This is a genomic window from Gemmatimonadaceae bacterium, from assembly GCA_037721215.1.
In the GTDB taxonomy this organism is placed as follows: domain Bacteria; phylum Gemmatimonadota; class Gemmatimonadetes; order Gemmatimonadales; family Gemmatimonadaceae; genus UBA4720.
The window spans coordinates 57,672-104,412 of the sequence record JBBJNV010000013.1 but is presented as its reverse complement, the minus strand read 5'-3'; the positions used below and the strand labels follow the sequence as shown (position 1 = coordinate 104,412).

Genomic DNA, 46,741 nt, shown 5'->3' with positions numbered 1-46,741 from the left:
CAGTGCGTGGCAGCAATCGTATCTCCATCGTCAACCGCTATAGCCAATCGATTGTTGGTTCAATCGATCTCCCTGCGCCGGTTTCCGAGCTTCGAATGGATCCCTTGGGGCAGCAGGTTCTGGCGCGACCGGCAGCGGCCGGCGGTTCGGCCTGGGTGATTGCAATCGGCAGCAGCCGGCCGGCCGGGTCCCTCAGAACGGCATGGACGGCGGATCTCCCCGCATTCGCGCCGTCGTCGACAATTGCTACCAGTCGCGGAAAAGACGTAGTGTTCGTCAATGCGAATACTCTCGAGGATGTGAAGACGATTGCCGATGGAGCAATTGACTTCTGGTATTTCTTCTCATGGAATGGATTTCGGCCCCGCTCGGCCAATCTCGACCAGCCTGTGACTTTCGGAAAAAATGACACTGTGATCGTGCAAGATTCGCCTGGAATTGTGCCTGCAGACAGCGGCATTCCGTCACCGCCCATCCGCGACACCGCGCCCTCGATGATTGTACCGCCGGCCGCTTACCCTCAGCCTGCTCGTCCAAGATACATGGTCTCGTTTGCGGCCGTGCTGACGGGATTGCGGGCGAAGGAAGTTGCCGGCGGAATTGAGGTAAACGGCATTCGGCCTCATATCGTTCTCTCGCAGACAGGGACGACGACGCTTTATCGCGTCGTACTCGGTCCGTACGGGTCGCGTGAGGAAGCCGAGCGCATCGGTCGCGATTCGGGACGGCAGCACTGGGTTTACGAGGCTCCGCAGTGACGTCCACCGCCGCCCGTGTACCTGGCGGGGCGTACGAGGGTTCGGGCCGCCGCGCAGCCGCCGCTGTTCGCGGGTATTCGTCAGTTGTCATCACGTCGGACGATCTGGACGCTGCTGGCCACGTAGCAATCGGAATTGCACTCGCTGAAAGTGCGTACCGTCTCGTCATGATCGGCGACCTCGTGGGAGATCTCGCTCCGTTGCAGCGGTTGATGACGGACGATGACCCACACGGCATTTACGACAGCTTCGCGTTCGGAACGTCGTTTAAAAAAGTCGCGCGTACAGTGGAGGGAACGAAGAATTTCTTTTTTATGCCTGGTGGCACGGACTCCCCGGCTACAGAGGAAATCCTGAGCAACGGACGGTGGAGGCGTTTTGCTTCGGAGTTCGCGAGTTCCGATGAGCTGCTGCTGCTTGTCGTCGGTGCATCCGCTCCCGGTCTCGATCGGCTGATTGCACAGCTCGACGGCGTCGTTCTGGTTGGCATACCGTCGCTGAGCGCTGCCCCCAAGGCTGTCGTTCTCGCAAGAATCGCCCACCCTCCCGTGATTACCCCGCCAAAAATCGATCTGGCGCCGCCGCCCAGGAGGTGGACAGGTGGCATGCTCGGCGCCGCTGCGGCCGCATTGATCGCGATCGGGGCCGTGGCGGGCGTCCTGATAGGGTCCCGGGCACCGGAGCGGGCAACTGAGTCTGTACCGGCTTTGGCCGCTGTCGATTCGGGAGTCCCAGACTCTGCAAGTCGGCCACGGCCGCCGGTATTGCAGCCGTCAAATCCCGGAGATTCGCTCATGGCAACTCCGTTTTCGATCGAGATACTCTCATCCAACACGGCGGAAGCAGCAAACTTCGAGCTTCAGCGTCATCGCTCCGTGATGCCGGGTGCCACGGTTTCGCTGGTGCCCGTTGGCGATACTGAGGCCGCGTGGTACAAGGTGTACGCAGGTGCATTTGCCGACAGCGCCGACGCAAATAGATTGCTCGTGTCCCTGCGCCGGCGGCGGATTGTATCCAATTCGGCTGGGTCGGTTGTGCGTGCGCCGTTTGCGTTGCTGGTGGACAGTATTCCATCACAGGGTGGAATGCGCAGCCGGACGAGCGAGATGGTACAAAGTCTGATCGAGCGGAGTGTCCCGGCATATGCGCTGATGCAGCGCGATGGGAGTGCCCGGGTGTACGCGGGTGCTTTTCAGAGTGCGGAACAGTCTGCCTTGGCGGCCACGGATCTGCGCGTCAAGGGTCTCCTGCCGTTGCTCGCGTATCGAACCGGGAGAACACCCTAGTGCGGCTTACCAGGCTGGAGCTGCATGGATTCAAGTCGTTTGCGGATCAAACCGAGCTCCTCTTCGAGCCGGGCGTCACCGCAATCGTAGGCCCCAACGGCTGCGGTAAATCGAATGTGTCGGACGCGGTGCGATGGGTGCTTGGTGAGCAACGTGCGCGTGCGTTGCGCGGGGCCAGGATGGAGGAAGTAATCTTTCAGGGATCCTCGTCGAGACGGCCTGTCAACATCGCCGAAGTGTCACTCCACTTCGAGAACGAGGATGGAGCTCTCGGTGTCCCGTTTCGTGAGGTGGTAATTACCCGGCGCCTGAGCCGGTCCGGCGAAAGCGACTATCTGCTGAACCGCACACCATGCCGTCTGCGGGATATACAGGACATGGTACGCGGAACCGGTCTGGGCGCGGATTCCGGGGTTGTTATCGAGAGCAAGATGATCGACGCTCTGCTCTCGGACCGACCCGACGAGAGACGCGAGCTTTTCGAAGAAGCCGCTGGCGTGGGACTTTATCGTGACCGCAAGCGCAGCACCGAGCGCAGACTCGAAGAGACGGCACTCGACCTTGGCAGGCTCGACGATCTCGTTGCGGAAGTGCAGACGCAGGTGCGGTCGCTTGCGCGACAGCGGCGCCGGGCGGAGAAGCATGTCGAGCTGACGCAGCGTCGCTTCACGGTCGAAGTCGCCCTTGCGGCACGCGAGATGGAGGCCTGGCGCGAAGAGTTTACGCTCCTCGGTACGCGCGTCGCCGAGCTACGTATCGAGGCACCTCGCAGTGATGAGGAAGTGGCCGGGGCCGAAGCTGGCCGGGATGCCGCGCATTCGGCGAGGGCTGAGTCGGAAGCGCACCGCGGTGGACTGGCCAGACTGGTTTCCGAACAGCGCGATCACACGCAGAGCCTGAGGGGCCAGATTGCCGTGGCGGAGGAGCGCCAGCGCAATGCACTCTCCCGCCGCGAACGCGCGGAGCAGGAGCGACGCGATGGCGGATCGCTCGTTGAACGGGTGGGCGATGAACTCGAGCGGGGCGTTGCGCACCGCGCACTGCTTGGGAGTGAAGTGGACACAGCCAGACGCGCGCTCGGTGAGCGCACCGCTGCGGAAGAGTCTGTGCGGGCTGCTTTGTCGGCCGCGCGGGTCAGGGTGGATGCTGGCGAGCGTGCCGCGAGAGAGTTGCGCGAGCTTGCGCACCGGCACATGCTCGACAGGCAGGCCGGGGAGAGGGATTTACAGGAACTGACGGCGAGTCGGCAATCTCTCGTCGAGGAGCAGGCACAGCTCGCAGATTCGGAAGTGAGCGCTGGCCGCGAGCTGCGTGAAGCTGAAGACTCGCTCCGCATCGCACGCGAACGGAACGAATCGCTCAATGCTGTTGTTGCGTCTGCCCTCGATGCAGTGAGTGCGGCACGTGCTTCAGACTCCGCCGCCCGTTCGCTCCTCCTGCGCTCACGGGAATTCCAGACCGAGCTTGAAAGCAGGGTGAATGCGCTCGAGGCACTGGAGCGCGAACGCGTCGGCCTGGCGCCAGCAGCGGCGCGGCTGCTCAAGGAGCGCGAACGATTCGGCAATGGCGGCGTGCTCGGGCCACTCAGCGATTTCATCAGCGCTGATGCAGACTCAGCGTCTCTCGTCGAACGATTTCTCGGAGCAAGTGTGCACGCCGTGCTGGTGAGGGATCGCGAGGTTGCAGACGAAATTCGCGCTTGGCACGGAGCGACGAGCCCGGGACCGCTGCTCCTCCTCCCCGCCGACTCGGACTCAGCCACCGGAGCATCCACGAGCGACGCTGGTAGTGCAGAACTGGCGCACCTCGTAAGGTCGGACACCCCCGCCGCTGGATGGGTTCGCAAGCTGTTGGGCAGCGTGATTGCAATCGCAGACGGTTCGGGCTTCGTCGACGCACGAGGTGCGATCTGGCTACCCGGAAATGCAACCGGGCCCGGTCCGATTCGGAGGCGCGCGGAGATCTCGGAATCACGCCGCGAGCTTGTGGTAGCGGTACAACTGCGCAATGAAGCTGAACAAAAGGCCGAATCCACGCGCAACGAGTTGAATGCGGCTGAGCAATCCATGAACGAGGCTCAGGAAGCTGCCGCTGCGGCGGCACGTGTTCTCGCCGAAAATGATGACCAGTTCTCCGCTGCAGCGCGACGTCATCAGCGTGCGCTCAAGGAAGTTGCAAATGCTTCGGCGTTACTGCAGCGGCTGACGGATCGCGAGACCACTACGCTGGAAAGCATCGCCCGCATTTCCCGGGCAACGGTCGATAGCGACGCCGAGCTGCTGAAACTTGAGTCCGCGTCCAGTGAAGCAAGGCGCGCCCTCGCGGAAACCGAGAAGCGGCAGGATGAGGCGCGGGACGCGCAAACGGCAAGCGAAGTGTCGAGCGCACAGGCTCAAGCCCGTCTTCAGGTGGCAACAGACCGCGAGCGGAACCTGCGCGACCAATTCACCTCTGCGTCGAGCCGTCTTGCGTCGCTTCAATCCGAGCTGAGCACGCTTTCCGCGTCCGATGGAGAGCTGGCAAGCCAGCTTGCTGCGTGGGGGCTCGACCTCAAGCAACGACAGGCCGCACTCCACGATGCAGAACTACGTCTGGCGCATGCGGAGCTTGCTGTAAGGGCAGCGGACGGACGCCTCGAAGCGGCCGAGCATATGCTCACAGAAATCCGGCATCGTGCCGCTGAACTCACGGAGGAGCTGCATGCCGCGGAACTCCGGTTCATCGAGCTCTCCGGTAAAAAGACCGCGATTCGCGAACGACTTGAAGCCGAGTGGAAGCGCTCGCTGGAAGACCTGATGCAAACCATTGCCCCGCTCGAAGCCGACGACGATTCGCTCCGTGCGGAAGCCGGCGGACTTCGCGAGCAGCTCGAGGCGCTCGGTCCCGTCAACCCGCTTGCGATTGAAGAGCACGAGGAAGAGCAGAAACGGGTGGAGATGCTCGTATCGCAGCGTGCCGATCTGTCTTCAGCAAAGCTTTCTCTCGAACAGGCAATCCGCGAAATCGACAACACAGCCCGCGATCTGTTTCTCGCTACTTTCGTGAAGGTACGGGAAAATTTCAGGAACATTTTCATGACGCTGTTTGGCGGTGGGGAATGCGATCTGCGGCTCGAGAATGCCAACTCCCCGCTCGATGGTGACATCGAGATCCATGCCGCGCCACGCGGCAAGCGAACCCAGCGCATTCATCTGTTGTCCAGCGGCGAACGTGCACTTGTGGCGCTTTCGCTGTTGTTTGGAATCTTCCTGACGAAGCCCAGCCCGTTCTGTCTCCTGGACGAGGTCGACGCGCCGCTGGACGATGCAAACATCGGCAGGTTCGTGCACATGCTGAACAAGTTCAAGACGAACACCCAGTTCATCGTCATTACGCACAATCCGCGGACTACTACCGAGGCGGCAGACGCTGTTTATGGAGTAACGATGCAGGAACCGGGAGTCTCATCGCTGGTGAGCGTTCACATGAGGGGTGCTGCTGTTGATGATGCCATATCCGGGGCCTTACCGGCGTCCGCAGAATTTGCGGCGATGGGCGCCTAGCCGATGCTGGTGGTGATGCATCACAGTGCAACGAGCGCTGATATTGCGCGGGTTGTGGAAGCCGTTGAAGGCATGGGTTATGAAGCGCGCCCGATGCCAGGAGCGCAACGCACCGCGATTGGCATTGTCGGGAATGACGGACGCGTGGATTCGTCGCGCATCGCCGCCCTGACAGGTGTTGCGCAGGTGATCCACGTCACGCAGCCATACAAGCAGGTGTCGAGGGAATGGCGGCCGGAAAACACTGTGGTGACCATCGCGCCGGGAGTGTCATTTGGCGGAGTGGACGTGCCGGTAATTGCGGGGCCTTGCTCCGTTGAATCGGAGGTTCAGATTCTGGAAGCAGCACATGCCGTGAAAAATGCCGGAGGGGCAGGGCTGCGTGGCGGTGCGTTCAAACCACGGAGCTCGCCGTACTCGTTTCAGGGCCTGGGGAAAAAAGGTCTCGCGCTGCTGGCGCTGGCGCGCCGCGAGACAGGGTTGCCGATCGTGACGGAGGCGATGGATGACGAGGGCGCGCATCTGGTAGCCGAAGTTGCCGACTGTATTCAGATAGGCGCGCGCAACATGCAGAACTATTCGCTGCTCAAATGTGTTGGCAGAATTGGCAAACCGGTGCTGTTAAAGCGTGGCATGGCAGCTACCATCGGCGATCTGCTGCTCAGCGCGGAGTACATTCTCGCGGAAGGAAACAATCAGGTCATCCTCTGCGAGCGTGGTGTGAGAACCTTCGATCCCTCGGCCCGCAACATGTTCGACCTGACGGCGATTCCCACCGTGCATCAACTCTCGCACCTCCCGATCGTAGGGGACCCGAGCCACGGAACCGGCGTTCGTGAAAAAGTGACGCCGATGGCCCGCGCGGCGCTTGCAGCCGGCGCCGACGGCATACTGGTCGAGATGCATCCGCACCCCGATAGTGCGCTGTCCGACGGAGCGCAGTCATTGTTTCCCGGTCAGCTTAACTCGCTGATCGACGAGTTGCGGGCGGTCGCGACAGCAATTGGAAGGCGTGTCACCCCGGGGGCGATGTCACCTGAACGGGGTGCTGAGCCAAGCGCGGATGCAGGAACGCAGGCCAACCCGGCGGGTACCCATTGATATGAAAATCTCAGCCGTTATTCTGGCGCTCGGTGTGTCAACCAGCCTTCAGGGGCAGTCGCCCAACGCCATCATGGAGCGAGCGGTGGCCTCGTATTCAGCAACGCGAAGCATGCGTGCCGAGTTTCAGCAGAAGCTCACCAATCCACTTACCGGGAGTACTTCAGTGTCGAACGGGATAATGCTCCGTCGCGACCCGAACCTGCTGTCGGTGAACTTCAGCGATCCAAAAGGTGACAGGGTCGTTGCTGATGGCAAGTCGCTCTGGCTGTATCTCCCCAGTAGTGCTCCAGGACAGGTCATCCGGATGCCATCGAACAAGGGTTCGGCAGCAATGATCGACCCGGGCAGTTTATTCCTGTCGTCGCCAGGCACCCGCTACAAAATCACGGGCGAGGGGACGGCTACCGTCGCTGGTCGCAGATCAAACGTCGTCAGTCTTGTCCCGCGCAAAGCAAATCAGACCTTTACCCGCGCCAAGGTATGGATCGACGCTTCCGACAACATGATCCGCCAATTCGAGCTCGTGGATCTCAACGGACTGACGCGCCTCGTCACCATCACGAAAGCCGAGAAGAATCCGGTCATCGCCAAGTCGGAGTTTACCTTTACCCCCCCTCGTAATGTACGGGTGATCGATTCGTCCACCCTGTCGGGAATGTAATGGGTCCCATGTAATTTTCAGACAGCGCGCTTGCCGAATCGGCGCGCTCGCATCAATGCGGGCCATTCATCGTAGTAACAGCAACCTCTGAAGCTCGGCAACCCGTTCTGGATCCAATCCCCGAGCGCTGGCGATCTCGAGAGCTGCCAGGGACAGCCGCCGGTAAAGCGCTTTTGCGTCGGGAAATCCGCGAAGCGCAGTGAGATGCCTTCTCACAGTCTCTCCATCGCCGCGCACAACGGGCCCGGTAAGTACCTTCTCGGCTGGCGCATCGGCGATATTCGACACGGCACTCTGCATGAGGCTGTGCACCGCATGCTGTGCACTTCGTTCCGGCACGCCCAGGTCCACAAGCATGCGGCTCGCCACGGCGGCCAGCACTACTGGAAAGTTAGAGCTCATCACAGCGGCGGCATGATAGACACCCTTGCCGCCGACGGGGATATCCAGCGTGCGGGCGCCGATGCTGCCTGCCAGCCGCCGGGAGGTAGCCCGGGCGGGGTCATCGCCATCTATGCCTATCCACGCGTTTCGTAGCAGCTCGGGGGCCCGATCTGCATTTGCAAACGGCACCAACGGGTGGAAAGTGCCTCCGTTCAGATTGACGTCAGCCAGGCGCGCAATGGTCAGGGGATCCGCGCTGCCAGACGTATGAACGATCACAGTTCCTGCCGCGAGGCGGCCCCTGCCCGTTGCCCGCCTGTCCTGCATAAGCTCCTCGACCGCAACATCTATCTGCTCATCGCGAACGGCTACGATGATGGCATTCGCGTTTGCAATTGACGCAGGCAGTGGTCCGCTCGATGTGGCGGCAGCGGACGGCCTGTGCCCGTGAAGTCCCAGCACTTCCACCCCGGAGGCGCGAAAGGCGCGGAACAATCCGCGCCCAACCTGCCCCGCACCAACAATAAAAACCCTCTCACTCACTCGTTATCCGCGGCGCGCTGAGCTTTTTGTCTTTCCGACGCACGAGCGAGTAGCGCCGCCTGATTATCTATTCCCGCAGCAAGAGACAAGGCGGTCTTGATCCCGCTGTCGTTTGCGACGCGGCGTCGGAATTCAGCTTCCGGCCCGAATACATATCTGGCAATGTCGTAGGCGAGCAGCGCCGATACGACCGGGGCATTCGAGTCATAGATACCCCTGTCGATCTCTACGCCGCGCGCGGTCATCCGCTTCCATACTTCGTCCAGCATCGGCTGCGTGACAACAAAGTTCTGCGAACTTATCTCACGCTTCGCCTTTAGTGCGAGTGCGTAATTGGTCAGCGCATCTCTGAACAGCACCACCTTCCTTCCCAGCTCGCTTTGGAGCTCGCGGGTTGCCCGGACCTGAGCGCTGTCGCTTTCAATCACGTCCGGTGTGATTCCACCGCCATCATATACGATTCGTCCTGCATCGGTTCGATAGCGGTGGCTGTCGGGGTTTGCGCGCGACGCGTCGGGTAAATCGTCATCGCCCCTGTCGATTGGCCGCGTTATCGATCTGCCGGACGGAGTGAACCATCGGGCAGTCGTGATCTTGAGAGCGCCGATGTCCGCCAGCGGAACGATTGACTGCGCGCTGCCTTTTCCGTAGGTCGACTCACCCACAATGACCGCGCGGTCGTGATCCTGGAGCGCTCCGGCAACGATTTCTGCAGCGCTTGCGCTTCTGTCATTCACGAGAACGATGATTGGAAGCCGCGGCCAACGCTGGGCGGTACTGTCGGTGTAATCGCGATTCGCGTCAGCAGTTCGTCCCCGCAGACTTACGATTTTCTGACCCGGGCCAAGGAACAGGTCGGAAACCTTGAGGCCCTGTCCAAGCAGGCCGCCGGGGTTCGATCTCATATCCAGAATGAGCGATTTCATCCCGCGCTTGAGCAAAGCATCGACTCCGCGCGCAACCTCGCGTTCGCTCGAGTCGCTGAATGCTTTCAGGTCGAGATAGCCGACACCGTTTGGAAGAATCGCGACCCGCCTCACCGCACTCTGGTGGAGTGGCGTACGAGTGAGCTTCAACGGAATCGCTGCGCCCATCCCGGGTCGTTCTATCTTCAGGGCAATGCTTGTCCCCGCTTTGCCGCGGAACTCTTTCATCGCCTCGCCAATGGTCCATCCCTGCGTCGACCTGCCGTTTACTTCAATGATGCGATCGCCCGGCTGAATGCCAGCTCTCTCAGCCGCGCTCCCCGGCGTCGGGGCGATAACGACCATCCAGCCATCGCGCACGTCGGCCTGTACACCAATGCCGGCGTAGTTACCGCTCGTCGTCTCATTCAGCCGCCCGAGCTTGTCGGGAGCAAGGACGGTTGTATACGGATCCGCAAGCTCGTACAGCATTCCATCCACCGCCTTCCGGTACAAAGCAGGCGCGTCCAGCGAGTCGACGTAGTACCGACCGATGTGAGACAGCACATCGTCGAAGAGCCGCGCAGCTTCTGCTCTCGAAGGAACTGCACCATAACGCGTTCCTCGCTCGACGAACCAGCCGCCTGTTATCAGCGAGACCGTTAGGAGGAGGGCGGCGGTTGCGGTCCGGGTGCGCAGGGGTGGTCTGGGATTTCCGGTCATGTGGCAGTGTTCTGGTCGAGCATACGGAAAGAGAGAGGCAAGTTCTGCGCGAGAGCGTCGAGCACACGGGCGTGAACGATGTTTTCGTCGCCGAGGCCATCGATTCTGACAATTGGGCCGCATTCGGGGTGAAGCCGTTGCCATTCGGTTTCGGCAAATGCGGAAAAGGCTCGTCCCACCCGCGCGTGAAAGTCATCCCCCGAGCGCTCTATCCGGTCTTGAGCACTGCGCGCTGTAGCCCTTGTCAGACCCTCTCCGGCAGGCAAGTCGATCAGCAGCGTCAGGCTCGGAACCATTCCCGCCGCCGCCAGTGCATTGGCCGATCTGACCTGTTCCGCCGGAAGTCCCCGCCCGGCGATCTGATAGGCGTACGTAGAAAGAAAAAAGCGATCCATCAATACAACTACACCACGGGCAAGCAGTGGGTCGATTTCCCGCTCGACGAGTTCCGCCCGGGAAGCCATGAACAACAGCGCCTCGGTGGCAGGGAGAATGTCGTGGTCAGCTTCAAGGACGAGCCGCCGGATAGCATCCCCCAGGGGCGTACCGCCAGGTTCACGGAGCACTGAGTTCTCAACCCCCGCAGAGGCAAGCCGCTGCGCCAGCCGTCGCAGCTGCGTGCTTTTCCCGGCACCTTCGGAACCCTCGAAAACTATGAGTTGCCCGCGCTGCAAGGACTTAAGTGTCAGGAAAGCGAGATAATGGAGCTGGTCGCGCCCTTCTTCATCCCGTCCATAATCCAGTTATTGACCTGATACATGATCTTGTCAAAATTCTCCTGTGCCGATATCGCCCGCTGGTACACGGAGTTGGTCTGAACCTTCGCGAGCATATCGTCGAGCTGCTGCTCCATTTCCGGTGTCGGCTGCTCGCCTCGCTGGATCATGTCCTGCGCCTGCACGCGGATTTTTTCCATCGCCTGAAGTACGACTACCGCCTCGCGATCGCCGTTCAGCGCTTCGCTCGATCTCTTGACCGCCTGGTATTCAGCGCTTTGGCCTATCATGCGTCCAAGTTCTTTCGCCTTGTCTTCAAGCATCCATTTTTCCCTCAGTGATACTCTGCATCAGAGTCGTGACGCGAACACGAAACGCTCGCGTCCGGTAAGATCGAGTCCGACCGCGACAGCGGTATAGCAATGGCTCGACATGATCAGCTCCGCGACCAGCGATGCCCTTGTCTCATCGACTTCGAGCGCCAGCAGCCCCCCGCTGAGAAGAATGCCAGCACTCTCGCGTACAATGGCGGACGTGGCAAACATGCCGTTCGCCCCGCTGAAGAGCGCAAGCGGCGGCTCCCAGTCCCGCACGCTGGCCGGCAGCAATTCGATTTCATCGAACGACACGTATGGCGGGTTGGAGACCACCAGCGTCGCCCTTACACCCGCAAGCGGGGCCATGAACGATCCATGGCGAAACTCGATTGAGCGCGCAACTCCCTGCGCCAGGTCGAGCGCATTACTTCGTGCGACGTTCAACGCGTCGAGCGAGGTGTCTGTCGCAATGACATGATCGAACCGGCCTTCGCTGGCTAACGCGAGTGCAATCGCACCAGAGCCTGTCCCGACGTCCACCGCCGTCCCCCACCGCTCTGACGGCCCGTATCGGGCGCGCATTCGTTCAAGAATGCCGTCGACAAGTACTTCCGTTTCGGGACGCGGAATCAACACTCTCTCGTCAACCCGGAGCGACAGGTGACGAAACGGTGCCGAGCCGACCGCATACGCGAATGGTGCGCCCCGTCCGAGCATCCGAGCCGACTCTCGCGCAGCTTCAACGATTTCCGGGTCGAGGATCATTTCGCCGTTCATCATCGGCCATGAGCGCGGGACGTCCATCAGCGCCGCGATAATGTCGCTCGCTACGCGGCGCGGATCGGGAATGCCGGCCAGCCGAAGGGAACTCGTGAGCTCCTCCATCACCGGGAGAACGGGTGGGTCGGGCGCGCGGAATGACCGCGACGTGCGAGTCACCCTACTCACTGAGACGGTCTTCGACGTCGGCGTGCTTCAGCGCTTCGACAACGGGGTCGATGTCCCCGTCAAGAACGTGGGTCAGCTCATGCATGGTGAACCCGATCCGATGATCGGTCACTCGATTCTGCGGAAAATTATACGTCCGGATTTTCGCCGATCGGTCTCCTGTTCCCACCTGCGTTCTGCGCATGCGCGACCGCTCTGCTTCCTGCTCGGCGATGCGAAGATCAAGCAGGCGCGCGCGAAGAACTTCCATCCCTTTGAGTTTGTTCTGAAGCTGTGACTTCTGGTCCTGCTGGCTGACGACGATATTCGAGGGAATATGTGTGATGCGAACAGCCGAATCGGTTGTGTTCACACTCTGGCCGCCAGGGCCTGACGCACGGAATACATCGATCCGGAGGTCCTTGTCCTCGATTTTCATATCGATTTCCTCGGCCTCTGGCAGAACGGCGACGGTTGCGGCTGAGGTGTGGATCCGGCCCTGATTTTCCGTTACGGGTACCCGCTGCACGCGGTGGACGCCTGACTCCCAGCGCATCGTTCCAAATACGCCCTCGCCCTTGACCTTGAAGATTGCTTCCTTGATTCCGCCCAAAGTGCCTTCCGAATGGGAAATGGTCTCGATTCTCCACCCCCGGCGTTCCGCAAACCGGATGTACATCCGGTAAAGATCGGCGGCAAAAATGGCCGCCTCGTCGCCCCCGGTGCCGGCACGAATCTCGACGATTGCAGGCCTGTCGTCGAGGGGATCATGCGGAATGAGAGCGGGCTTGATGCGTGCCTCGAGCTGAGCGGTCGCGTCTTCGAGCCGACCCTGCTCGGCACGGGCCTCCGCCGCCATTTCCGGGTCGTCTGCGAGAACGAGCTCGCGCACTTCGGCGAGCTCGTTGTCATACCTCTGAAGCGTTCCCGACATTTCAACGAGCGGAGTCAGATGGCGATGCTCGCGACCCAGCGTTGTCATTCGCTGGGCATCCTTTACCGTCTTCGGGTCGGACAGCTGTTTCTCGACCTCACCGGCGCGCGCGAGCGCGTCGGCAAGGCGATCACGAAGGCTCAGCTTTCCGGCGTCGCCGAAGCGGCGGGCGCAGTCGAAGTTCGGGAAGCATATTTCTGACGAAAGCGCTCGACGCGACCAGCAGTGTCAACGAGCTTCTGCTTGCCAGTGAAGAAAGGGTGACACTGGGCGCAGATATCGGTATGGATTTCCGCTATCGTCGAACGAGTCTGATAGGTGTTGCCGCACGCGCACTTGACATTCGCGGTGGCATACACCGGATGAATTTCTGATTTCATGTTTAAACCCTCCGGGCTCTGGGACAGCATGCAAATATGGCGGAAAGCAGCCCGATTTTCAATCCGCGAGCGACTGACGCAGCAAGCCCCCTGGGCTGGGCAAAGACCAATGGGACCACGAGTTCACGACTGTGTGAACTCGATCAGCGCGCTCGCGCTTCATACACAACCCGCCCGCCGACGATCGTCATCAACACGCTCGCCTCGCGTATCGCCTCCGGCGCAACGCTCGTCAGGTCACGATCGATGAGGACCAGATCAGCAAGCTTCCCGCGTTCGATGGAGCCCTTCGCTTCCTCCTCGTGCGACGCATACGCGCCGTTCCTCGTATACGCGCGCAGTGCGTCTTCGACTCCGATCTTTTGTTCAGGAATCCAGCCATCCGGGTGCATGTCGTCCAGCGTCCGACGGGTTACCGCCGCGTAGATTCCCTCGAGAGGTGTTGGGGGAGCCACGAACCAGTCGCTCCCAAACGCGATCTTCGCACCGGCGTCCGTCAGTGACCGAAATGCATACGTGCCCTTGCTACGTTCGCGTCCGATCACTTTTTCTGCCCATCGCCCGTCATCGATCGCATGGTAGGGCTGCATGCTCGGGATGACGCTGAGACGCGCAAAGCGAGGGATGTCTGCGGGATCAATATGCTGTGCGTGCTCGATTCTGAACCGGCGGTCCCGCGGGCCGTTCTCACGCGCCACGCGCTCGAATACGTCGAGCTGGGTTCTGATTGCACGGTCCCCGATTGCGTGAACGATCATTTGCAGGCCTGCCTTGTCCCCGGCAGACGCCCACTGATAAAGATCTTTCTCTGTTTCTACCAGAAAGCCGGAATCGGCCGGCGTATCGCTGTAGGGCGCCAGCATTGCTGCCGTGTGTGAGCCAAGCGATCCATCCACGAAACCCTTGAGCCCGCCAATGCGAACCCAGTGATCGCCGCCGCCGCGTCGCGCCACCGTGTCGCGCAGCCTCGCCCACTGCGCGATTGGAGTGACAGCGTAGATTCGCGTGATCAGCTTCCCCGCTGCCCGCGAACGATCGAACGTCGCAAGATCGCCGAAGCCACCCATGTTATGAACCGACGTGACGCCGCGCTCGGCGACATACTGCATCGCCGCCTCCAGTGCCCGATCGTTCTGCTGCGCCGTCGCAGGCGGCTCGACCGAATTGACCAGGGTCTGCGCGTTGTCCTTGAGAATTCCAGTCGGTTTGCCGCTCGCGTCCCGGACTATCGAACCACCATCGATGTTGCCGGTAGCGCTTGTCACTCCGCCTTTTGCAAGCGCGTCGCTATTCGCCAGCGCCATGTGACCATCCAGCCGCGAAATCCACACCGGATTATTGGGCGTCACCGAGTCGATCCAGTCGCGGCGCGGAAGCTCGCCTCCCCAGTTCATATGATCCCAGTCACCGCCGGTGATCCACGTACCGGGAGGGACGGTAGCAGCGTAGGCTTTTATGGCAGCAATGAACGCAGCCGGCGTTTTCGCATTGCGCAACTGAACCGACGCAAGCCGAAATCCGCCGTCGATAAAATGCACATGTGAGTCGATAAATCCGGGTGCGACCATGCCTCCCCTGGCATCGATGACTCTTGCTCCTGGGGTCACTCCAGCCAGCTTCGAAATCTCGGCACTCGATCCGACGGCGATTATACGGTCACCGCTCACCGCCACAGCGTCAGCCCACGGCTGCCGCGGATTTGCGGTCCAGATCTTTGCATTCACAATCGCGAGAGTTGGAACACCGGGTGGCGTCATCGACATGGCGCATCCTGTGAGCGCGAAAGCGAGAAGTGGGACAACAATCACGAGACTCCCAAGCAGACGGCTCATCCGTCTTCCCGGGGTTGTCGCAAACCTGACTGGCGGTGTTGGCGCAACAAAGCGGTAAGCACCGCAGCTACGCCGAGGTGCAGTGGCATCGCGAGCGCGATGATCGAACCATTTGTCTGGTCGAAGACTGGCAGAATCTGCATTGCGAAACCCAGAATAGACAACGCTGCAATGATGGCGGACATCACTGCCGCACTTGCAAGTGGCTTCGCCCGGTCGGCGACTGCTCGCGATGCCTTCGTTCGCCAGAGCAGGTGAACGAGCATGATGGCGAGGATCAATGACAATGGTGTAGCCTGGAGCAGATTCTCGTTTCTGTAGCTGTACACATGATTGGTGGCCATCCACAGGCCGGCGAGCACAATGCCCAGCACTCCGGCAACGACACTCCAGATCGCAGCGAGCCCAAGCACCGGCCGCGCGAAGCCTCCACGTCGTATCGAAAAGGCCCACATTGCCCCCGCAACGAGCAGTACGAATGTTACGAGAATGATGACTCCTGCAGGACCTCGTGTGACCTTCGACGCCTCAGGCGCGCGCGTTGCCTGAAACAGCACGCGCTCGTCAGACACCAGTGGTGCGGGCACACCGCTTGAGCTCGTTACTGCCACCGACCGCAGGTGCTCCATCAGCTTCACTGGAAGAAACATTTCCTCCCAATTCGAAATGGGCTCGTCTACAGGATGCCCGAGAGCAGCGAGAGTGCCGGTATGGACCAGCGCGTCATCCTGAGTCAGCCGTTCCGTATGAAACCGATACGACGCGCCTGAGGCACGAAGTTTCGACGCTCTGCCGATGGTTCCGCCCAGCGCGAAGTCAAGCGCGTCTCGTACGCGCGTAGAGCAGTTATCGCGGTAGTAATCGTAGGAGTATTTCCGATTCTCGGGGAGGTTGTTCCGCATCAGGAACTCGTTGAGCCGGTGACGCTCCGCGGGCGACAGATTCAATCGCTGCGCCCATACGGTCCGATTCGCCTGCCGATACGCGTCAATCGTTCCCGCAAGGTCGAAAGCGCCCATGGAGTAGCGCATATCGCCCTTTAGAAAGTTGGACATGAAGTCCGCATCGGCGAAATCGAACAGCCCCCAGTGATAGATGACGTCGACGTTGGCTGACGCATTCTGTATCCAGATCGCGTTATGGCCGAATTTTTCCCAGACGAGGTCGCCGTGGCCCATTGTCAGAAGGTGAACGGTCAGGTTTGCCCCGGGCTCCGCATTTGCAGGGACTGCGGTATCGGCCGATGCGGGGCGCATTTTCTCTCCGGGGGCGCTTGCCGTTGCGGCACCCTGAGGGGGAACCGCGCCCTGACCCCATGCCGGAGCAGTGGTCGCGCCGGTAATCGATGCATGGATAACCAGAGCGACCGTCATCGAATTCAGCCTTCGCGCAAGTGGGACGAGCAGGCTGAGGATCGTCGCCGAGTGTCGGCGGCGGATCAAAACGTTATCTCACGACCCTCGTCGGCCGATTTGTAGATCGCCTCCATGACCCTCATCACCTTGAGCTGGTCGTCCGGCGGCTCATAAGCGATCTCTTCCTTAACCACGGCAACAAAGTGCGCAAGCTCGGCACGATACGACTGGAGGAACACGCTCTCTCGCGCAGCCGCGCCGGTCGGTGAGACGTTGGTGGGACGGCCGTTGAGCTCCTTGACTACCCGCAATGGCGAGAGACGTGCACTGCCCCTGCTCGACAGTACCTCGAACCACCAGCGTTCCTCCTGACCGACATAAGCCCACGACACATCAATGCTGAAGCTCACCTTGTTCGCGCACTCGAGCTGCACGAGCATCGTGTCCTCGACGGCGCCCGGTCGCGACCGATCCATTTGCGCGCTGACCCGAACTGGCTCAGGGAAATCGGACAGCCACAGTGCGAGGTCGAGAATGGGATATCCGTATTCCAGAAACGCCCCGCCTCCAGCTTCCGCCTTGCTGGCTCGCCATCCCTGCTGCGCAGTCCGAAACTGGTATTGTCCGCCGCGCATTCCGATAAGCCGCCCCAGCTCACCGCCCAGCAGGAACCTGCTCAGCTGTTGAACGTCGCTGCGAAAACGATGGTTGTTGCCCACCACGACCATGCGGCCGGCTTTCTCCGCAGTGTCGAGAATGCGCCGCACCCCGCCCGACGTAAGCGACAGTGGCCGCTCACAAAGAACATGCACGCGCGATTTCAGGGCCCGCAGAACATGTGGCTCATGAAGATGATTCGGCGTTGCAACCACGACTGCGTCGAGCTGGTCAAAATCAAGCAGCTCGTCGATGTCGGTGAACACATCGGGCACGCCCATTCGCTGAGCGAGCGCGCCGGCCTTGGGTCCGTCGTTGTCGCAAATGGCGACGAGTTGCGCGCCGCGAATGCGCGACAAGACCGGGAGGTGCGCAAGCTGCGCGATAGCGCCGGCTCCAACCAGGCCGAGTCGGATGTCGTCAGGCATTACAACTCCGGCCTCGTGATCGGTGGAATACCGCCGCTTTCGATCTCCATGCCGCGTGACTCGCTCAATTCACGCTTCCGACGGTCGTGCCGGGATAGTACGTGGTGAGAATGGTGCGATAATCCTGTCCTGCGCGCGCCCTGCCGATGGCACCCCACTGGCACATTCCGATTCCATGGCCGTAGCCGCCGCCGCGAAGCGTCAGCCGGGAGACCTCGCCCGAGCCGTCGATGGTGGTTTCAGCAGTGAAATACGTACTGTTGAGAATTGTTCCTGTCGGTGTGCGCAGAACAAATCTGATATCGTTGCCCCGAAGCGCATAGTTGCCGCCCGACGTCTGAACGCTGAGCGTGGAGACGCGGTCCGACGCCGTCCGGCCCTCCACCCGCGACGACCTCACAGTGCCCACCGAGACCCGCGGGGCGGTGGGGTTCGGCGCAACGCTTGGCTCAGCCCCTCTCGTGTACTGGCCCAGATATTTTTCAAGAGTTTCCTTCAGCTCGCTTTTCTCGAATGTGCTGGTCCAGCGGAACCGGGGTGATGCGTCGCAATAGAACTTGTCGGAGCCGGGAACTCGATCGCTTACCGGCTGGAGATGCGGCTTGGGAGATTCGCGCCACCAGACTTCCTGCACCGCTGCCGTGCTGCCCCCGCACGTGGAGCTGTACGGAGTGTTGACAATCCTTCCGCCGTACCGCAAGACCATATTCGCGGTTGTCGCCACCGCAGCGTCGGCCATCGGTTTTTCAGCGTCTGCACCGCCGTACACCTGATCCTGAACCGACGAGTACATATCAAACGCGCGGCTTCCGGCTTCGGCCATCTTTATGTAAGAGTAACTCCGCGCAGCGACTGCCTGCGCCTCCACCGCTGCCTCTTCGCCAGCGATGCGATTTCCGATTTCGAGCGGAACCACCCCCCTCAAGTAGGATTCCACACCGAGGCGATTCACGACAAGAATTGCATCGGCACTCGGCGTAATGACGAACTCGCCCCGGTAGCGTTTGCCCTCATGGGTGAGAAACGTCCCGGGGGTTGCAGCGCGCACGATCAACGGCCCCGTGAATCGCGACGTTACCGAACCATCTTCTCTAATGGCGACCAGCTGCCCGTTGCGCCTTTCCACCCGCATTGTAGTGCCGGCGGTGCCGCGGGTAACCAGGTTGGCACTGTTGCGATTGTAAATCGCCCAGGAGCCGGTGCCGCCAATTTTCGGCGATCGCGCCGCAATCGCCAGTGCCACCCTGACCGGCTGGTCGCTGCGATCCGCGGCGGAAACGGCATCGGGGTCCGAACCGGGTTGGTCGCCCCCCCGCGGCAACGCTGATGCACATGCAACGGCGCCGGCAAGCGCAATCGCCGCCGCCCTATGCACGGGCACTCAGCATCGCGTCTTCCATCCGCGAAAGCGCGTGCCCCACCACTGCGTCGCCGTGCGCAGCTGACATGAAGCCCGCTTCGAATGCCGACGGAGCCAGATACACGCCCCGGTCGAGTGCGGCGTGAAAAAACCGTCTGAACATTTTCATATCACTCCCTTTCGCAGATTCGAAGTCATGGACTGGTGCATCGCTGAAGAAAAAACCCCACATCGAGCCGGCTGATTCCGCCGTGATTGGAACGCCCAGCCGCGCACCCATCTCCCGCAACCCGGAGACAAGCGTTGCCGTACGCCGTTCAATGATTTCATGGAGGTCGCGCGTGAGAGCCGTCAGGGTCGCGAGCCCGGCGGCCATCGCGAGTGGATTGCCCGAAAGTGTGCCGGCCTGATACACAGGCCCCGCCGGTGCAACCCGCTCCATGATTTCTCTGCGTCCGCCATAGGCTGCGGCCGGTAACCCGCCGCCGATCACTTTTCCCAGAGTCGTGATATCGGCCGTTACACCGAAGCGCTCCTGCGCACCGCCGGGCGCGATCCTGAAACCAGTCATCACCTCGTCAAAGACGAGCAGCGCGCCCCATTCGTCAGCGATTTCCCGTAACCCCGGAAGAAACTCCGCTGTTGGCGCGATAAATCCTGCATTTCCCACCACCGGCTCGACGATGATTGCCGCTACTCCGCCTTTCGCGGTTCGGACCAGATCGCGCGTCGCAGCGAGGTCGTTGAAAGGGGCCGTCAGCGTGAGAGAAGCAAGCGCGGCAGGAACGCCTGGAGAATCAGCGAGCCCGAGTGTCGCAACGCCAGACCCCGCCCGGACAAGAAAGGAATCGGCGTGGCCATGATAGCAGCCCGCGAATTTCACGATCGCATCGCGCGCGGTGAATGCGCGCGCGACACGAATTGCACTCATGGTCGCCTCCGTTCCACTCGAAACGAACCGGAGCATCTCGACGTGCGGCATTCGCAAACGGATCAGCTCGGCGAGCTGCACCTCGAGCTCCGACGGCATTCCAAAACTGGTGCCGTCGTGCATCGCGTTGTGGATGGCGTCCAGCACCATGGGATGCGCGTGGCCAAGTACGAGCGGCCCCCATGATAAGACAAAGTCTATGTACTCGTTGCCGTCGGCGTCGCAGACATAAGCCCCCTTGCCGCTACGCGCTACTACCGGATTGCCACCAACGCCGCCGAAAGCACGCACCGGGGAATTGACCCCGCCTGGGAAAATTTCGCGCGAGCGGCGCATGATTTCATCCGAGTTAGCGCCCATAACTTCCGATTGTCTGGGCAGCCATCGGGAGTGTACGGCTCATTACCGGCATCCGCGCAACTCCCGGGGATGCGACGACGCGGACCACAGATGCGCGGAAGTCGTAGTCATCCACTACTTCTTCCACCGCCACGTCCGCGAACGTTCCGGGCGCCAGTACCTGATCGATGTATGTGATCCCATCTATATCGTCTGCCTGCCAGGGAAGGCGCGCCATGGATATCCCGCCGGCCAGATCGGGGCGGTCGACAATCGCCCTCGCGAGTTGGCCGACCCGCCCGTCGTATCGCTCGGTGGTCACCGCTCGCTGCAATTCCGTCAGCCGCTCCAGCCGCTCCCGTTTGATCGCTTCGGGGACGTCGTCGGCCATCGTTGCCGCCCGCGTCCCGTCCTGCGTCGAATAAGTAAAAGCGCCTACGCGGTCGAACTGTACTTCCTCGAGAAACTCCAGCAACTCATCAAAATCCGCATCTGTCTCTCCCGGGAATCCGACGATACAGGTTGTGCGGATGGCGACATCTGGAAGCGCATTACGGAGGTTGGCCACCTTCTGGCGAATCGTCCGCTTGCGCTCTGGTCGCCGCATGCGGGCCAGCACGTTGTCAGCGGCATGCTGCATCGGCATGTCGATATAGGGCACAATGCGCCGGTGAGACGCGACCACGTCGAGAAGCCGCGGAGTGATGCCCGCCGAATACAGGTAGAGCATCCTGAACCACGGAATGGAAGTTTCCGCCAGGAGTGATTCGAGGAGTTCGGCCAGGTACACTCCATCCCGGCGGTCGCGTCCGTAGTGCGCCAGATCCTGGGCGACGAGATTCAATTCGCGCGCTCCCTGAAGTTCGAGCAGCTGCGCCTCGCGAATCAGCTCATCGCGCGAAAATGACCGGTGCCGGCCTCGCATGAGGGGAATCGCGCAGAACGCGCAGCCGTGGTCGCAACCTTCGCTGATCTTGAGGTAACGCACATGGGCCAGGTCGCCGGTGTAAAGCCGTACACCCGGGTGCAGCGCCATCGGCTCCGCGCCCAGAATTCCCCTTTCGGTCAACTCCTGGGCCAGTCGTCCAACCTCGGACGCCCCCAAAAACAAATCGATCTCGGGAAGGGCGCTTTCAAGCTCGCTCTTGTGCCTCTCAATCATGCACCCAATTCCCACCACCGCTTTGCACAACCCTTCGGTCTTGTATCGCGCGGCTTCGATCATCGCATCGATCGATTCCTTTTTTGCAGCGTCGATGAAGCCACATGTATTGACGATGATGACGTCCGCCGCGGAGAGATTCGACGTGTATTCGCCTCCGTATCCGGCAAGCTCGGCAAGATAACGCTCGCTGTCGACCGTGTTCTTGTCGCAACCGAGGGTGATGAAGCCGACTTTCACTGCCCCGGCCTTAACTGCAATTGCCGAATCGAAGCCAGTGCCGCTGCATTACCTGTAGTTTCCGAACTGCAGCTCGACTCCGAAATCTTTCGTGCGGAGCAGGCTCATCGCTTCCTGAAGATCATCGCGGGAGGGCGAAGTGACGCGCACCTGATCGCCCTGAATCGCCGCCTGCACTTTTTTCAGCTTTGCTTCCTTGATGGAGGCCGCCACTTTCTTCGCAGTGTCGCCATCGAGCGACATTTTCAGCTTGATCTGCCGGTTCACGCGATCGCCCCCACCCGGCTTGTTCTCACCGATCTCCAGATTCTTCACCGGCACACCGCGCTTGAGGAGCTTCGACTGAAGAACGTCGAATAGTGCGTCCATTTTGAAGTCACTGTCGGTTGTCAGATCGATCGTGTTTTCCGCACGCTTGAAATCGATCTCGGCGAGTGCTCCCTTGAAATCGTATCGCTGGGCGATCTCTTTCTGGGCCTGATTGACGGCGTTGTCGACCTCCTGGAGGTCGACGCTCGTCGTCACGTCGAATGAGGACTGTGATGCCATTCTCCAAATCTATCGATGGTGGCCGGCATGTGCTTCGAACTGCGGCCGGCCATCGCCAGGAGAGTGGTTACCCTAACCGAGGAAAGATTCGAGCGCCCTCCGCCTCGAATTATGCCGGAGCTTGAGCAGTGCTTTTTCCTTGATCTGCCTTACCCGCTCGCGGGTGATTCCCAGCAGAGTTCCAATATCCTCGAGAGTCATCGGATCCTCTCCATCGAGCCCGAAGTAGAGCCGCAGGATTTTAGACTCGCGCTCCTTGAGGCCGGACAACGATTCCTCGATCGCCTCTGTCAGAGCCTTCTCGAAGGTTGCTTCGTCGGGAGTGCGATTGGTTGTATCCGGGAGGTAGTCGAGGAGCCGGTTGTCCTCTCCGGGCGTCATCGGCGCATCGAGCGACAGATGCACCTGCGAGATGAGCATCGTCTTCGCTACTTCTTCCTCGGTGATGTCGAGGCCCTGCGCAATTTCGAGATGGGTGGGCTGACGTCCCAGCTCCTGAAGCAGTGAACTCGCGCGCTTCCCGATACGATGCAGCGCGCCGGCTCGATTCAAGGGAACCCTTACAATTCTCGACTGCTCGGCGAGCGCCTGAAGAATCGACTGTCTGATCCACCACACCGCGTACGAAATGAATTTTATGCCTTTCGTTTCGTCGAATTTGTGGGCCGCGCGGATGAGCCCCAGATTCCCTTCGTTGATCAGGTCGGATAGCGACACGCCCTGATTCTGGTACTTCTTGGCGACGGAGACGACAAAACGCAGATTCGACCTGACGAGAGTGTCGAGCGCTTCCTGGTCATTGGTGCGAATCCGCTGAGCGAGACTCACTTCCTGCTCTCTGGTAATCAGCGGATAAACGCTGATATCCCGGAGATACTGGTCCAGCGACCCTTCATCGTATTGCGTCTTTCGAGTGACCGAGACCGCCATGGCGAACGCTGCTCCTTCCTACGACCGCGGTGTGATGCCTGAGTTCGTCGTGAATTGCGAGCTCGCAGATGTCACTGAATCATTTCGCCGAACCTTTTCCATCGAACCCGCGTGAGCCAGTCGAGTTTCACGGCGCCATCGGGAACGTAGCTATAATAGACCACTAACGGCTGGCCACGCACAAGAGAGTCCGCCACAAATCCCCAATAGCGGCTGTCGAGGGAATTGTCGCGATTGTCGCCGAGCACGAAGTAGTTTCCCTCAGGGACGATCAGCGGTCCCCAGTTGTTACGGGAGGGATGGTAGCCCGGACTGGCCTCGAGAGAAGGAACCTGCACCGGCGAAAGCGACACGATGTCATGTTTCGCGCGTGCGCGGAGCAGATAACTCAGCTGCCAGTTGAACTCTTCCCCGGAAACGTCGGAACCGGGGGCCGTATGCGACACGTATGACTCGCGCTGCCGCCTGCCGTTACGCACGAGGTCGCCCTCACGCATCTGCAGGGTATCGCCAGGCAATCCAACAATCCGTTTGACGAAGTTCTTGCTCTTGTCCACGGGCCACTGAAACACCACGACATCGCCACGCGCCGGCATTCGCAACGCCGGCAACCTTACTCCGGTGAACGGAACCTCGGCCCCGTAAACCAGTTTGTTGACCAGCAGAAAATCACCGACCAGCAATGTGCCCTCCATGCTGCCGGTCGGAATCTTGAATGCCTCAACAAAGAACGAGCGAATCACGAAGAAGAGGGCGAGCGCAACGATAACCGATCGCAGCCACTCCCACAGAAACCTGAGGCCGGCGCTCGCAGGCTTGTTTGCCCGGACGAGAGGACTACTCAGTCGTCGTTCGTTGAAGATCATCGGCCCTCTACTCCTTTTCGCTCAATCCGGGGCACCCAGATAATTGTCGATCTGTGCACGCTGCAGTGTACCCGAAAAATCCGCATACCCGACCTTGGTCTCCGAATAGAATTCATAGACCTGCCAGCCGCCTTCACGGTGTCCGTTACCAGTCTGTTTTACACCGCCGAAGGGCAGGTGTGCCTCGGCACCGATCGTTGGAGCGTTGACGTACGTGATACCATTATCCAGATCGTTCAGGGCGCGGAAAGCAACGTTCACGTCCCGCGTGTAGATGGATGACGACAATCCGTACCTGACGTCATTGTTGACAGTAAACGCTTCATCCGCGCTCGCCACCCGGACTACCGATAGAACAGGCCCGAATATCTCCTCCTGTTCAAGCCGGGAGCCTGCCTCGACCCGCGCAAAAATCGTTGGCTCGAAAAAATTGCCCTTCCCGAGCTTGCCATCATCCGGGCGGCGACCACCGCAAAGCAGGTCAGCGCCATCAGCCTGTCCAATGTCTATGTAGCGTTCAACCTTGTCGACCGCGGCCTCGCTGATCATCGGACCTACGTCCGTTCCCTCCTTGCGGCCGTCACCCAGTTTGAGCGTGCGCGCCCTGTCGACGAGCATACTCAAAAAGCGGTCGTGTATTCCTGTGTGCAGGATGAGGCGGCTTGTCGCGGTGCAGCGCTGGCCAGTGGTACCAAATGCCCCCCAGAGCGCCCCCTCCAGAGCAAGATCCAGATCGGCATCGGCCATTACTATCTGTGCATTCTTGCCTCCCATCTCGAGCGACAACCGCTTGTGCATGCGGCCGCAAATGGCGCCGACAATGCTGCCGGTCTCAGTGGAACCTGTGAACGAGATCAGCGGCACGCCCGGATGTTCGACAATTGCGGCTCCCACCTCCTCGCCCGTTCCATGGATCAGCTGAATCACTTCGGGCGGTAACCCCGCCTCCAGCAGTATCTCCACCAGGATCGTAGCGGTGTGCGGAACATCCTCGGCCGGCTTGAATACGCACGCGTTTCCGCAGACGAGCGCGGGAAACATCTTCCACGTTGGGATCGCCATCGGGAAATTGAACGGACAGATGATTCCGGCAACGCCGATCGGACGACGGTAGCTCATTGCCCACTTGTTGCGCAGCTCGCTCGGCACGGTGTGCCCGAAGAGTCGGCGGCCTTCGCTTGCCGCATAGTAGGCAGTGTCTATGCCCTCCTGAACGTCTCCGCGTGTCTCTGTGAGCGGCTTGCCCATCTCGCGTGTCATTGCGTCGGCGATTTCTTCCTTCCTTGTCGCCATGATGTCACCGACTATCCGCAACACGTCGCCGCGGGCCGGCGCCGGCGTCGAGCGCCAGTCTGCAAAGCCGCGCGTGGCGCTCCTGACAGCCCGATCCACGTCCGCTGGTCCTGATAACGGGAAGCGGCCAATCACATCGTCGCTATTGGCAGGATTCCGATTTTCGAAGTATTCGCCGGAGTCGGGAGCGACCCACGCGCCCCCGATAAAATTATTGAACTGTTTCATCAGTCTGTGATTGGCTCTAGGAGTGTTCTCGAGTCAGCGAATACCGCTCGATTTTCTTGTAAAGGTTGGACCGCGGCATTTCCACGGCGCGTGCGGTCTCGGAGACATTCCAATCGAACTCGCGGAGCTTCCCAAGAAGGTATGCCCGCTCTGCAGCTTCCTTGAACTCTTCGAAAGTGCGGCACGCAGTAAGGCTCGCAAGGCCCGTATCATCCGCAACGCGTGCGCCCGCAAGGCGATCTACATCTTTCGCGGAGAGCTCGAGCCCTGTTGCGAGAATCAGCATGCGCTCGACGGTGTTGCGCAGTTCGCGAACATTGCCCGCCCAGTCGAGCGACATCAGCCGCTCGATGGCGCTTTCGCTGATACGCCTCGGAGTGATTCCCTCGCGCTGGGATAACACCGTGACAAAGTGCGCCACCAGGTCCGGAATGTCGGCGCTGTGCTCGCGCAACGGCGGAACATGTATCGGCACGACATTGAGCCGGTAGTACAGATCCTCACGGAAACGACCGGCAGCGATCTCGGTCTCCAGATTCTTGTTGGTGGCGGCAACGACGCGCACGTCGACAGAAATTGGCTTTGCTCCGCCGATGCGCGTGATGACGTTGTCCTGCAGCACGCGGAGAACCTTGGCCTGCGCGGCCATACTCATGTCGCCAATCTCGTCAAGAAACAGCGTGCCGTGATTTGCCTGTTCGAATTTACCGGGCCGATCGGCAGTCGCGCCGGTGAACGAGCCTTTCATGTGGCCGAACAGCTCGCTCTCGATCAACTCGCCGGGAATGGCCGCACAATTGACCTCGATAAAAGTCTTGCTTGCGCGCGCGGAATGCCGATGCAGTGCTCGTGCGACGAGTTCCTTGCCGGTTCCGTTTTCCCCGGTGATGAGAACGCGTGCGGGGGTGGTTCCAACTTTCTCGATCTTCTCAACCAGCGCGCGCATCGCCGGGGAGTTGCCGACGATCTCGTACGGTGAGCCCCCGCCACCCTGCAGCCGTCGGTTTTCGTCGCGCAGGTTGATGTGTTCGAAGACATTTCGCAGCATTACAAGGATGCGATCAGTATCGAGCGGCTTCTCCAGTATCTCGTACGCACCCAGCTGCGTCGCTTCGACGGCGGTCCTGATTGTTGCGTGCCCGCTGATCATCACCACCGTTGCGACGGGGTCCAGCTCCCTGATGCGCTTCAACGCTTCGAGGCCGTCCATCCCAGCCATCTTTATATCCAGAAAGGTGAGGTTGGGCTTCCATTTCTGATATTCAGCAATGCCGTCCGCCGCATTGGAAGCGGAACGCACCTCGTAGCCCTCATACTCGAGCAGCTGGCCGAGCGCCGCCCGAATTCCCTGCTCGTCGTCGACGACGAGTACGCGACCGCTCACGGCTTGTTCTTGTACACAGTTATGCGCCCGTTGGAAATCCGAACGTCGCCGATGTACTCCGGCAGCTTCATCGGCAGCGCGTTGGAGGCGACCTCCGGCGGCCGTTCCTGTCTCCGAATCTGACCAACCAGCCTTGGAATGACTCCCGACGGCACCGAGAATCGCCCGAGCTTGACGTCCTGTACGACAAACTCGCCCAGCCCCGGCCTGATGACGTTGATTGTGCCGCCGAGTTGCACGGTGTCGCGATCGCCAAGCATGGCGGCGAGAGGGCCGAGCGCCTTGCCTCCGCCAAAATCGGCAAGCGCGACGTTTGCGCGGATGTACAGACGGTCGTCTATAACGGTCGCCGAAATGTCCTCGGCCGATTCAGGGAGCTGTTTCGTTGCGGCCAGAAAGATGTAGGAAGCGGCTTCGCTGGGCGTGAGATTGGCGAATACCGGCCCCGATCCACGGGAAAGCGACTCGACTGCGCGACGCCCGCGATCGGCGCTTCCAGTCGAAAGCGGTTGCCAGCCCCCATCCCGCACGACGGCGGTCTCGGCGGAAGGGGAATCTCCGGAAACTCTGGAGTACAACCCGCGAAGCTGATCGCGGTTGAACCATCCAAGGACTGCGAGGGCAACCAGAAGCACAAGACATCCGATACTGCGAAAGCAGCCAAACATGATGAGTCCGCGGCGAGGGTTTGCGAGAGACGGAATATCCCTGATTAACGACCATGAGGCCAGTCAGCAAAGGGCAAACGCCGCGCCGCGTCAGCTGCCTGGCGGACCCCGCCTTCCCCGCCGGCCCTCGCCCTGACCCTCGCCCTGACCCTCGGGACGCTGCTGAAATGGCTCTTTCACGTTTTTCGGGACCTTCGCCCACTGCTCTGGCGTCAGAATCGATTCTGCCGTCTTGATTGCCGCCTGTGCGAGAGCCCGGCCTTCCTGGATGCGCGTGCGCATCCGCATGCCGACCTGCATTGGATCTGCATTGCGGCCCGATCCCCCGAGAGTTTCAGCGAGAGAGTTGACGATAGTGTCGGCCTTTGTCTTCAATGAATCGCCCTCTGCCTGAAGCCTCGCCTTCTGTTCCGCGCTCAGGTCGAGCGCGAGCGAGTCGTTCAGCTCGAGGATCCGGATAAACGGGTTCGGCACGGCACGCGCCAGCCGCGCGCGAAAATCCGCCACCGTCGGCCGATTGCCGCCACCGCCGCCAAACACAGCGTTCATCTGCTGGCGAGCAGGGTCGACTCCGAGTGTCAGTCGGGCCTGCACCGCGATCTGAAAGGGGACGCGGAATGCATTGCGGGACCCGTTGGCGGCGCCGAAGTTTTCATTGACCTGATACAGATATCGCTTCGAAGCCGCATCGAAGCCACGAACGTACAACAGCGTGCGATCCGGGAAAACAGGCTGGCCCCATCCGCGAAGATCATCGCCGTGGATCAACTGGTCGACGCCGGACAGGGTGTTCAAAGCCAGCAGCGAAATCGTAAGCTTGCGATTCAACCCAAAGCCGCTCGGGCGGAAGTTGGCCTGTATATCGAATGACGGGGACCAGGGAACCGAACAACTGTTGCGCCCGGCGATCGCGCCGGTCTGACTCAGAATACATTCACGAGCACGCGCGGGGGCTCGCGCGAGCAGCCTCGACATTCCACCCGCAATCGCACTGTCGGGCGCTCCGGACGGGCGGAAGATGAAAGGTCGGTCATTCCGCAGACCGTCGCCGTTGATGTCGCCACCAACGATTGGCGTGAAATACGCTCCCGAGGTAAGGCGCGCAATGGCGGTGAGCTCGATTGCCGGCTTAACCGGCCATGTAACCGTCGCCAGCAAAGAGTGTCTGCGTTCCTGATCACTTCTCGCGCGCTCGGCAAGATTGGGATTACCTGCTGTCGAAGCGCCCGAACCACCGCGCCCGAATCCGCCGCCCCCGCCCCCGCCTCCAAACGTTGACAGACCCTGCGTCTCGTCCCGCGAGCGCGTGAGCGTGTAAGAGGCGTTGAACAGAATCGCTTTGGTCGTGATACCGCTGAACGAAGTCGTCAGCTGAGCGGCACTCGATGTGAGATTGGAATTCACTTCGCTGACAACGCCAAACCTCTGCTCGATTCTCGAACCGGTCAGGGCCACCGCACCGGTCGAAGGGACGACGGCGGTCAGGGGGACATATACCGGACGGCCAGCCTCTGCAGCGAGCGTGAATTTGGGAGTCGTGTCGAGATTGATGTCGCGCGCGCTCGTCTGAGATACTCCCCGCGCAACCGATGCGTCGGCCGAAAAATTGAACCGTTCGGCGAAGCGGCGATTGAATCCAAGCGAGCCCCGCCATGCGCGTGGTGAACTGAAGTCAGGACTGAATACGCTCACGTTGCGGCGCTGGTTGCCGAACTGCTGGCTGGCGCCGTTGCATGACGATGGTATGGAACGGGGATCGTCGAGAAAGGCATTCCAGTCAGGCGCCGGTATGCTTGCACCCACGCACACCAGCTGCGACTGCCCGTTGGCGAGACCGCTGGCTTCAGACGCGGATGCAAACAGTTGCGATTGCGCACGCCCGCGGAATTCGCCGAAGCCGCCGCGAACGCTTCCGCGGGACGGCCCGCCAGTGTTGGACCCGTAGTTCCAGGTAAATCCGGCCCGCGGACTCAGATGCAGGTCAGACGGGAATCGATCGGTTCTGTGGCCGAACAACGAGTCGACAGCGGGATTATATCCTGGCGCGTCGGGGTACCGTGATGCTTCGAGCCTGACGCCATAGGTGAACTGCAACCGCGGTGAACGGCGCCACGAATCCCCGAGGTAAAGCGCTCCGTTGAGGCTGCGCGCGCGCCTGTCACGCGTCGACAAGGTGCGAGTAAAGGAAAGCGGGCGGCCGGCAGCGAAATCCTCGAGAGAGTTGAAGCTGTAAGTGCCAAGTGCATTGGCGAACGATCCGTTTTCACTGGTCTCCTGGTTGAGCAGGCCTCCCAGCTTGATGCGGTGCGCGCCGCCCTTCGAAACACGTGAAACTTCGTCACTCAGCTCGATCAGCCGGCTCCGCGACTCCTGGGGCAGCGACGGATTCACACCGAACTGAAGCGTGGACACACCCCGGCGCTCATCCGGAAGATCTGAGGCGACGACGATGCGCCCGCTCGGCACGAGGAGATACGGGTCACTGTTGCGTGCGTCGACAGATGCATACGCGCGCAGCTCGTTGATAACGCCGCTCCAGTTCGACGTCAAAGTGACCATGCCACCTCCGCCCGAACCCTTCGCGTTCCCACCGCTGTGAGGAACCGAAAACGGAGATATGCGGCTTGCATCCTGAATCGACCCACGCCAGTCGCCTCTCATCATCAGCGTATGACTGTCGGCGAGATTGTAGTCGACCCTTACGAGAGCGGAAGCATTGTTGTTGAGCCGCTCATCAGGTATCGACGCCATGGTCGGCTGCAAGCCATAGGTATTCAGGAGTGAGATGAAGCGCGACACTGAATCGCGATTCACACCGATGCGCTGAAGCGCGAGTGGATCGGCGGCGAGGAGAGACTGCAGCGGATCAGTTCGCCGCGTGCGCGAGACTGCACCAAACGTGAAGAGCTTGTTCCTGATGATTGGCCCGCCGAACCCGGCGTTGACCTGATTCTGGGTGTACTTCTGCGAGAATGCGTTTTCGGGGTCGTCAACGAACTCCAGCGACGGATCCCGCAATGAGTAATTCAGCGCCCCCTGAAAGACGTTCGTTCCGCCACGGGTGGTGCTGGCAACCTGGCCGCCGGTGAACTGACCACGGGCGACATCGTAGGTGCTCGTGACGACTCGCGTATTCCGGACCGCCTCCTGCGGCACGCTTCCGGTCCCGAAACTAAGACCGTCCAGAGTGATGTTGTTCTGGTTGGCAGGCTGCCCTCCAACCGAGAACGATGCGGCCGTCGAATCGGTGCCCGCAATTCCGATAACGCCCGGCGCCAGCGTTGCGAGCGCATTCAGGTCACCTGCCTCCACCGGCAGTCGATTGACCAGGCCTGGCGGAAGCCCCCGCTCGGTCGATCCAGGTTCCGGTCGCTGGTTCTGCTGGCGGCCTGCGGGAGCAGCCCGAACCTGGACGCTCTGCAGCACGGTCGCCGTTCGGCCGAGCCTTACGTCCCCTACCAGGCGATCCTCATCGGACTGTCGGGAAAGACCGATCTGAGCCGGAGCGAACCCGATGGAGATCACACGTACGCGATAATTACCGCCGCCGTCAGGGAAGATGATGGTGTAGCGTCCGTCCGCGCCGGTAACCTTTGTCCGCACGATCTGCGTTTCCACCGACGTTGCCTCGACCCGCGCACCTGCCACCGGCGCGCCTTCCGGCCCCGTCACGCGGCCCATCAGGATGTCGGTCGTCGAACCAACCTGGGCATGACCCCGGAGAGGTAGCAGCACTGCCGCAAATAGCAGCAGTATCACGGACAATCGAATGTGCATCACCTGTTTCGCATTGCTGTTACCATCAAGGATTCCATCCAGACGACGAGTACCACTTTGACGCGGCATACCACGCTGTACGCGGCATATCAGGTGTACGCGGTTCGTCTGGCGCATGTTGAGACATCACCGCCGGCATAGGCGACCAACGCCTGGGCCAATTACCTTGTCGGGGCATGCCTCATACCAAAGCGCGCGGCTCGCTCATCAAGTCAATCGCGAACAACAGTGACGCAAATTCGCTGGCTACTCGCATGCGGCGGGCACGTTTCTCACTCTTTCTCGCGCTGCTCGACCGCCTGTCCGGCCCTGTCGAAATTCTTGATATCGGCGGTACTCAGGAATTCTGGGACCTCATGATGCCCAGGTCTACCGGCGATGTCCGTGTGACCCTGCTCAACGTAAAAAAACAGCGGTTGAGCTCGGAGCGCTTCATGAGCGTCGAGGGTGATGCCCGCGCGATGCCCGACTACTCCGACGGAGCCTTCGATGTCGTCTTTTCAAACTCGGTTATCGAGCATGTCGGTAATTTCTCCGAACAGCGCAGGATGGCCGCCGAAATTCGTCGCGTAGGTCGCCGTTACTTCGTGCAGACGCCCAACAAGCGGTTTCCACTCGAGCCGCATTTTCTTTTTCCCTGGTTTCAGTACCTGCCATCCGCGGTCCGCGCCAAGATGGTGCAGCGTTTCGACGTCGGGTGGTACAAGCGCATCCCCGACCTAGCAACCGCCCGCGCCGAGGTGGATTCGATACAGCTGTTGACCCGGAAGCGATTCATGGCGCTATTCCCCGGGGCGGCGATACACGTAGAGAGATTTGCGGGGCTGCCTAAATCGTTTGTGGCGTACGACGGATGGGAGCGGGCGCTGCACCCATGATCAGAGGGCTGCGATTCAGGAGGCCAGCCGGGTCGGCGTCGAACACGTTGCACTGGCCAATGCTTCCGTCACCACCGGGCATACTGACGACTTCTCAATGATTGCAAGAGCGGCGTCACGGGACAACGGGGCCCTGTACGGTCTGTTGGCAGTGAGTGCTTCGTACATGTCGGGAACTGCAAGGATACGAGCCGAAGTATCGAGATCATCGCCTTTGACCCCCAAGGGATAGCCCGATCCATCGAGCTTCTCGTGATGAAAAGCCGCCGTTCGGGCGAATCCGGCAAACGCGCTTACGCGTTCGAGAATCTCCCAGGTGTAAAGTGGATGCTGCTCCATTTCTACCCGCTCGGCTGCTGTAAGCGAGCTGGGCTTGTTCAGAATGCGCGCCGCCACGCCGAGCTTGCCAACGTCGTGCAGCAGCGCGGCGCGATTGAGCGTCGCCGCGTCGCCGACAGGAACGTCGAGTTCGCGGCTGATTTTGCGCGCATATCGAGCGACGTTCGTAGAGTGCTGATACATGTATGGTGATTTGGAATCGATAATGTCCGCAAATGCGCGAGCAATCTCGTCCAGGCCGGCATCGTCGGCATATCGGGTATGCTGCGGCGGCTCGAGCGCCAGGGTAATCGCGGTAGCGTCGGGCGACTGCAACGACTCCCACCAGCTCTGATTGTCGCGCCAGCCGCGAACGTTGCGCACCAGCGATGGCTCGAACCACAGCCCGCTCGTTCCCTTACCACTCGCAGAGCTGCGGCTATGCCCTGCTCAGTGTGAAACGCATCGAGAGTCTGGGCGAGCAGGATGATCCGGGAAAACAACGGAATCTGTTGACCGATCTTGCCGTCAGGATACCCCTCGCCATTCCAGTGTTCGTCGATCGAACGAATCGCCTCGGTGGGGGCTCGGGAGATGTTTCAGTCTCCGGCGCCCTAATCACACATGCTGGATGAGGACAGATGATTCGGCCTGTCAATCCACCGGCGGGGCCCCTCGTAGAATGCTTCGTCCGACGGCCCGGTAACGCAACGCTTCCGCAACGTGCGCGGCTCGCGTGCAATCGTCTGCATCAATGTCGGCAATTGTTCTCGCAACCTTGAGTACCCGGTGATAGCCACGCGCGGACATCGACAGCGTTTCAGCGGCACGCTGCAGCAGCGCGCGTGCATCACCGTCGACGGCCCCGTGAGCGTCGATCCATCGCCCGGATGCGTGAGCATTGCAACCCACGCCGCGCAGGCGCGCAAACCGTGCTGTCTGAATTGCGCGGGCGTTCGACACGCGACTCCGGATTGTCGACGTGGACTCTTCCTCACGCGAACTACTGAGATCGCGAAGCGCTACCGCACCAACCGTGACATGCATGTCGAGGCGATCGGAAAGCGGACCCGACATCCGGCCGGCGTAGCGATCAAGATCGGATGCGGAGCAGGCGCAGATGCCTGTCGAATCGCCAAGGCGCCCGCAAGGACAGGGATTCGTCGCGCCGACCAGCGTGAATCTGGCCGGAAAAGCCACTGACATCGCTGCCCGCGATATCACGACAGACCCATCTTCGAGCGGCTGTCTGAGCCCGTCGAGCACGGACTTTGGAAATTCCAGCATCTCGTCCAGAAAGAGAACGCCGTTGTGAGCCAGGCTCACCTCACCTGGTCGCGGATTCGAGCCTCCGCCGATGAGACCTGCACTGGATATCGAATGATGGGGCGCGCGAAAAGGGCGCGCGCAGCCTGTGAGCGCTTCGGCCGTCAGTATGCCGGCGACAGAATGGATGGCGATTACTTCCAGCGACTCAGCTTCACTAAGCTCGGGCAGGATTCCCGGCAGCCGCCGTGCGAGCATTGTTTTTCCAGCCCCAGGTGGTCCCACCATGATGACGTTGTGGCCTCCCGCCGCCGCCACTTCGAGCGCTCGCTTGGCCGATTGTTGTCCAACAACATCCGCGAATTCGAGAGGTTCGCGCCGCGGACAGCGCTCGCGTGACGGAGGCAATGCACGGCTCAGCAACCCTTCCTTCAGCTCCAATGCGAGCTCGCGCAGATTCCCGGGTGCTGAGAGACGGATTGAACTGACTCGACCAGCCTCATCGAGATTGGGGCGTGGAATCACAAGCTCATGCGGGCTTGCGGCTGCTGCCGTCTTGCGAGCAATAGACAGCGCACCCTTTACGGCGCGGAGCGAACCATCGAGCCCGAGTTCACCGACAAAGATCCTGCGATCCGTCGCTTGAGGTGGAAGTTGCCCGGTGGCCACGAGCAGGCCGACCGCAATTGGCAAATCATATGCGGTCCCATCCTTTTTTACATCGGCGGGGGCTAGATTGATTGTGATCCGTCTGGGCGGAAGAGTGAATCCTGAATTTACGAGCGCAGCGCCGACGCGCTCACGGCTTTCCTTGACGGCTCCGAGTGGCAGTCCTACGATGGTCCATTGGGGAAGCCCGGCAGCCGCGTCTACCTCGACGGTGACATCGTAGGCATCGATTCCAATGATTCCGGCCGAGCGAATTGCCGCGAGCATTCTGTATTCGTAACGCCCGCTTCTACATTGATCCTCATCGTCGGATCCCCACAGTCATCGGACTGGCTCCGCGCCTCTGCAACGGTGATCCCGACTGACTCTGCCCTCGGGGGTGTCAATGGACTGACCCCATGCTCAACCAGACTGGCTAGCGCAGCTCCTTAAGGCGCTGATCAATGCTGTCTGCGGCTTTGCGATCTTCGTCGGTTGCGCGCGGATTGAGGGTCAATGCCCGTCGGTACGACACAGCCGCTCCAGCCCTGTCTCCCGCCGCTGCCTGCGCATCGCCGAGGCGGCCGGCCGCGCGGTGGGAAGACGGGAACAGATCGGCGGTCAGCGAGTGAAGCGCAACAGCGTCGGACATCAGTCGCCGCCCGAGCCACACATCCCCGAGCGCGCTAAGCGCGCTCTCGTTCACGTCGTAGTCCCCGAGCCGCCCGGCGGCGCGCCATGCAAGCACCACCGGCGTGATGTCTATCGCCGAGCGGCCGGATTCCAGAGAGTCGCGGACGACAACGGCGAGCGGCGGTCGTTTCGGGGAGGTCATGATCAAACGCGTGCCGTCGGGACTTATCGCGTAAGCGGATGTATGACGCAACTCGGGGGTGCTGAAGGTGGCGACCACACTCCACGCTGTATCGCGCCCTGTTGCACCGGCGCGCCGCGAATAAAGAGTGCTGCCTTTCGCCATCAGTACCGTTCCGCCGTTGGGCAACCATGCGTGAGTCGTCCGGCCCGGCACAGTCCGCCCAAGCGAGGTTCTGCGGCGCGTTACGAGGTCGTACCGGCGAAGCTCATGCCGGGCCGACGCGGAGTCCAGCACTACGTAACTGATAGCGGTGTTTCTGGGGATTCGCTGCGCCGGCAAAGCCGGAACACCGCTGTCCAGATCCACGATTGCACCGGCGGCGGAGTCGAACATTGCAACCGTGAACGTTCGGGATTTAGGCCGCGTAAGAATGTATCGGCCGCTACCCACGGGTGTGTAGTAACCGGTGGTGTCAGCGCCGGGCAGCACACCCCGTCGCGGTCTTCCATCCGGAGCGTACACCCACGGCCCGTACTCCCTGAACAGGGTCGCAGGTACCCACCGGAGGGCCATATACTCACCACGCGAGTTCACCGTCGGTGAATTTTCATTCTCCGGAGTTCGGGTGACGCGGCTTTCCCTGCCAGTGGCAAAATGATACCTGTAGATTTCGCTCCGTGCGGTTGACCCGGTGTCACGGGTAGCGCTGAAGACTATCGCGCGCCCATCGGGCGTAAACGACGGCTGGCTGTTGATGCCGTCGTCGTGAGTCAGCTTCACGGGATTGCCGGCAATCAGCCGCCCGCCGCTCGACGTCAGGGGAACCGACCACAGGTTGATCGGGTTCTGGCCCTGTGCATCGAGCGCCGAAGACATGACGGCTACCGCGAGCAGTGCGCCGACTGATGTGAACCAGGACATGGCAGGGAGGGAAAGAGAAGGGTCGCGATCCTGACTGCAGCATGGTATTGCTGCACACCGCGCAGCGGAAGTCCATCCCTGTTACGCCCTCAGCGCACCCCGCGGTACGCCGCCGCCTCCGCAAGAAGCTTCGCAACGACCTTGTCCTGCTCCTCATATCGCCCTTCGCCAAAATGATGAAAGCGCAGCTTCCCCGTCGCATCGGCGTAATAAGCCGCGGGCCAGTAGTGATTTTTGTATGAGTTCCAGATCTTGAAGTCGTTGTCGACGACTACTGGATAGGTGATGCCAAGCTCTTTCACTTCCCGGCGCACGTTCGCGACTATTCGCTCACGCGGCAGTTCCGGCGTGTGCACACTGATTACTACAAGTCCCTTGTCGCGATACTTTGCCTCCAGCTTCTTGACGTGCGGAAGCGCGTTGAGGCAGTTGTAGCATTCGTACGTCCAGAACCAGATCATCACGACCTTCCCGCGGAGCGATTCCCGGGTAATTGGCGGCGAGTTGATCCATTCAGTGGCGCCGGTGAATGGTTGAAGCACTCCGTCCGCCAATGGAAGCAGTGCCGACTCATCTTCGGCCGCAAACTCATCGAGGGACATACCCGCGTCCGGCCGGGCGGTGGCCTTGCCGGTGAGTCGCCGAACGAGGGCCTCTTCAGCGGATGCGGTCTGCACGACACCCAGCTTCGCGAAGATTGCGCTGTCCCATCCAAGGAAAATCGCCGCCACCGTGACGACTGTCGCGACGCCCAGGCCTCGCCGAAGTATGGATTCACCGCGGCCGGCCCGCGCCATGCGGGCGCGAAGACGAGCGCCTGCGGATAGTACGAATGCAAGAGACATGACAGCTCCAATGGCAAAGGTCAGAAAGAGGAGAGACGAGTGGGTAACGCTCATTCCCGCGGCGCCCACGATGAGCAGCCCGAGGATCGGACCGGCGCACGGGGCCCAAAGCAGTCCGATGGCCGCGCCAGCCACCAGATTCGCGGCGACCGGCAAACGATCCCCGCTGCGGGAATCAGCTAACGCGGCGCCCATCCTGGTTGCCGGCCGCGAGACAAATTCCGCGATTCGAGGCGAGATAAGGGCGAGCCCTGCCACCGCCATGATGGCGAGAGCGGCATAGCGACCCCATTCGCTCGCAATTACGAGCCAGTTGATTGCGAGTGCGGCAATTGTCGCCGTCAGCGTGAAGGCGCTTGCCAGGCCCGCCAGCAACGGCAACGTATTTCGCCGGGTACCATCACTCGCCCGCGCGAACACCAGGGGAATGACAGGCAGAATACACGGGCTGGCGATGGTGAGAACCCCGCCGAGGAACGCGAGCAGGAACATCATGCAGGCGCCGCGAACCCTTCTGCGACAAGAGCCTTGATGACTCGTCCTCGCACCAGATCATATTCGCCTGCTGACGCCGACACGTCGTGCACCGCCTCCAGGAACAAACGGGCGAAATCGAGGTGCGATGTACAATTGACGCAGGTCTGAAGATGCCTGACGACGCGCTCTTTCTCGCCTTGGGGTAACGCTCCATCGAGGAATGGCCACAGCTGCTCGGCAGCCGCTTCACAGTCTTCCAGACTCGACATTGTCACTCCTTTACCGTTAGACGAGAGCTATCAGGGCGCCGAGAGATACCGGCGTCCAGGGCAAACGAAAGCAGGCAGTCCTGAAGCCGGCGCCGCCCGCGGTACAGCCGCGACCGCACAGTGCCGATAGGAATACCAAGCATTTCTGCGATCTCTTCATAAGTGAAACCTTCTATATCGGACAGAATCACGACGCTCCGAAATGTGACCGGCAGCGCATCGATCGCAGTCCTGATGGCAGGTCCTACGTCGAGCTGTGTAAACATGTCGTCCACTCCCGCGTCGCGCGCCCGAATATGCGCGCGAGCGGCACCGAGCAGTTCGAGTTCGTTGTCGTCAACGGATACCACACGACGCTCGCGGTAGCGCCGGCGAAAAAACTCGTTTCTACAGATCGTGCTCAGCCACCGCTTGCAGTCGGTTCCGATGGAAAACGTTTCCCAGTGACGAAAGGCCTGGAGAAACGTGTCCTGCACCAGATCATCCGCATCCGCCTCGTCGCGCGTAAGTGCGTTCGCGATTCTGGAAATCGCGGGCAGCAGCGGCAATGCGACTTCGGAAAACTCCCTGTCGCGTTCGTGTCGGCGATGATTTCCCGCGCCGGACGATTCGACGGGGTCGCTGTTGGCATCTCGTTTTTCTGGCAGTGACATCACACCAGTCTAAGCCCGCACTACGCAGGAAAGTTCCGACACTGCGGGAACCAAACGCGGGCGTGACCCCTTCTGTGCAATGTCACCTGCGTTTGCGGAAAAAGTGAAGACAAGTTCCAGACCACGGACCTGATTTGCCCCGCTGGCGTACAATACTGAGCCGCTGCAGGGGCATCCGCGGCGACTCGAATTCAACCCCGAGACATAAATGAAAAACATTACTTCAAGCACGATTTTCGGAGTGGCAGCGCTCGTTGCGATGGCGTCGGTTTCGCCGGAGGCAGCGCAAGCGCAGAAGTCTGCGGCAAGTGAAGCACGCCGGACGTATTCACGTCCGGGCGATGCGGAGATCAAGCGCCGGCTGACTCCACTGCAATTCTCGGTAACTCAACGAGACGACACGGAGACGCCGTTTCGAAACGCGTACAACGACAATCAGGCGGCCGGGATCTACGTGGATATCGTTTCCGGCGAGCCGCTGTTCAGTTCGCTCGACAAGTATGACTCGGGTACTGGCTGGCCCAGCTTCATGCGTCCGCTCGAGCCCACGAATATCAAAACGAAGAGCGACAGGAAGCTGGGATACAAGCGAACCGAAGTGCGCTCGAAGAATGCCGACTCGCATCTTGGGCATTTGTTCGACGATGGCCCACGGCCAACCGGACTTCGCTACTGCATGAACTCGGCGGCGTTAAGATTCATCCCCGTCGCGAAGCTCGAGGGCGAGGGTTACGGCAAGTATCTGAAGCTGTTCAGGAAGGTGTAGAACAACTTCCTTCGTTTCCGGTCAGAGGGACGACTGCCTTCAGAGGTGGTCGTCCCTTTTTGACACGGTGGATCAGAGCTGGACGTTTCGCGTCACTGTTATAGACACCGAGACCACCGAGACCGCCGAGGAAAGGCCGGTCGTCGGGGGTGCGATGGGGAAGGCTCTCGGATGCAAGGGTGAGAGATTGCGTTTCGTTGGTTGTTAGTGTGCTTGTTATTCATGCCCTGCGATTGCTCTCGTGTCGTTCTTCCGGTGGCTTATTGTCAGTGGTTTCGGTGGTCTCGGTGGTCTCGGTGGTCTCGGTGGTCTCGGTGTCTGGAACAGGTTGCCCTGAATCGTAGTCGCTAGGATCACCGGATGTGATCGAGCAGCAAAAAAAGCGGGACGTCTTTCGACGCCCCGCTCTTTTTGCTGCAACCTCGTCCGGCCTCCCGAAGAGACCGGACTCAGCTGGTGTTGCTTTACTCGTTCGTTCCCGGCGGGATGACAATCGCATCGCTGCCGACCGTCACGATGACGAAATCATCGCGGCGGTTACGCTGCCAGCAGTCTTCGTTGCTCTCGGTGCAGACAGGGCGCTCTTCACCGTAGCTGACGAGGTCGAAGCGACCAGCATCAACACCCTTCTCGACCAGGTAACGTCTGGCGGAGGCGGCACGACGCTGACCGAGGGCCAGGTTGTACTCATCCGAACCGCGCTCATCGGCGTTGCCTTCGATCCTGATACGCATACCCGGGTTGGCCTGCAGCCACGGGACCTTGCGATCCAGTGTTGCGGCCGCATCGGAGCGGATGTCGGACTTATCGAAGTCGAAGTAGATCGGGGCCGTAATTGCAGCGGTGTCAACCATCGCCATAACCGGAGCCGGCGCTATGCAGGCAGGATCCGTGGCCGTGATACCACCAAGACCCGCGTACGGGCACATTGCAACTGGTGGCGGTGGCGGCAGCGGAGCTACGCACTGCGGGCTGGACGCGGGGATGTTTTCCAGGCCAGCGTAAGTGCACATCGCTTCGCGGCGAGCACCGCCAACCAGAAGGCTCAGTCCAGCGCGGCCGCTCAGGTTGAGGTTCTCGGTGTCCTTCATGTAATCCGCGATACCGTCGATACGAAGCGCGATACGGTTTGCAAGGCCGAAACGAACGCCGGCCAGTCCGCTCACGCCGTAGTTGAACGTGAACTGACGCTCGGAATTCGTCTGTCCGGCTGCGGGGCCGCTGGCTTCCTGACTGTAATTCGTGCGAACTGCACCAAGACCGAGAATGAACTGCGAGCGTGAAGCGATCGGAATGTTGTAGTTCATTCTGAGCGCGAACGCCGAGTAGTTGATCGGGTTCTGGTTGCCGGTCAGGCCTGTTTCTCTATCGGCCTGAATGTAGGCGCCGTCGCCTTCGAGCTCGAAGCGGGGATCGGAGAGGAACACACCGATGCGGCCGCCACCACCGACTGAACCGTTAGGATCGCCGGGAGCTTCGTCGTTGAAATAAGTGTACTGCGCGAATGCACCAATCTCGAGCATTCCCGGGAGGGCCCACTCGGTTCCAAGTTCATCCCACATCACGTACGGTGCATAAGGCGCCATGGACATGCCGCTGCCCATGCTGCTTCCCATGCCGAACAGTGATCCGATGTCGGGACGGAACTCGAGGCCTGCCTGAGCCCGGAGATTCGTGTGCGACTCGTAGGTCTGATTGGCCCGACTGGCGCTGCCGCCGACAATGCCGCCGTTCGGCATGTAGTCGGCGATGCCGTCTACACGAACTGAAAAAGCACCCAGGCCGAATGTGAAGCCGACGTTGCCTTCGACGCCGTAGTTGTAGCCACGACGATTCGAGCGGATGTCGGTCAGCTCCTGACCCTGTGGTTCGTCGGGCTCATATCCGGCGTAGGAGGAGATGACGCCACCGGCGCCAACGTGAAACGCAGCAAGTCCCGCAAAGGGGAAGCTGTAACGGACACGTGCCGAGACCGGACCATACCAGATCTTGCTATCCTGGCGCTGGCCAGCGCCCCTCTGCTGCGGACGGGTGTACGAGTTTTCGGCTTCGAGATTCCAGTTCGGAGCGAAGAACGCACCAATGCGTCCGCCAACGCCGATCTCGTTCTCGAGCTGAAGAGCATCGTCAAACTTCGTGTACTGCCCAAAACCGCCCAACAACAGCGTTCCGGGCTGCTGTGCTGCGGCCGTTCCGCCGAAGAGCAAGGCCGTCATTCCACAGACGGTCAAACTTCTTCTCAACATAAGAAATACCCCTTTGAATGGTGGATACAGCTTCTACAACCGGGACGAATAACGCGGTGCCCTCAGGCAGGATGCATGCCGGTGAGCGGGCGGGCCACTCAAGCGGCTCCGTTATCCCGCCGCGAAACTTATGCGACTTTTTGTCATCGCGCCAGCTATTTGCCATGAACATGGGCATCCAGCAATGTTAGAGGCGCCCCATCGTAAACATATGAGGCCTAACGATTTCGGCATTTTACAGGTACCGGCGTCAACCAATTGACGCCTGCAAAATCAAAGCCATGCCTGCCTGCGAGAGCGCGTTTTAGCGTCCGTGCTCGCAGCACCTCGCGATTGGCCCAGGAATCAGTCTTCCCGAGGCAGCCGGCGCCACCACCCCGCGCGGTGCCGCCAGCGAGGCTCGACCAGCGCCTCGCGCAATGCTTGTTTCATCTCCGCCGCATCGGTGAATCTGGCGTCTGCAGTCGGCGCAAGCGCACGGTTCACCCAGCCTGACAATATCGGAGGAACCTCCGAAAGGTCTATCCGGCCCGCTAACTGGCGCGCGGCGATCATGTTCGGCTCGCCATCCCCGAACGGAGTGTGACCCGAAACTGCGAACACCACAATGCCCGCGAGCGCGAACAGATCGACGCTCGCGCTCTGTGGTTCCCCGAGAAGCTGCTCGGGTGCGGCAAACGCCGGTGTGCCCGTGTTACCCGCTACATCTTCGCCGGTGATGTTTGCTATTCCAAAATCCGTGATTCGCCACCTGCGGTACCGATCGATGAGAATGTTCTCGGGTTTCAGATCACGATGGATGATCCCGATAGAGTGCGCAGCGCCGAGTCCATCGAGCACCAACTCCACATGCGGGGCAATTTCCTCGATCGCCTGAGCACCATTGCGGGCGACCAGATTCGCGACAGAGCCTTCTTCAGCAAGTTCCATCGTGTACCACGAAAGGTCTCCGCGACCGTCCCAGTCATAGATCGGGACGATAGCGGGATGGGCCAGCTGCGCCGCAAGTTTTGCTTCGCGCCAGAACGCGGCGACAGCACGCGCATCGGTTGCAACGCGCGGATGCAGAACTTTCAATGCGACTTCACGTTCGAGCGAAAGATCGCGCGCGCGCCACACGTGTCCGAAGCTCCCCGAACCAAGTGATGAAAGCACTTCGTAATCATCTCCCAGCGCCCACCGGACTCTCGCTTCCTCCGACGTATGCGCGCGGCCGGAATCAAAATCGGGGTCGGGTACGGGCACGACGATGCTTCCGCGGCTGGCGTATCCACGGTCAGCGACTCGCAGGAAGGCAGCGATGGAAGGAAATCGCTCTTCCGGATCGGGCAACAGGGCCCGGTCCAGCGCCGTTGCCACACTGGCCGGACATTCCGGCCGAAGCCAGCTGACGGGGGGAATATCCGCCGAAGGTGGCTGCTCCCCGGTGAGCGCAGCAAAACAGGTCGCAGCAAGCTGCCACTGGTCGGTCGCGGGCGTGGGTGTCCATGTTGCACCTACCCACTCAGGAGGGACTGACCTCTGCACGCTGTCCACCCCGCCACCCACGTCGTGAAGCGTCGGCGAAATTCCCGCGGGCAAATCACCGCGGGGGATTGCCCATTGCCATTCCAGCAACCAGAGCCGTCCAGTTGGCGAAACCCAGATCGTGTCGGGAGTAAGTGCACCGTGTGACGTTCCGCTGTCATGCAGATATGACAACGTCGAACCGGCGCCGCGCAGGATCTGCAACACGTACGGGATCTCGGCTGCATGAAGCCGCGCAAGATGCGCTCGTGCGGATTCACCCGTCACCCATCGTCGCAGGTAGGCCGGTCCACGCCTGGCATCCCGTTCCCCCGCCCAGTAGTGATACGTGGTGGGAATCGCCGGATGATTGCGGTGGGCGAGATGCCGCGCTTCCGACATGAGCCAGTCCTCGTGCCCGCGGTCTGGTACAGTCACGAGAGAAAGGGATCGACCAAATCCGTCGATTACCTGCTGGTAGTGCCGCCGGTCGCCACTCAACCCCCGGGCTCCCCACTGCCATCCAGCAGGCAGTTGCCAACCGGCAATATGATTCGGCAACGCCGAAGGCTGACGCCCCGCGGGCGGCGTGCGTCGCGGACTGCTCACAGCGCGGCCTTTTGTAGCGTGATAGTTACGCGTGTGCCGCTGTTCACTTCGCTCGCAATATCGATAGTTGCCCCCCATGACTCGAGCAGTCGTCGGCTGATTGCAAGACCCAGCCCGCTGCCCGCCGTGCGCGTGGAAAAATGAGGCTCAAATACGCGAGGGAGAGAGGCCAGCGAAATTCCCGAGCCGTCATCGGAAACTTCAATGCAGAGCGTGCGCGTGCGCTCTGTGAGAACAACGGTAACGTTGCGCGCCCGCGCCAGCCGGGCGTTCTCGAAAACGTTCAGCAGAACTTCGCGTAGCTCATCGGTCCTTGCCTCGCCAAACACTGCTCCCTCCGCACCTTGCAGCGTCCACGATACATCTCCAATGCCGATTTTTTCGAGCCCAACGGCGCTGCGAAGAATCGCCGCGACATCGACGCACTCAGCGGCCGGCAGATCTGCGGGAGCACTTCCGTACCGGCTGAAAGCCCGGGCGATCTCGTCAAGACGGTCTATCTCCGACAGTATGCGTGTCACGTTCTCGTCCAGCACCCGGTCAAAATCGACTCGGTTATCAAGCCGCGCGCGTCGGAGATGCTGCACACCAAGCCGGATCGGGGTGAGAGGATTCTTGATTTCATGCGCGACCTGGCGTGCCATTTCGCCCCAAGCCAGAACTCGCTCCGCGCGTGCGACTTCGATTCGGCTCAACTCAAGGTCGCGCGCAAGTCTTTTGGCAGCGATGCCACTGAGCCAGAGCGCCGCAAGCCCGCCGGCGGCGGTGGCGAACAGGACCAGCATCGTGAGGTCACCCCGCCGTCGATCCAGTACCAGCTCGTCACCGCGCGCCGGAGCGGCGATAACGTATAGCTGGTTCAACCCCCCCGCGACAGCACGATATCCCCACAACGATTTTTCACTGCCGATTGACTGCTGCCACGAAGCATCGAGCTCACCGCCCCTCGCGATACTCCGATGCACCGGCCCGGGAAGCGTGAGACCAACAGGAGCAATCTGCTCGTATAATGGGTCGCTGCTGCTCTGCAACAATCCGCCCGCGTATGCAAACAAAGGCGTGCCGCCTACCCGCTCTGACGGGGAGCTGACCTGATAACGAGCAGACGCAGCGCTCAGCGTTTCTCGAACGAGCAGCTCCCGCACCTCACGGTCATCGGTTCGAAGCCGCCGATACGACCATGCACCAAACGCGATTGCAGGAACGACAAAGAACATGAATAGCGCCAGCGTCAACCGGCCACGGTAACTGTAAATCCACTTCCACGCCCGTCCGCGGACCCATCGGATGAACCCGCCCTCCGCCATCGCTCCCAGCGCCCACAGCAAGCCGGCGACCGCAATATTCAGTATCACCGTCAGACACGCACGCACGAACCTCGCGGGAACTGATCGCAGGTCGACCTCCGCTCGCGCACGGAGGGGACCACGGGAGGTTTTGATAAGCTGATCCCCCTGCCACTCGTCGCCGATCCTCCTCCACCTGACGACATCTTCCTGATCTGCCATCTGCATGGGAACCGGATCGATTGTCAGCGTATACGGCGCATCATTCTGGCCGCTATGCGCGAGGCCGAGTAACGCTGCAAACGGGTCGCTCGCAACCAGACGGGTTTTTGGCGACACGACCGCCGTGGTCACACCCCCCAGTGAATGCGGCGCAGCAAGAATCACCTGACGACCTGTAGGGCCGAGCGATTGGGCGATCACAGACACCTTTGTAAGCATCGCCTGTCCCACGGCCGCAACAACAGTGGTTTGGTTGTACAGCAAAGGCGCAATGTCGAGTTGTGCCGTCTGAACCGCAGACGAGCTCCAGGCGGCAAGCGACACCTGGAGTGCGGCCGGTGCGAGATCGGAATCGGCATAACGTTTGAGCAGGTCGGCTCGAGTGCCGGGCGAGTCAAAACCAGAGAGTTCGTCGCCGAACCGGCGCAGGAGATTCGCGGCTTCTCCATCCGCCTGCTGTAACCCCGCGATATCGCGCGTCGCGAGCGTCAGTCGCTGTCGGGTGGTGGTCTGCCAGACAATGAGGACTGCGACTGTGCCGGCAATCAGTGCCACAACCGATGCAACGCCAAGGTGCACCGTCGGCGCCTGCCCGCGCGCGAGCCGACCCAGCCACCACGCCGCAAGCCAGAACGAAAAAAGCAGGAGGAAAACCGGAATCTCCCAGATGAGCCACAGAAACGGGGTCGTACCGGTGGGAGTAAGAGCGACACCCGATGATGCGCTGACGCCCGCCAGAATTCCGATAGCAGCGAGTGCAACCGCCGTCACTGCCGCGAGGCCCCGCGGCAGCCGGATGCGCCGGGAGCGTATCAGCGCGAACGTCGTCAACGCGGCGATGATGCTCGACATCAGGACCGCACCCGCACTGGCCGTAAACGGGCCACCGTTGCGCAGGAAGTAATACGCGGGATCGAATGCGCGACTGACGTTGGAAAAGTTGTTCCAGGGCACCACGGCGATCATCACTGCCGCCACCGAAAGCGCAAAGATTCTCGTCCCGAGATGCCTTCGGTCTGTCCAGCACATCGCGAGAAACACCGCGAACGCCAGTCCGAGAAAAAGGGACCCGCGTGCCTGTAGCTTCGCCCTGCGGTCGAATTGCAGCACTTCCGGGGGTAAGGGCGTCGCGTCAACCCTGAGGAGCGGAGATCCCCGGCCGTCCCGGACAACTTCACCGGCCGCCACGTCCGACGCTCTGCCGAGGGAAAACGACTCGACCTGGTCGCGACCGTCGATGGACGCGTCCAGAGGCCGGCTCAGAACGTTCGCAGGCGGCTCGGCATGCAAGAGAGCAGTGGCCACAACACGCCGGCGCCCTCTGGTTACAGAAAAATTGAGAGCGGTATAAAACGCAGTCGAGGTAACGCTGGCGCCGTGGCTCGCTATCCTTGGATCGGTACGAAACTTTCCCGACCATGCGATGGGGACGCCGTTGTCGATGATGACGATTCCCCTTTCAGAATCAGCCGGCCCCGATGCCAGAAAATCAAACGCCGCGTCGGGGGATGCCGGGGCGCGGAGGGCCCTCAGCGCCACCTGGCGAATGTCTCGCTCTGCGCGCGCAATGCCTGTACGCAGCTGCTCGATCGCCATGGCACGCCGGCGCGCATCGACGCCCTGGAAATCCTGCGTCGCCGAAGAACTGCTGGCGCGGCTCCATTCACTGGCATAAGGTATGGAAGGGTCACGCAGCCAGAACGCCAGCAGCAGGATTGCGATTCCGACCGCAATGATGAAAACCCGCCCCCTCGGACTGTCCGTCACCACCTAATTCCGCTCCCGGTGCATGAAGCCAATATCACCACTTCCATCCCGCGGATCTGACAATCTGC

38 protein-coding genes (1 of these 38 running past the window's edge) are annotated in these 46,741 nt (G+C 60.9%); 9 read left to right on the top strand and 29 right to left on the bottom strand.

What is annotated here, in order from left to right; genetic code table 11:
* The 5 genes from WKF55_08900 to WKF55_08880 all read left to right on the top strand — a co-directional run.
* On the top strand, positions 1-758 hold a 758-nt coding region (locus WKF55_08900; GenBank protein MEJ7759699.1), incomplete at its 5' end, for an SPOR domain-containing protein.
* Entirely contained in the window at positions 755-2,044 is a 1,290-nt protein-coding gene (locus WKF55_08895; protein MEJ7759698.1) for an SPOR domain-containing protein, read from the top strand. The genes WKF55_08900 and WKF55_08895, both read left to right, overlap by 4 nt.
* Positions 2,044-5,586 carry a chromosome segregation protein SMC gene (gene smc, locus WKF55_08890; protein MEJ7759697.1) on the top strand — a complete coding sequence of 1,181 codons (3,543 nt, stop codon included), beginning with the start codon at positions 2,044-2,046 and terminating at the stop codon, positions 5,584-5,586. The genes WKF55_08895 and smc overlap by 1 nt, the downstream gene beginning before the upstream one ends.
* Before the next feature lie 15 nt (positions 5,587-5,601).
* The gene (gene aroF, locus WKF55_08885; GenBank protein ID MEJ7759696.1) at positions 5,602-6,687 is read left to right on the top strand and encodes a 3-deoxy-7-phosphoheptulonate synthase; all 1,086 of its coding nucleotides are present in this window, start codon (positions 5,602-5,604) and stop codon (positions 6,685-6,687) included.
* A 1-nt stretch (position 6,688) separates the two neighbouring features.
* Positions 6,689-7,351 (top strand): outer membrane lipoprotein carrier protein LolA, encoded by a 663-nt coding sequence (locus WKF55_08880; GenBank protein MEJ7759695.1) that lies wholly within the window; start codon positions 6,689-6,691, stop codon positions 7,349-7,351.
* Positions 7,352-7,417: 66 nt separating this feature from the next.
* Here WKF55_08880 and WKF55_08875 read toward each other — a convergent pair whose 3' ends face one another.
* The 20 genes from WKF55_08875 to WKF55_08780 form a co-directional block, all read right to left on the bottom strand.
* The gene (locus tag WKF55_08875; GenBank protein ID MEJ7759694.1) at positions 7,418-8,278 is read right to left on the bottom strand and encodes a Rossmann-like and DUF2520 domain-containing protein; all 861 of its coding nucleotides are present in this window, start codon (positions 8,276-8,278) and stop codon (positions 7,418-7,420) included.
* A complete protein-coding gene (locus WKF55_08870) occupies positions 8,275-9,906 on the bottom strand; it encodes a S41 family peptidase (protein ID MEJ7759693.1) in 1,632 nt (543 codons plus the stop codon). The genes WKF55_08875 and WKF55_08870 overlap by 4 nt, the downstream gene beginning before the upstream one ends.
* Positions 9,903-10,580 carry a dTMP kinase gene (gene tmk / locus WKF55_08865; GenBank protein MEJ7759692.1) on the bottom strand — a complete coding sequence of 226 codons (678 nt, stop codon included), beginning with the start codon at positions 10,578-10,580 and terminating at the stop codon, positions 9,903-9,905. The genes WKF55_08870 and tmk overlap by 4 nt, the downstream gene beginning before the upstream one ends.
* A gap of 11 nt (positions 10,581-10,591) precedes the next feature.
* Positions 10,592-10,945 carry a YlbF family regulator gene (locus WKF55_08860; GenBank protein MEJ7759691.1) on the bottom strand — a complete coding sequence of 118 codons (354 nt, stop codon included), beginning with the start codon at positions 10,943-10,945 and terminating at the stop codon, positions 10,592-10,594.
* 27 nt (positions 10,946-10,972) lie between these two features.
* Positions 10,973-11,878: a peptide chain release factor N(5)-glutamine methyltransferase gene (gene prmC, locus WKF55_08855; protein MEJ7759690.1), complete on the bottom strand. Its 906-nt coding sequence runs from the start codon at positions 11,876-11,878 to the stop codon at positions 10,973-10,975.
* Between the two features lies 1 nt (position 11,879).
* A complete protein-coding gene (gene prfA / locus WKF55_08850; GenBank protein MEJ7759689.1) occupies positions 11,880-12,944 on the bottom strand; it encodes a peptide chain release factor 1 in 1,065 nt (354 codons plus the stop codon).
* Positions 12,941-13,180: a 50S ribosomal protein L31 gene (gene rpmE, locus WKF55_08845; GenBank protein MEJ7759688.1), complete on the bottom strand. Its 240-nt coding sequence runs from the start codon at positions 13,178-13,180 to the stop codon at positions 12,941-12,943. The genes prfA and rpmE overlap by 4 nt, the downstream gene beginning before the upstream one ends.
* A 143-nt stretch (positions 13,181-13,323) precedes the next feature.
* On the bottom strand, positions 13,324-15,012 hold the full coding sequence (locus WKF55_08840; protein MEJ7759687.1) for an amidohydrolase: 1,689 nt from the start codon (positions 15,010-15,012) through the stop codon (positions 13,324-13,326).
* Positions 15,009-16,385: a DUF4105 domain-containing protein gene (locus WKF55_08835; protein ID MEJ7759686.1), complete on the bottom strand. Its 1,377-nt coding sequence runs from the start codon at positions 16,383-16,385 to the stop codon at positions 15,009-15,011. Before WKF55_08835 ends, WKF55_08840 begins: the two co-directional genes overlap by 4 nt.
* Positions 16,386-16,450: 65 nt before the next feature.
* Positions 16,451-17,452, bottom strand: a complete 1,002-nt coding sequence (locus tag WKF55_08830) for a Gfo/Idh/MocA family oxidoreductase (protein ID MEJ7759685.1) — start codon at positions 17,450-17,452, stop codon at positions 16,451-16,453.
* Between the two features lie 64 nt (positions 17,453-17,516).
* Complete coding sequence (locus tag WKF55_08825; protein ID MEJ7759684.1) at positions 17,517-18,833, bottom strand: SpoIID/LytB domain-containing protein; 1,317 nt, start codon at positions 18,831-18,833, stop codon at positions 17,517-17,519.
* Complete coding sequence (gene hemL / locus WKF55_08820; GenBank protein MEJ7759683.1) at positions 18,820-20,079, bottom strand: glutamate-1-semialdehyde 2,1-aminomutase; 1,260 nt, start codon at positions 20,077-20,079, stop codon at positions 18,820-18,822. The genes WKF55_08825 and hemL overlap by 14 nt, the downstream gene beginning before the upstream one ends.
* Before the next feature lie 13 nt (positions 20,080-20,092).
* Entirely contained in the window at positions 20,093-21,484 is a 1,392-nt protein-coding gene (gene rimO, locus WKF55_08815) for a 30S ribosomal protein S12 methylthiotransferase RimO (GenBank protein MEJ7759682.1), read from the bottom strand.
* A 48-nt stretch (positions 21,485-21,532) separates the two neighbouring features.
* On the bottom strand, positions 21,533-22,033 hold the full coding sequence (locus tag WKF55_08810) for a YajQ family cyclic di-GMP-binding protein (protein MEJ7759681.1): 501 nt from the start codon (positions 22,031-22,033) through the stop codon (positions 21,533-21,535).
* A 72-nt stretch (positions 22,034-22,105) separates the two neighbouring features.
* Positions 22,106-22,963: an RNA polymerase sigma factor RpoD/SigA gene (locus tag WKF55_08805; GenBank protein ID MEJ7759680.1), complete on the bottom strand. Its 858-nt coding sequence runs from the start codon at positions 22,961-22,963 to the stop codon at positions 22,106-22,108.
* A 71-nt stretch (positions 22,964-23,034) separates the two neighbouring features.
* Entirely contained in the window at positions 23,035-23,829 is a 795-nt protein-coding gene (lepB, locus tag WKF55_08800) for a signal peptidase I (protein MEJ7759679.1), read from the bottom strand.
* 21 nt (positions 23,830-23,850) lie between these two features.
* The gene (locus tag WKF55_08795; GenBank protein ID MEJ7759678.1) at positions 23,851-25,350 is read right to left on the bottom strand and encodes an aldehyde dehydrogenase family protein; all 1,500 of its coding nucleotides are present in this window, start codon (positions 25,348-25,350) and stop codon (positions 23,851-23,853) included.
* Between the two features lie 16 nt (positions 25,351-25,366).
* The gene (locus tag WKF55_08790; protein ID MEJ7759677.1) at positions 25,367-26,734 is read right to left on the bottom strand and encodes a sigma-54 dependent transcriptional regulator; all 1,368 of its coding nucleotides are present in this window, start codon (positions 26,732-26,734) and stop codon (positions 25,367-25,369) included.
* The gene (locus WKF55_08785; GenBank protein ID MEJ7759676.1) at positions 26,731-27,369 is read right to left on the bottom strand and encodes a hypothetical protein; all 639 of its coding nucleotides are present in this window, start codon (positions 27,367-27,369) and stop codon (positions 26,731-26,733) included. Before WKF55_08785 ends, WKF55_08790 begins: the two co-directional genes overlap by 4 nt.
* A 123-nt stretch (positions 27,370-27,492) precedes the next feature.
* A complete protein-coding gene (locus WKF55_08780; GenBank protein ID MEJ7759675.1) occupies positions 27,493-31,179 on the bottom strand; it encodes a carboxypeptidase regulatory-like domain-containing protein in 3,687 nt (1,228 codons plus the stop codon).
* Positions 31,180-31,355: 176 nt separating this feature from the next.
* Here WKF55_08780 and WKF55_08775 point away from each other — a divergent pair, with 176 nt between their 5' ends.
* Positions 31,356-32,057, top strand: a complete 702-nt coding sequence (locus WKF55_08775) for a methyltransferase domain-containing protein (GenBank protein ID MEJ7759674.1) — start codon at positions 31,356-31,358, stop codon at positions 32,055-32,057.
* 15 nt (positions 32,058-32,072) lie between these two features.
* Here the strand turns inward: WKF55_08775 and WKF55_08770 are convergent, their stop codons facing one another.
* Entirely contained in the window at positions 32,073-32,759 is a 687-nt protein-coding gene (locus WKF55_08770; protein ID MEJ7759673.1) for an HD domain-containing phosphohydrolase, read from the bottom strand.
* Positions 32,760-32,764: 5 nt separating this feature from the next.
* Between WKF55_08770 and WKF55_08765 the strand changes: the two genes are divergently transcribed.
* Positions 32,765-33,010, top strand: coding sequence for a hypothetical protein (locus tag WKF55_08765; protein ID MEJ7759672.1), 246 nt, complete (start codon positions 32,765-32,767; stop codon positions 33,008-33,010).
* A 19-nt stretch (positions 33,011-33,029) separates the two neighbouring features.
* Here the strand turns inward: WKF55_08765 and WKF55_08760 are convergent, their stop codons facing one another.
* The 5 genes from WKF55_08760 to WKF55_08740 form a co-directional block, all read right to left on the bottom strand.
* A complete protein-coding gene (locus WKF55_08760) occupies positions 33,030-34,577 on the bottom strand; it encodes a YifB family Mg chelatase-like AAA ATPase (protein ID MEJ7759671.1) in 1,548 nt (515 codons plus the stop codon).
* Positions 34,578-34,725: 148 nt separating this feature from the next.
* Positions 34,726-36,027: a hypothetical protein gene (locus WKF55_08755; protein ID MEJ7759670.1), complete on the bottom strand. Its 1,302-nt coding sequence runs from the start codon at positions 36,025-36,027 to the stop codon at positions 34,726-34,728.
* 89 nt (positions 36,028-36,116) lie between these two features.
* Positions 36,117-37,367, bottom strand: a complete 1,251-nt coding sequence (locus tag WKF55_08750; GenBank protein ID MEJ7759669.1) for a cytochrome c biogenesis protein/redoxin — start codon at positions 37,365-37,367, stop codon at positions 36,117-36,119.
* Positions 37,364-37,618 (bottom strand): zf-HC2 domain-containing protein, encoded by a 255-nt coding sequence (locus tag WKF55_08745; protein ID MEJ7759668.1) that lies wholly within the window; start codon positions 37,616-37,618, stop codon positions 37,364-37,366. The genes WKF55_08750 and WKF55_08745 overlap by 4 nt, the downstream gene beginning before the upstream one ends.
* Before the next feature lie 2 nt (positions 37,619-37,620).
* On the bottom strand, positions 37,621-38,271 hold the full coding sequence (locus WKF55_08740; protein MEJ7759667.1) for a sigma-70 family RNA polymerase sigma factor: 651 nt from the start codon (positions 38,269-38,271) through the stop codon (positions 37,621-37,623).
* Between the two features lie 208 nt (positions 38,272-38,479).
* Here WKF55_08740 and msrB point away from each other — a divergent pair, with 208 nt between their 5' ends.
* On the top strand, positions 38,480-39,037 hold the full coding sequence (gene msrB, locus WKF55_08735) for a peptide-methionine (R)-S-oxide reductase MsrB (GenBank protein ID MEJ7759666.1): 558 nt from the start codon (positions 38,480-38,482) through the stop codon (positions 39,035-39,037).
* A 464-nt stretch (positions 39,038-39,501) separates the two neighbouring features.
* Here msrB and pal read toward each other — a convergent pair whose 3' ends face one another.
* The 3 genes from pal to WKF55_08720 all read right to left on the bottom strand — a co-directional run bounded on the left by pal (position 39,502) and on the right by WKF55_08720 (position 46,673).
* Entirely contained in the window at positions 39,502-41,253 is a 1,752-nt protein-coding gene (gene pal, locus WKF55_08730) for a peptidoglycan-associated lipoprotein Pal (protein ID MEJ7759665.1), read from the bottom strand.
* 375 nt (positions 41,254-41,628) lie between these two features.
* Positions 41,629-43,290: a serine/threonine-protein kinase gene (locus WKF55_08725; GenBank protein MEJ7759664.1), complete on the bottom strand. Its 1,662-nt coding sequence runs from the start codon at positions 43,288-43,290 to the stop codon at positions 41,629-41,631.
* 104 nt (positions 43,291-43,394) lie between these two features.
* Positions 43,395-46,673 (bottom strand): ATP-binding protein, encoded by a 3,279-nt coding sequence (locus WKF55_08720; protein MEJ7759663.1) that lies wholly within the window; start codon positions 46,671-46,673, stop codon positions 43,395-43,397.
* A gap of 22 nt (positions 46,674-46,695) precedes the next feature.
* On the opposite strand from WKF55_08720, the gene WKF55_08715 reads away from it, so the two are divergent.
* Positions 46,696-46,741: the start of a creatininase family protein gene (locus WKF55_08715; GenBank protein MEJ7759662.1), read on the top strand. It continues 764 nt past the right edge of the window; 46 of the gene's 810 nt are visible here — the first part of the coding sequence; its start codon is at positions 46,696-46,698; its stop codon lies beyond the right edge, outside the window.

Bases quoted from the DNA above. Each gene is read 5' to 3' on its own strand.
- WKF55_08750 (MEJ7759669.1), bottom strand. From the start codon at position 37,367: ATGATGTTCCTGCTCGCGTTCCTCGGCGGGGTTCTCACCATCGCCAGC.
- WKF55_08775 (MEJ7759674.1), top strand. From the start codon at position 31,356: ATGCCTCATACCAAAGCGCGCGGCTCGCTCATCAAGTCAATCGCGAAC.
- lepB (MEJ7759679.1), bottom strand. From the start codon at position 23,829: ATGATCTTCAACGAACGACGACTGAGTAGTCCTCTCGTCCGGGCAAAC.
- WKF55_08870 (MEJ7759693.1), bottom strand. From the start codon at position 9,906: ATGACCGGAAATCCCAGACCACCCCTGCGCACCCGGACCGCAACCGCC.
- hemL (MEJ7759683.1), bottom strand. From the start codon at position 20,079: ATGCGCCGCTCGCGCGAAATTTTCCCAGGCGGGGTCAATTCCCCGGTG.
- WKF55_08795 (MEJ7759678.1), bottom strand. From the start codon at position 25,350: ATGAAACAGTTCAATAATTTTATCGGGGGCGCGTGGGTCGCTCCCGAC.
- WKF55_08760 (MEJ7759671.1), bottom strand. From the start codon at position 34,577: ATGCTCGCGGCAATTCGCTCGGCCGGAATCATTGGAATCGATGCCTAC.
- WKF55_08780 (MEJ7759675.1), bottom strand. From the start codon at position 31,179: ATGCACATTCGATTGTCCGTGATACTGCTGCTATTTGCGGCAGTGCTG.
- msrB (MEJ7759666.1), top strand. From the start codon at position 38,480: ATGAAAAACATTACTTCAAGCACGATTTTCGGAGTGGCAGCGCTCGTT.
- aroF (MEJ7759696.1), top strand. From the start codon at position 5,602: ATGCATCACAGTGCAACGAGCGCTGATATTGCGCGGGTTGTGGAAGCC.
- WKF55_08860 (MEJ7759691.1), bottom strand. From the start codon at position 10,945: ATGCTTGAAGACAAGGCGAAAGAACTTGGACGCATGATAGGCCAAAGC.
- pal (MEJ7759665.1), bottom strand. From the start codon at position 41,253: ATGACGGCCTTGCTCTTCGGCGGAACGGCCGCAGCACAGCAGCCCGGA.
- WKF55_08810 (MEJ7759681.1), bottom strand. From the start codon at position 22,033: ATGGCATCACAGTCCTCATTCGACGTGACGACGAGCGTCGACCTCCAG.
- WKF55_08740 (MEJ7759667.1), bottom strand. From the start codon at position 38,271: ATGTCACTGCCAGAAAAACGAGATGCCAACAGCGACCCCGTCGAATCG.
- rpmE (MEJ7759688.1), bottom strand. From the start codon at position 13,180: ATGAAATCAGAAATTCATCCGGTGTATGCCACCGCGAATGTCAAGTGC.
- WKF55_08830 (MEJ7759685.1), bottom strand. From the start codon at position 17,452: ATGCCTGACGACATCCGACTCGGCCTGGTTGGAGCCGGCGCTATCGCG.
- WKF55_08805 (MEJ7759680.1), bottom strand. From the start codon at position 22,963: ATGGCGGTCTCGGTCACTCGAAAGACGCAATACGATGAAGGGTCGCTG.
- WKF55_08880 (MEJ7759695.1), top strand. From the start codon at position 6,689: ATGAAAATCTCAGCCGTTATTCTGGCGCTCGGTGTGTCAACCAGCCTT.
- WKF55_08765 (MEJ7759672.1), top strand. From the start codon at position 32,765: ATGGCTCGAACCACAGCCCGCTCGTTCCCTTACCACTCGCAGAGCTGC.
- WKF55_08745 (MEJ7759668.1), bottom strand. From the start codon at position 37,618: ATGTCGAGTCTGGAAGACTGTGAAGCGGCTGCCGAGCAGCTGTGGCCA.
- WKF55_08835 (MEJ7759686.1), bottom strand. From the start codon at position 16,385: ATGACGGTCGCTCTGGTTATCCATGCATCGATTACCGGCGCGACCACT.
- WKF55_08755 (MEJ7759670.1), bottom strand. From the start codon at position 36,027: ATGTCCTGGTTCACATCAGTCGGCGCACTGCTCGCGGTAGCCGTCATG.
- WKF55_08840 (MEJ7759687.1), bottom strand. From the start codon at position 15,012: ATGAGCCGTCTGCTTGGGAGTCTCGTGATTGTTGTCCCACTTCTCGCT.